This is a genomic window from Streptomyces sp. NBC_00158 (genome assembly GCF_045160885.1).
Lineage (GTDB): Bacteria > Actinomycetota > Actinomycetes > Streptomycetales > Streptomycetaceae > Streptomyces.
Map to the genome: position 1 here is coordinate 169003 of NZ_CP108161.1, position 55092 is coordinate 224094.

A 55092-nucleotide genomic window follows, 5' to 3' on the forward strand; every position below is an offset into this window, starting at 1 on the left:
GTCCCGCTACCCTGCCGACATGGTGTCCCCCTCCCCTCCCGGTCGTACCCGCCGCCTCCTCCTGGCGGTGGCCGCCGCCGGGCTCGTCACGGCGGGCGGCCTCTGGCTGTACCAGGACCTGGCGCGGCGGGGCGACTTCACCTCGGACCCGCGTCCCTGCTCGCTCGTGACCGCGCAGACGGCCCGGCTGGTGGCGGGGCCGGCGCAGGGGGTGGAGGCCGGGTCGGCCTGCGTCTGGGCGGGCCCCGGGCCGGGCCGTGACCCGCAGCCGGTCCTGGAGGTGCGGGTGACCCGGCTGGGGACCCGGGAGGCGTGGGAGGACTTCCGGCGCGTCAAGGAGCAGTCGGAGGGGAAGACCGGCCCGATGACGGCGGAGCTGACGGACTTCGGCGACGAGGCGTTCTCCCGCATCCGGAACTCCGACGGCCCCAGGGTGACGAGCGAGGTCTGGTTCCGCCGGGGCAACGTGGTGGTCGCGGTCCGGTACGCACCCGCCGACGGCGGTCTCGACCCCTCCCAGGCGGGCGCCTACGAGGTGGCCACGGAGGCGGCGGCCCGGCTCGGCAAGGGGAACTGACGTCCGGGCGGGGACGGTGCCGGGCGGGCGTAGGAGTGGAGGGTGTCCACCTCCCTGAACCCGGCCGACCGGTAGAGGGCCGTGGCCGCGGTCCGGTCGTCATCGCCGCCCCGGCCGGTGTTCGTCTCGACGTAGAGGACGGCCTCGCGGGCGCCGTGGGTGCTCAGGGCGTCCAGTGCCGAACCCAGCAGCGACCGGCCGAGCCCCCGGCGGCGTGACGGCTGCCGGACGCCGATCCACCACAGCACTCCGGTGCCTTCGACGGGCAGGCCGATCACGGCCTCGGCCTCGGCGGCCGCTTCGCCCCGGCGGACTTCCAGACGGCGGGCGTGGCTGTCGCCGGGCTCCGGGACGGTGCGTACGCGTGCGGCGCGGGGCAGCTGCGGCGCGGGCAGGTCGATCAGGAGGTACCGCCACTGGGGCGCGCCGTGGAACCCGGCCCGTTCCAGGGCCGCGTGGGTGACCTTCCGGTGCGCCCGTGGCAGCGCCTCGAGTCCCCGGGTGAGGGCGGTCGCCAGCTGGAAGGCCTCGACGGGGCGCGGGCCGAGCGCGGTGAGCGCCCCGCCGAGGAGGGCGTCGGCGACGCGCGGGTCCTCCCGGCAGTGCAGCCAGAGGATCAGGGCCGTGCCGTCCTTCGGCCGCAGGGCCCAGGAGACGACGCCCAGCACGGTGCCGTCGGCGCCGGCCGCCACGTGGGTGGCGGGCGGGTCGAGTTCCGCCCACCAGCCGCCGTCGACGGGCGAGCGGCCCGCGAGCGCCTCGTGGAGCATCTCGGGTGTCGCCGAAGGCTGGCCGGGGAGGCGGTCGGCGTTCACCAGGGAGAGGACGGCGTCGGCGTCTGCCGGGGCGTAGGGGCGCAGTGCGGGGTGTGTCACGGGGGCGGAGGGCACGGTGACGACTGTGGCAAGTGCCGCCGCCGTTGTCGAACGGGTCGTGCGGCGGGGTGCCGCGGAGTGTCGTCGGACCCGGCCGACTCCCTTGGCAGGGGAGCCGGTTACGGTTTCCGGACGCAAGCACCACACGGGGAGTTCCACCATGCGCATCCACCGGAGCCGTTCCGCGGCCCTGGCCACCTTCACCGGGCTCGTCCTGGGCCTGACCGGTTGCGAGGGCGGTGCCGCGGGCTCGGCGCCCGGCGCGCCCGCGGCGAGCACGGCCGCCTCGGCCTCTGCCGCCGCTCCGACACCCATGCCCACGCCGTCGGGCGCCGGGACGCCGGCGGCCTCCGCGAGCCCCACCGCAGCGGGTTCCGACGGCAAGGGCACGGAGGGCGGCGGCGGGCCCGGCACCGACGACACCTACGCCTACACGCACCCCTGCTCGGCCCGGAACCTCACCGTGAAGGTGACCGCACCCCAGGGCTTCCCGGCCACGGTCCGGATCATCACCGTCACCAACAACGGCTCCACCAGCTGCGGCCTCGACCTGCACCCCGCCGTCGGCTTCAGCGCCAAGGACGCCGCCCTCGGCATCCAGGCGAAGCCGCCCCAGGGCATCGGCGGTCCGGCGCACCCGGTCCGGCCGGGAGCGACGACGTACGCGGCCGTGGACCTCAACCCGTCGGGCGGCACCGGACCCGTCGCCGACGAGATCAACGTCCTGGCGGACGCCTACCACATGCCGAACGCGGACGGCGTCAGCCTTCCGCTCACCACCCCCCAGGCCGTGGCCGGGCCGAAGGTCGGCCTGTACCACTTCACCGCCCGGGACTCGTATCAGACCCTCTAGCTGGCGTCTGCTGGTCCTTGGCCCGTTTGGCGACGACCGCGGCCGCCGCGACCGCGCTCGCGGTGAAGGCCAGTGCGAGCATCCACCGCTGGTCGAAGGTGTGGCCGGTGGCGTGGTCGAGGGAGTAGCGGCCCGCGCCCGCGAGGCCGATGGCGGCGGCGGTGAAGCCGAGGAACGCCGGGTACTCGTAGCCGCCGGCCTGGGCGAAGAACCCGGCCGGGGCGTGGACGGACACCGCGCCCGCCATGGCGCCGGCCGCGGCGGCGCCGGCGGCCGGGGTCGCGAGGCCGAGGACGAGCAGGGCCCCGCCGCCGGTCTCGCCGAGTCCGGCGGCCAGGGCGCTCCGCCTGCCGGGGGTGAAACCCATGTGCTCCATCGCGGCGGCGGTCTTGTCCAGGCCGCCGCCGCCGAACCAGCCGAACAGCTTCTGGGTGCCGTGCGCCATGAGCACGGCCCCGGTCCCGGCGCGGAGGGCCAGCAGCGCGAGGTCGCGTCGGTTGATGCAGCTCATCGAAGTCTCCCTGGGACACGGGGCCGGATGCCGGGAACATCCGTATCCGTTTCGGACGACGACGCCCCGCGTACGGGCACAGGTCCGCCGATCGGGCGAGCGGCGGGTGGCGCAACCTCCCCCGGCCCGCGCCCGGGGCGCGTACGCAGCCAGTACGAACGCGCCGCCACGGTCAGGGCGGTGCCGTAGACGGCGAAGGCGGCCATTCCGATCCAGCCGACCAGCAGTGCGTCACCGGTGGAGTGGAAGTCGCCGAGCCGCATCGGGGCCGCTCCGGACGCCGCCAGGAGCAGGTACCCGACTCCCGCGACGCCGTACGGGGCGAGGGTGGCGGCGCCGAGCAGGGCCGGGGTGAGCGGGAGCCAGCGCGGGACGCGGCGGCCGCTCAGCAGGAGGGTCCAGCGGGGGAAGACCTGTCCCCACGGGCGGACCAGGCCCCAGAGCAGGAAGACGCCGAGGCACGCCAGCAGGACGGTGGGGTCCAGTCCGAGGGACTCCAGGGCGAGGAAGGCGTCCGAGGCGCCGTTGCGCTCCGACGAGGCGAGCACCTCCGCGCCGCTGAGACCCGCGAACGTCGCGCCGGACGCCCAGAGCAGCTTCATCACCGCGTAGGGGACGAAGGCCAGTGTCCCCGCCCAGGCGGCGAGCAGGACCGGGCGCGGCGCGGCGGACGGCGCCCGCACGGTGGTGCCGGCGGGCGGTCGGCCGGACCGGGCCGTGGCCGCGAGCAGCACCGCCCCGAGGGCCGCGAGGGCCTTGTTCGCGGCGGCGGGACCGCTGTCCACGCCCTGGCCGAACACCAGCGTGACCACGTCCATCAGCAGGCTGAACGCCATGGCCCCGGCCAGGGCGCACAGCACCCAGAGCAGCGCGCGTACCGGCGGCCGGGGCCCGTACGGCGCCGCCGCGCCGGCGGCCGTCGCGGACAGCGCGGCCAGGGCGACGGCCCCCCACCCGAGTCCGGGGGTCCCCGGGCCGCCCCCGTGATAGGACAACGGGGTCCCGGTCAGCACGCACGCCAGGCCGAAGCCGGCGTACAGCACCGCCCACAGCGTCGTCGCCGGGGCCGCCCTGCGCTGCCACCCCCGCCGCCGGGCACTGCGGGGCGTGTCGGTCGTCCGTTCGGAATCCGTCATGTCCCGAACCTCGCACCGGGCGGGTCGGCGCGGCGTCGGCCGGCGGGACCATCCGTCTCCCCCGGCCGGGGGAGGCGGGCGGCCCGTCAGCCGATGAGGACGCCGGGGTTGAGGATGCCGCGCGGGTCGAGCGCGCCTTTCGCGGCCCGGAGGGCCAGTGCGAAGGGTTCGGGGCGCTGGCGGTCGTAGCCCGGGCGGTGGTCGCGTCCCACGGCGTGGTGGTGGGTGATGGTGGCGCGGTGGCGGTGCAGGACCTCGCCGGCGACGGCCTTGAGGTCATCCCAGAGGGCGACTCCGTCGTCGGGCCGTCCTGCGGCGAGGACGGTGAAGTAGGGGGCGGCGCCGTCCGGGTAGACGTGCGTGAGGCGGCAGTTGACGAGGGCGGGGTGGCCGGTGGCCTTGAGCGCGGCCGCCCCGACCTCGGTGCGCACCTCGTCGATCAGGGCGGGTACGCGGTCCCAGGTGGCGGCCGTCTCGAAGGTCTCCGCCACCGCGCCCATACGGACGAGGCCGTCGCGGAGGTAGGGCATCCGCAGGAAGGCCGCGCGCCAGGCGCCCACGGCCGCGTCGCCGGGCCGGCCGGTGTTCCCTTGGGCCCGGCCGGCGTTCACGTGACCGTCGTGCCGGCCGGTGTTCCCGTCGTGCCGGCCTCCGTGGGAGCGGGCCAGCTCGACGGCGCGCGCGAGAGCGCCGTCCACCGGTTCGTGCGCGGACTCGAAGCCGAGGACGAGGACGGAGCCGCCGTCCTGGGCGGCGCCCGACAGGGCCGCCTCGCCGGGGTCGAGGAGGCGGCAGTTGGCGGGTGCGAGGTCGGACTGCGCGAGGTCGCGCACCGCGCGGAGGGCGGCGTGGAAGTCCGTGAAGGCGACGGCCGCGGAGGCCTTGTGGCGGGGGCGTTCCTGGAGGCGCATCCAGGCCTCGGTGATGACGCCGAGGGCTCCTTCGGAGCCGAGGAAGAGGCGGTCGTGCGAGGGGCCCGCCCCGGAGGCGGGCAGGCGCCAGGAGCCGCTGGTGCCGGCGGGGGTGACCACGCGCATCGACTGGACGAAGTCGTCGATGTGGGTGCGGCCGGTGGCGTAGTGGCCGCCGGCCCGGGTGGCGAGCCAGCCGCCGAGGGTGGAGAACTCGAAGCTCTGCGGGAAGTGGCGCAGGGTCAGGCCGTGCGGGCGCAGCTGGGCTTCCAGGTCCGGGCCCAGGGCGCCGGCCTGGATGCGCGCGGCCCGGCCGGTGGTGTCGACCTCCAGGACGCGCCGCATCGCGGTCAGGTCGAGGGACAGCACCGCCCGGTGGGCGTCGCCGCGGTACTCCACTCCCCCGGTGACCGAGGAGCCGCCGCCGTACGGGACGACGGCGGTCCCGTTGCCGCCGGCCCAGTCGAGGAGGTCGGCGACGTCCTGCTCGTCGCCCGGGCGGGCGACGAGGTCGGGGATGCGGCCGGGCTGTCCGCGCAGGGCGCGCGCCACGTCGCGGTAGGCCTTGCCCATGGCGTGGGCGGCGCGGTCGGCGGGGTCGGCGGTGACCAGGTGGGCGAGGGCGGGCGGCGGTTCGACGGCAGGGGCGCCGACGCGGAGGTCGCGCACGAGGTCGCGTACGTCGGGGACGGGCAGGGGCCGGGCGAGGGTGCCGGGGAGCAGTGCCCCCATGGCGGCGCACTCGGCGTCGTCGGGGTGGGCGTCGGTCCAGCCCCAGCCCCACCAGGAGCGGGTGCGGGTGGCCGGGCGGGGGGTGTTGCCGTCCATGGGGGTGCTCCAGAGGTCGCCGTGGCATTGAACTTACCTAGAGGTAAATTACCTACTGGTAAGATCGGCTCATGGCAACCCCTTCTTCGAAAGCCGGCACCAAGGGAGTCCCCCGCGAGCACCGCGCGCGGCAGATGCTGGACGCCGCCACGGAGGAGTTCGCCGCCCGCGGCTACGCGGCCGCGTCCCTGCCGGCGATCGCCGCGCGGGTCGGCGTCACCAAGACCCTGCTGCACCAGTACTTCGGCACCAAGGAGGACCTCTACACGGCCTGCCTGGTCCCGGTCGGCGACCGGATCCTGGAGGCCGTCCGCACGGCGATGGGGCCCGACGGGACCACCCCGCAGACCCCGCTGCGCGTACTGGAGGCGATCTTCACCGTGCTGGAGGGGCGGCGGGAGGCGTGGTTCGTGCTCTACGACACCACCCTGCCGCCCGGCGGGGAGGCGGCGCGCACGGCCGCCGGGTACTGGTCGGCCATCGACAGGCTGGCCGCTGCCGGCACCGCCGAACTGCTGCGCGGCGCCGGATCCCACGACCCGCTGGACGCCGACGCGCTCAGGTACGTGTGGCGCGACCTGGTCGCCACCCTGGTGCGCTGGTGGGTCAAGCACCCGGAGCAGACCCCGGAGGCCATGACCCGGCGCTGCGCCCGCCTCTTCGCCGCGGCCGCGGCCCTCGCGCCGGACGGCGGCCGGTGATCCGGCGGGCCGGCGGGCCGGGCGGCCGGGCGGCCGGGCGGCCGAGGGACGGTCAGAAGGCGTAGAGCGCGTTGCCGTTCAGGGTCGCGGCCATCTCGCACGGGTTGGGGAAGGTGTGCTGCCACGCGATGCGGCTGCCGCGCCAGACGCCGTCCGCCGTCACCGTGACGGGGGCGTACTGCCGGGGGCAGGGGCGGTCCGGGGCCGGGGCGGCGAGCAGGCGGTCGAGCTTCCCGCCGGTGGCGCCCAGGGCGTCGCAGGCGGCCCGGGGGGCGGGGTGCGTGCCCTCGGCGGTGTAGGCGCAGCTGAGGGTGACGGCCCGCTGGGCGGTGCCGGTGGCGGCGTCGCGGCCCTGGATGACGCTGAAGACCATGGCGGAGGGACCGTGCGGGGTCGCGGGCGCGGCCTCCGCCACGCCCGTGGCGCCGGCGAGGCAGAGGAGGGCGGCGGCGGAGACTGCTGCTGAGCGGCGGAGACGCACGACGGGACTCGCTTTCGATTCAAAGGTTGAAACTGGCCCAATCTCTGTCATCCAGCGGCCAGTTGGGGGTGACACTGCCAGATGCGAAAGGCCTCCGCACATCGAGGATCGATTTACGGACGCAGCGTTCGGATATCGGATGCCTGGTGGCGGCGGCCACCGGTCCGCCGCGGGGCCGTCCAGGGTGACCGGATCGGAACGGCGGCGGGACGGACGGCGGGTCGTACGGGGGGCTGACGGCAGGTCCGGTCACGGGGCGGACGAGGGCGGACGAAGGGCGTGCGGGGGGCGAGGGGGTGCGAGGGCCAAGTGACCCGTGCGTACTGCACGTCGGGCTGATGACAAACGCGACTGTCGCGGGCTCCCCGCGGCGTGTCACCTTTGCTGCCGTCACCGACCGAGGGAGCAGGAGTGAACAACGGGCACGCGGCCTTCTGCGACGCCGACCGCTGGTTCTACGACGCCCCGTACCGGCGCGCCGGCGAGGAGTTCCCGGCGGCCGCCGCCCCCGTCCCCGAGGGCTGGCGCTCGCACCGCAGCGGCGACTGGCTCGCCCTGCGGCCCACCGGTCTCCGGCTCCCCTCCCAGGGCTGGAAGATCCACGTGTCGGCCAGCCTCGACAACGCGGAGTCCGTACTCGACCGGGTCCACGCCTACTGCGTCCAGCGGCGGACCGCCTTCAAGTTCGTGCCCAGCCGGTACCTGCTGCACCTGCGCAACGCCAAGTACGCGGACCGCGCGGCGAGCGGCAAGTTCCTCACCGTCTACCCCGCCGGCACCGACGACTGCCGGCGCGTCGCCGAGGACCTGGACGCCCTGCTGGCCGGCGAGCCCGGCCCGTACATCCTCAGCGACCTGCGCTGGAACGACGGCCCGGTGCACCTGCGTTACGGCAGCTTCACCCTGCGGCACTGCTACGGCGAACAGGGCGAGCTGGTCCCCGCGATCGAGGAGCCCGGCGGGCGGCTGGTGCCGGAGGTGCGCGGGCCGGTGTTCCGGCCGCCCGCCTGGGTGGAGCAGCCGGACTTCCTGCGGCCGCACCTGGAGCGGCGCTCCGCGGTCACCCTGGAGGGCATGCCCTACACCGTGGAGCGGGCCCTGCACTTCTCCAACGGCGGCGGGGTGTACGCGGCCCGCGACACCCGCACGGGAGAGCCGGTCGTCCTCAAGGAGGCCCGCCCCTTCGCCGGGCTCGCCGCCGACGGGGCGGACGCGGTGGCCCGGCTGCACCGGGAGCGCAGGGCGCTGGAGCGGCTGGCCGGACTGGACTGCGTACCCGCCGTCCGCGGCGCCTTCACCGTCGGGGACCACCACTTCCTGGCGCTCCAGTACCTCGACGGCAAACCCCTCAACACCTACTTCGCCCGCCGCCATCCGCTGATCGAGGCCGACCCCGAACCGGCGGAGCTCGCCGACTACACCGACTGGGCACTGAAGATCCACGCCCGGGTGACGGAGGCCGTCGACGCCGTCCACGCCCGCGGGGTCGTCTTCAACGACCTGCACCTGTTCAACATCATGGTCGCGGAGGACCCGGCCACCGGCGAACCCTCCGTCGCCCTGCTCGACTTCGAGGCCGCCGCTCACGTCGACGAGGGCCTGCGCCAGACGGTGGCCAACCCTGCCTTCGTCGCGCCGCCCGGCCTGCGCGGCTTCGCCGTCGACCGGTACGCCCTGGCCTGCCTGCGGCTGGCCCTGTTCCTGCCGCTGACCAGCCTGCTGGTGATGGATCGGGGCAAGGCCGCGCACCTCGCGGACATCGCCGCCGAGCAGTTCCCCGTACCGCGTTCCTTCCTCGACGAGGCCGTAAGGGAGATCCTCGCCGGTGCGGCCGACGGCTCCCCCGGCGGGCGGCCCCCCGCACCCGCCCGGCCGTACCTCCCGGCCCGCCCCGAGGACTGGCCGGCCGCCCGCGCCTCCCTGACGGCGGTCCTGCGCGCCACCGCGACCCCGGAGCGCGAGGACCGCCTCTTCCCCGGGGACCCGGCCCAGTTCGCCACCGCCGGCGGCGGTACGGCCTTCGGCCACGGGGCCGCCGGGGTCCTGTACGCGCTCGCCGAGACGGGCGACGAGCCCTGGCCGGAGGCCGAGGAGTGGCTGCTCGCCCGCACCCGGGACCCCGAGTCCGGAACCCCGCTCGGGTTCTACGACGGCCTCGCCGGGCTGGCCTGGACCCACCACCGGCTCGGCCACCACGACCGCGCCCTCGCCCTGGTGGAGCGCCTGCTCGGCCAGCCGTGGCAGTCCGCCGGACCCGACCTGCACGGCGGCCTCGCCGGCATCGGCCTCGCCCTCGACTCCCTCGGCACGGCCACCGGCGAAGGCTCCCTGCACGGTGCCGCCCTGCGCTGCGCCGAGCTGGCCCACGCCGCCGCCCCCCGGCTGAAACGGGCCGGGCTGCTGTACGGCCACAGCGGGATCGCCCTGCTGCACCTGCGCCTGTACGAGCGCACCGGGGACCCCGAACTGCTGCGGCGGGCCGGACACTTCCTCCACCGGGACCTGGACCGCTGCGTGACCAGCGCCTTCGGCACCCTCCAGGTGGACGAGGGCTGGCGCACCATGCCCTACCTCGGCGCGGGCAGCGTGGGCATCGGCATGGTCCTGGACGACTGGTCGCGGCACGCGCGGGACGACCGCTTCGAGAAGGCCCGGCCCGAGATCGTCCAGGCGGCCCAGGCCACCTTCTACGCCCAGCCGGGCCTCTTCCGCGGCGCCGCCGGAATGATCCTGCACCTGTCCCGGACCACCACCCCCGGCCCCGGCACCCGTCCCGCGGACATCGGCCGGCAGATCGAAGCGCTGGCCCGCCACGCCCTCCCGTACGAGGGGCACCTCGCCTTCCCCGGCGAGCAGATGATGCGCCTGTCCATGGACCTGTCGACCGGCACCGCCGGGGCCCTCCTGGCCCTCGGCAGCGCCGCCACCGGCGGACGCGCGCACCTGCCCTTCCTCCCGCCGCCGCGCACGGCGGCGGCCCCAGAGCCGGTCCCCCTCCGGGGGGCCGTGACCCATCGGAACACACCAGCGAAGGAAAGGAACCAGCCATGACCCTTCTCGACCTGCAGTCCATGGAGACCCCGAAGGAAGAGACCACCGAGGCCGCGGAGTTCGGCGGCGGCGGTGGCGGCAGCCGCGCCAGCCTGCTCCTGTGCGGCGACAGCAGCCTGAGCATCACAACCTGTAACTGATCGGGTCACTTCGGGCCCGGGCGGAACCTCGCCCGGGCCCGCACCTCATCCCGGGGCGCCCGCGTCCCGGGCCCCGGGAGACACGAGGAGCCGCCGCCGATGACCCCGCCCGACGAGGCCGCCGGAGTCCCGGCCGTCGACCCGCCCGGTGGAGCGGCGGCCGCCGACCGGGCGCTGAGGGCGGCCGCACGGCACAGTGCCGGCCGCACCGCCGCCGTGGCGGGCTGCTCGCTGGGCGCCGCCTGCGCGGCGCTCGCCGAACCGGCCCTCCTCGGCCACGCCCTCGACCTGCTCCTGCGCCGCGACCCCTCGGGCACCCCGTGGGCCCTGTACTGCGCGGCGGTGATCGCCGCCGAGGTGCTGCTGGACGCCGCGACCGCACGGCTCACCGGTGGTGTCGACGCCCGCTCCACCGCCTGGCTGCGCCGGCGCGGCCTCACCGCGCTGCTGCGCACCGCGCCGCACCACGCCGCCCGGTACTCCCCCGGCGAGGTCTCGGCCCGGCTGACGGCGCACGCCACGGCCGCCGGGACCGTTCCCGCGGCCGCCGCGACGGCCGTCACGGCCCTGCTGCCGCCGGTCGGGGGGCTCGTCGCCCTGTTCCTCGTCGACGTCTGGACCGGCCTCGCCTTCCTCGCCGGGGTGCCCGTACTGGCGCTGCTGCTGCGGACGTTCGCCCGCGCCTCGGACGCCAGCGTGGGCCGGTACCAGCAGGTGCAGCTCACCCTGGCGGGGCGCCTCGCCGAGGCCCTGGCGGGCGCCCGCACCATCGCGGCGGCCGGCACCGCCGACCGGGAGGCCGCGCGGATCCTGGCCCCGCTGCCCGAACTGGGCCGCGAGGGACGGCGGATGTGGCGGATCTACGGGGGGACCACCGCCCGCACCGGCGCCCTGATGCCCCTCCTGCTGTACGTGGTCCTCGGCGTGGGCGGCATCCGCCTGGCGGCCGGGGCGCTCGGCGTCGGCGGCCTGCTCGCCGCGGTCCGATACGCGGGGCTCGCGGCCGGCGCCGGGACCGTCACGGGCCGGCTCGCGGCGGTGGTGCGCGGCCGGGCCGCCGCCCGCCGCACCGCCGCCGTCCTCTCGCTCCCCGAACTCCCCCAGGGGGAAGGGGAGTACGCCGCCGCCGGGCCCGGCACGCTGGAGCTGCGCGGGGTCACCCTCGTGCGGGCCGGCCGGACCGTGCTGAGCGGCGTCGACCTGCGCCTCCCGGGCGGCACCACCACCGCCGTCGTCGGCCGCTCGGGGTCCGGCAAGAGCCTGCTGGCCGCCGCCGCCGGACGGCTCACCCCGTGCGACGGGGGCCGGGTGCTGCTGGACGGGACCCCACTGGAGGCGCTCACCACCGGGGCGCTGCGCCGCGAGATCGGCCACGCCTTCGAGCGCCCGGCCCTGTTCGGGGCGACCGTCGGCGCGGCCATCACCTTCGGAGCCCGACCGGCCGACGGGCCGGACCCCGGGGCGGACCCCGTGCGCGACGCCGCGCGGGCCGCCGGGGCCGAGCCGTTCGTACTGCGCCTGCCCGAGGGCTACGGCACATCCCTCGCCGACGCCCCGATGTCCGGCGGCGAGCTGCAACGCCTGGGGCTGGCACGGGCGTTCCACGGTGCGGAACGGGTGCTCGTGCTGGACGACGCCACCTCCTCCCTGGACACCGTCACCGCCCGCGAGGTGGAGCGCGCCCTGGCCCGCGACGTCCGGGCCCGGACCCGGATCGTGGTGACCCACCGCGCCGCCACGGCCGCCCGCGCCGACCTCGTCGTATGGCTGGACGAGGGTCGCGTACGGGCCACCGGGACGCACGCCGAACTGTGGCGGGACCCCGCCTACCGGTCGCTGTTCGGAGCCGGGGCGGACCGGTGAACGGGCACGGCACCTGGCGGCGGGTCGGCGGCGAGGGCCTGCGCTTCCTGCGCGGCCGCGCCCGGACCCTGCGCAGCCTCGCGCTGTGGTCCCTGCTGGAGTCCGCCCACACCTTCCTCGGCGGGTACGCGGTGGCCCGCGCCCTCGACGACGGCTTCCTCGCCGCCCGCACCGGCACCGGCCTCGCCTGGCTGGCCGTCGCGGGGGCCGGCGCCCTGCTCGGCGGGCTGGCCCTGCGCGGAGTGTTCGGCGGGCTCGCCGACCTCGTCGAACCGCTGCGCGACGGCCTGGTGCGCCGGGCCGTGCGCCAGGCCCTGGAGCGCGCGGTCGCCGACCCCGCGCGGGCCGCGCACGACGGCGCCGTCTCGCGGCTGACCCAGCAGACCGAGATGGCCCGGGACTCCTTCGCCGGACTGGTGCTCGTCGCCCGGTCCTTCGTCTTCACGGCGGCGGGCGCGCTGGCCGGGATGGCGGCGCTGGCGCCGGTGCTGCTCCTGTTCGTGCTGCCGCCGCTGCTGCTGGGCACGGCCGGGTTCCTGCTCACGCTGCGCCCGATGGCGCGGGTGCAGCGGCGGGCGCTCGACACCGACGAGGCCCTCGCCGCGCGGACCGGCGAGCTTGCGGCGGGCCTGCGCGACGTGGTCGCCTGCGGGGGCGGCGCCGAGGCGGGCGCCGGCCCGCTGCTGCTGATCGCCGAACAGGAGCGGCTGGCGCGGCTGCTCGCCCGGTGGGCCGCGCTGCGCACGGTGGCGCTCGGCGTCGCGGGCCGGCTGCCGGTCGTCGCGCTGCTGCTGGGGGCGCCCTGGCTGCTCGGGCGCGGGCTGAGCGCGGGGGCGCTGGCCGCGGCGCTCACGTACCTGGTCCAGTCGCTGCTGCCGGCGCTGGACGCGCTCATGGGGGCTCTGGGATCCGCGGGCACCAGGCTCGTGGTCGTGCTGGACCGCTTCTGCCTCCCGCGGCCGGGACTGGAGACGGAAGGGGTGCCGGTGGCCGCGCCCGTGCCTGACCGCGGCGGGGGGCTCGCCGCCGAGCTGCGGCAGGTGGGGTTCGCGTACGGGGTCCACGCGCTGCCGGTGATCGACGGGCTGGACCTGGCGCTGCGCGAGGGGGAGCACCTCGCCGTCGTCGGGCCGAGCGGCATCGGCAAGTCCACCCTCACCGCGCTGCTGGCCGGGCTCCTGCCGCCCGGCCGGGGCACCGTACGGCTGGCCGGCGCCCCGGCGCGGCCCGGGCCCGCGCGGGGTCCCGATCCCCGGCGGACCCTGCTGCCGCAGCAGGCGTACGTGTTCACCGGCTCCGTCCGCGAGAACCTGACGCACCTGTGCCCCGGGCCGGTACCGGGGGCACGGCTGGAACGGGCCGTGGCGGCCCTCGGGGCGGACGGCCTCGTGGAGCGGCTGGGCGGGCCCGACGCGCCGCTGGACCCGGCCGTGCTCTCGCAGGGCGAACGGCAGCTGCTGGCCCTGGTGGCCGCCCACCTCTCGCCCGCTCCGCTGCTGCTGCTCGACGAGGCCACCTGCCACCTCGATCCGCGGGCCGAGGAGCGGGCCGAGCGGGCGCTCGCCGACCGCCCCGGCACCCTGGTCGTCGTGGCGCACCGCATCTCCTCCGCGGTCCGGGCGGACCGGGTCCTCGTCCTCGACGGGAGCCGTGCGGTCTGCGGCACGCACGCGGACCTCCCGGCCAGGTCGGCGCTGTACCGGGAGCTGGTGGGGGTGTGGAACGCCCGGGTCTGAACGGGCGGACGGGGACCGGCGGGTGGGTACGGCGAGTGCGAACGGGCGGGCGTGGAGGGGCCGTTCTCAGACCCAGCCGGCCGTCCGGGAGATCCGGATGGCGTCTATCCGGTTGCGGGCGCCGATCTTGCGGGTGGCGGCGGCCATGTAGTTGCGCACGGTGCCGCTGGCGAGGTGCAGGGTGTGCGCGATCTCCGCGATGGAGTCGCCCTCCGCGGCCCGGGCCAGGACGGTCAGTTCGCGCGGGCTGAGCGGCATGGGGTCCGCCTCCAGCAGGGCGGAGGCGAGGGAGGGGTCGACGAACCGCTCCCCGGCGGCGACCTTGCGGATGGCCCGGACGAGCCGGCCGGGGGATCCGTCCTTGTCCACGTAGCCACGCGCCGCGGCGCGGACTCCGCGCTGGAGGGTGCCGGGCGCTCCCGAGGTGGCGAGCACCAGCAGCGGGGCGGGCGGCCCGTCGAGCGGGCGGGCGTTCCCGGCGCGGGCCTCCAGGGTGGCCGAGGCGCCGGGACAGTCGAGGTCCACGACGGTCACGTCCGGGCGTAAGGACTCCGCCTCGCGTGCCGCGGACCTCCAGCCGGCGGACGTGACGTCGAAGCCGCCCTCGGATCTCAGGAGCGCGGCCAGCGCCGACCTCACGATGCTGACGCTGTGCAGGACGAGGACCTTGGTCATCGGGGCTCTCCTCGGGTACTGATCAACGGGCACCAAGCGGGTGCCCAGCAACCAACCGGTAGGAACGTCCGCGTGCGCGGCGCACGGGGGCGCGTGGCCGAAGCCCGGTGCCCCGGCGCCGGGCCGGGCGGGTGGCCGCACCCGCGCCACGCTCGGCGGGTTCGGCCGCGGCGCGGGGGCGCGCGCGTCGCCGCACCGAAGCGGTAGGGCTGATTCCGGGTGCCTTCGGGGCGGCCGCTCCGGGTACTTCCGGGCCCCGCGCCAGGTCGGGGGGCGGACACGGGGCCCTTCGAGATCCCCGCCCGGCCAACAGCACCGCCACGACGCGCACTTCGCCGCGGCCGCGCCGCCACTTGACCGGCAATCTGATTAGCCGCCATACTTTCTCCGTGATCCAGCATTCCGGCGACGAACCCGACGCGCCCACCCTCGACCAGGCCCGCCGCCAGATCGCCCGCTACGGCCTCACGGCCGATCCGCAGGCGGTCCTGGTCGCGGCACGGCTGATGGCGGCCGGCGCGCGGATCGGGCAGGCCGGCGAGGTGCACTTCGGCCGCTTCGGCCTCTCCACCGGCCGCTACCGACTGCTGGCCGATCTGGAGGACCACGGCGGCGAGAAGTCCCCCTCCCGGCTCGCGGCGAGCCTCGGCGTCTCCCGGGCAACGGTGACGGGCCTGGTCGACGGCCTGGAACGGGAGGGCCTGGTGGCCCGTCGGCCGTCCACCGAGGACGGGCGCGGCAACGTGGTGATCCTCACCGCGCGCGGCGCCGACAAGCTGCGCGACCTGGCTCCGGAGCACTACGGCCGGATGGAGGGCCTGGTCGGCGGCCTCTCCCCGCAGGAGCGCGCCACCTTCCTCGACCTGCTGGCCCGGGTGGTCGCGGGCATCGACTCGCTCACCGGGGACTGACACCACCCCCGGGCGGGCCGCCGGAAGGCGGTCCGCCCTTTCTTCGCCCAAATACTTAGGCCCCTAATCATCTCCTCGGAGAGGACGATCCATGACGAGCACGAAGGCCCCCGGCGCGCCCCCTCGGCCCGCCCTGTGGCCCGATGTCCTGGCCGCCTACGCCATGCCCGCCCTGACGGCCGGACTCGCCGGGGTCATCACCCGGCAGCCGCAGCTGCTGGCCGCGGCCCTCACCACCATCGGCGGGACCTCCGCCCTGGTCACCGCCGTCCTCGGCGCGGTACTGCGGCACCGGCCCGTACGCATCCGGACCGCCGGGCCCGCCCGGACCCCGCGTCCGCTCGCTGCCGCCGGCCTGGGCCTGGCGGGCGCGGTGCTCGGCCTGGCCGCCGGCCTCGCGGCCGCCCACTGGCTGCCGCAGGTCCCGGCCCTCGCCGGCCACCCCTGGCCGCGCCGGCTGCCGGTCGACCTGACCGTCTCCGCCGCGATCGCGGCCACCATCACCGCCTGGCGCCGGCTCCCCGGCACACCCCGACCCGGAAGGAACACACCGTGATCGTCATCATGGGCGCCGCGGGCGCCACCGGCGGCGCCACCCTGCGCAGCCTCGCGTCCCTCGGAGCACCCACCCTGGCCCTGACCCGCGACCCCGCCCGGCTGGCCGCCGGGCTCGACGGGAACACCCTGGCCCGTACGACCGTCCTGGCGGCCGACGCCGCCGATCCCGCATCCCTGCGGGCGGCCTTCCGGGGCGCCCGCCGGCTCTTCCTCACCATGGCCAACGGCCCGGACCAGGTCCGGTACGAGCTGAACGCCGTCGAGGCGGCCGCGGACTGCGGCCTGGAGCACATCGTCAAGGTGTCCGCGCCCGCCGCCGAGCCGGACTCCCCCGTCGCCGTCTCCCGCGGCCACCACCTGGTCGAGGAGCGGCTGCGGTCCTGCGGCGTCCCCTCCACCGTCCTGCGGCCGTACGCCTTCATGCAGAAGCTGCTGCTCCTGGCACCCGGGATCGCCCGCGCCGGAGTGGTCCACGGCGCCATGGGCCCGGCGCGCTGCAACTACGTGGACGTCCGGGACGTCGGCGACGCCGCGGCCACCGTCCTCAGCCGCCCCGAGCCGGCCGGCGGCGCGCACCCGCTCACCGGCGGCCGGGCCTACAGCCACCCGGAACTCACCGCACTGCTGGGCGACATGCTCGGCCGGCCGGTCCGCTACCTCGACCTCGGCCCGTCCGAGCTGCACGCCCACCTCGTCGGCAGGGCCGGGATGCCGCCCTGGCTGGCCTCCCACGTGGTGGAGATCCAGCAGCTCGCGGTGGCCCGCGAGGAAGCCCCGGACGACGCCTACCTGCGTCTGACCGGTCGCGCCCCGCGCACCCTGGAGGCCTTCCTCCGCGAGAACCTGCACCGGTTCCGCTGACCGGGGTCAGCAGAGCGCCTGTTCTCGGGCCGTTCGCACACCTTCGTGATCCGTACGGGCTGTCCGGCCGCCCGTACGGATCACGCCGGGGAGCCGACCGCGCGCGTGCGTGGTCGGCTGGGCACGGCCCGCCACGGTCCCCGACGGCCGGCCGTCCCCGCAGTCACGAAGGAGGAACCCCGATGCTCCGTCGGCACGTACCGGCCGTCCTCGCCCTCGTCACGGGCTCGCTGGTGGCAGTACCCGTCCAGACCGCGCACGCCGCCACCGTCCAGGTCCCCTGCTCGGTCCCGGACCTCGTCGAGGCCGTCAACACCGCGAACGGCACCCCGGGCCCGGACACGCTGCGGCTCGCGCACGAGTGCACGTACAAGCTGAGGGCACCGGATCCCGTACACCCGGGCAACGGACTGCCGGTGATCACCAGCGAGATCACCATCGACGGGCGCGGGGCCACGATCGAGCGCGACGGGCAGGGGAGGAAGGTGCCGAAGTTCCGGATCATCTACGTCGAGAACACGGGCCACCTCACGCTGAAACGGACGACCATCCGGGGCGGCTACGCCACGGACTGCCCCGCCTTCCCCGACGCCGTCGGGGTCGCCTGCGGCGGCGGCATCTCCAGCAACGGGAAGATGAAGATCACCCACAGCAAGGTCACCGGCAACACTGCCGCGTCCCGGATCTTCGCCCAGGGCGGCGGCATCGACAGCCCCGGCCGCTCCGGGAGCGTCAACGAGACCGAGGTGAGCGGGAACCACGTCGTCTACGACGGGACCGACCCCGAGGGGGGCGCCGCGGGCGGCGGCATCTCCAACGACGGCCCGCTGACCGTCACCGGCTCCCGGCTCACCGGGAACACCTCCACCGTCACCGCGGACACCGGCAGCATCGCCTTCGGGTCCGCCATCATCAGCTTCTACGGCACGACCATCAAGGACACCGTCATCAGCGGGAACCGGGCCTTCGCCGAGAAGGGCATCGCGCGCGGCACCGTGGCCAACGGCATCCCGGAGGGGTTCGGAAAGCTGACCCTGACCGGCGGGGCCGTCCGCGACAACCTCGCGGACGCCCCGCAGGGCGTGGCCCAGGGCGGCGGCATCGCCAACAACGCCCTGATGACCGTGTCCGGCGTGAAGATCAGCGGCAACCGGGCGGTCGCCGAGGGCGGCACCGCGCGCGGCGGCGGCGTCCGCGTGGGTCCCTTCGGCACGCTCGACCTGAAGGACAGCCGCATCACCGGGAACACCGCCTCGGCGGCGAACGGCACCGCTCAGGGCGGCGGCGTCGACAACCCCGAGGGCGGGGTCCTGAGGGCCAAGCGCAACGAGATCCAGCGCAACGCCGTCACCGCGGAGAACGGCACGGCGCAGGGAGGCGGTCTCTACCACGCGCAAGGCGTGCTGAGGCCGGGCTCGACCACGCTGGAACGGAACACCATCACCCACAACCGGGCGGGCGACGGCGGCGGGATCTTCAAGGCCTCCGGTGCCCTCACCCTGAACGGTGACGTCATCCGCGACAACCGGCCGAACAACTGCGCCCCGTCCGGCGCGGTCCCCGGCTGCACCGGCTGAGCCCGCCGGGCCGGCCCGGTCCGAAGGACGTGCGACGCGGCCTGACGGATGCCCGCCCGGTGCGGATCAGCCGATCGGATGACCCTCGGGTCCGCCGGGCGGGCGGCACGGGAGGGACGGCGGGCGGACGGCCCGCCGGGCGGGGCCGGGCCACGATGGGGGCATGAACCCGCACGACCGACTGCTGCTCGACGCCGCCAAGGCCGGGGACACCGACGCGGTGCGCGCCGCGCTCGCCGCCGGCGCCGCCCCGGAGACCCGCGACGAGGACCTCCGCACACCGCTGCTGCTCGCGGTGCTCGGCGACCACCTCCGGGCGGCCGAGGCCCTGGTGGCCGCCGGCGCCGACCCGAACGCCCCGGACTCCCGCGCCGACAGCCCCTGGCTGGTCACCGGCGTCACCGGCAGCGTCCGCATGATGCGGGCCCTGCTCCCGGCGGGACCCGACCTGAGGCAGCGGAACCGGTTCGGCGGGATCTCCCTGATCCCGGCCGCCGAGCGCGGCCACGTCGGATACGTACGGGCCGTGCTGGCGGAGACGGACATCGACGTCGACCACGTCAACCGGCTCGGCTGGACCGCCCTGCTGGAGCCGGTGATCCTCGGCGACGGCGACTTCCGCCACGAGGAGGTCGTCCGGCTGCTCCTCGCCGCCGGAGCGGACCCGTGGCTCGCCGACTCCAAGGGCGTGACGGCGTACGAGCACGCGGTGCGGCGCGGCTTCGACGGCCTGGCCCGGCTGCTGCGCGCGGCACAGGAGCGGCCGGGCGGCGACGGCCGGAGCGCGCGGTGAGCCGCCGGGCCCGTGGCCGGGCGCTGCTCGTGGCCGTGCCGGCCGTCCTCGTACTGCTGGGCGGCTGCACCACGGCCGGGGCCGAGGGCGGCCCGGGCCGAGGCGCCGCCACGCCCGCACCGAGCGGGACGCCGCTGCCGTCCGGCCGCCCGACCCCGGAAGGGACCCTGCTCGTCGCCGACTTCGGTGCCGACACCGTCACCTTCGTCGACCCCCGGCGCGGCCCGGTCGGGTCCGTTGCCGTCGGCACGGCGCCGTACGGGCTGGCCGTCGGCCCGGACGGGCTCGCCTGGGTGGCCACCGCCGAGGGTGTCGCGGTGGTCGACACCCGTGCCCGGACCCGTGTGGCCCGGATCCCGTACACGACCGGGACGGGTCCGGTCGGCACCGGCGAGTACCGGGGCGGCGGCATGGGCATCGCGCTCCCGCCGGACGGCTCGCGCGTCTACGTGGGGGTGAACGTCCCCGGCGGCAGGGGCGTCCTGGAGGTGATCGACACCGCCGCGCGGAAGGTCACGGCGACGGTGCCGGTGGGCCGGCGCCCGTTCGACGTGGACGTCGCCCGTGACGGCGCGGAGGTGTACGTCACCGGCCACGACTCCTTCGACGTCACGGTGGTCGCGGCGGACACGCTTGCTCCGCGCCGCATCGAGGTCGCCCCGTACGGCACCGAGGGCGGGCTCGGCTCCTGGCTCAAGCCGCACTACGCGGTCGTGCGCCCCGCGGACGGCCGGCTGCTGCTGCCCTTCGAGGGGGAGCGGCTGGCCGTGGTGGACCCGCGCAGCGGCGCGGTCGCGGTGGAGCCGATGACGGCCGACACCCACCAGCACGGAGCCGCCCTCACCGCCGACGGCCGGCTCCTCGTCGTCGGCACCGGCGCCGTGGAGGAGGGCGAGGGCCCCTCGCTGACGGTGCGCTCGCCGGGCGGCGACGAGCGCGTGTACCCGCTGGACGGCCCGCACGAGGACGTGGCGGTCTCCCGCGACGGCCGGACGGCGTACGTCACCGGCGGCTACACGCGGGACGGCTACTGGAACGGCCTGACCGTCGTCGACCTGGCCGACGGCACCACCCGGCGCCTCCCGGCCGGCGCCCGCCCCCTGGGCATCGCCGTCCTCTAGGCCGTACACGCGGTCACGGTCCGCTCCGCGGCCGCGGCCGCGGTGCGGACACGCCCGATGCGGGGGGTTCCGTGTCCGCCGGGCGGGCGCGGGGGCGCGTGTCGCGGGGGGCCGGGGCGGGCGGCGGGGTGCTAGTGGTGTGACCCGCCGTCCCACCGCTTACCGCTCACCGGGAGACATCCGTGCCCACCCGCGCCCCCGTACGCCGTTTCCGCGCCGGCCTGTCCGCCGCGGTCCTCGCCGCCGCCGCGCTCGGCGCGCTCCTCCCGCCCGCGCAGGCGGCCGGCGCGCCGCCCGGTCCGGACCGGGACGAGCACCTGCGGCGGCAGCTCGAACGGCTCGTCGCCCAGGACGACGGTCCGCCCGGGGCGATCGCCGTGCTGACCCGGGGCGGCCGGACGCAGGTGTACACCGCCGGTGTCGGGGACCTCGCCACCGGCCGTCCGCCGCACCTCGACGACCACATGCGCATCGCGAGCATCGCGAAGGCGTTCAGCGGGGCCGTCGCGCTGCGGCTCGTCGACCAGGGGGCGCTCTCCCTCGACGACACCATCGGCGAGGTGCTGCCCGCCCAGCCCGAGGCCTGGCACGCGGTGACCCTGCGTCAGCTGCTCCAGCACACCAGCGGCCTGCCCGACTTCTCGGCCGCCCCCGCGTTCCTGCGGATCCTGCAGGCCGACCCCCGGCACGTGTTCGACTCCCGCACGCTCCTCGACTTCGTCGCGCGCGAGCCGCTGCTGTTCCGTCCGGGCTCCCTGTACGAGTACTCCAACTCCGACAACATCGCCGTGGCCCTGATGGCCGAGGCCGCCACCGGACGCCGGTACGAGGACCTGCTCAAGGAGCTGGTGTACCGCCCGCTCGGGCTGCGCCGGACCAGCCTGCCCCAGGGCTACCTCCTGCCGCGGCCGTTCCTGCACGGCTACGACGTGTCCCCGCCCGCCGCACCCGAGGACGTCAGCGAGGCCGTCGGCACCTCGGGGGTCTGGGCCTCGGGAGGGATCGTCTCCACCCCCCGGGAACTGGGCGCCTTCATCCGCGCGTACGGCGGTCCCGCCCTGCTGTCGGAGAAGACCCGCAAGGAGCAGCTCGCCTTCCGCCCGGGGGACGCCTCCGAGCCGGCCGGCCCGGGCACCAACGCCGCCGGGCTCGCGCTCTTCCAGTACACCACCCGCTGCGGGGTGCTGTACGGCCACACCGGCAACTTCCCCGGCTACACGCAGCTGGCCGCCGCCACGCCCGACGGCACCAGGTCGCTGACGTTCTCCATCAACACCCAGACCAGCAAGGGCAACAAGCCGGCCCTGCTCGCCCGGCTCCGCACGGTCCAGGAGGACTTCGCCTGCGCGCTCCTCAAGGACCGCTGACGCACTGCCGCTCCGAGGCCGATTGTCAGTGGCGGGTGCGAGGATCGGAGCATCAAGTCGGGAACGGAAAAAGGGGGAACCGCCATGTCCGGAATCCAGAACTACATCAATCACGTCGCCCTCGTACTGGACGCGAGTTCGTCCATGTCGCACCTGAGCCAGAAGGTCGTCGACGTCGCCGATCAGCAGATCGCCTATCTCGCCCGGCGTTCGAAGGAACTGGACCAGGAAACCCGTGTGACGGTGTACGTGTTCTCGAACAAGGTCGAGTGCGTCATCTACGACAAGGACGTGCTGCGCATGCCGTCCCTGAAGCAGCTGTACCGGGTCGGCGGGATGACGGCGCTGCTGGCGGCCACCCTCCAGTCGCAGCGGGAGCTGGCGCAGACCGCCCAGCTCTACGGCGACCACAGCTTCCTGACCTTCGTGCTGACCGACGGTCAGGAGAACGCCAGCCACCGGTGCCCGGGCGCCCCCGGCCGCGACCCCGGTGAACTGGTGCGTGCCGTGGGCAAGATGATCGAGACGCAGGACGACAACTGGACGCTGGCGGTCCTGGTGCCGGACCAGATGGGCAAGCGGGAGGCCATGCAGTGCGGCTTCCCGAAGGACAACATCGCCATCTGGGACGCCACGAGCACTCAGGGGCTGGAGGACGCCGGACAGGTGATCCAGGAAGCCACCGAGAAGTTCATGGTGGGCCGCACCAAGGGAATCCGCGGTTCGCGGGCGGTATTCTCCACGGGCGGGGAAGCGGTCAACAAGAAGGCGATCGAGGCGGCCGGTCTCACTCCCGTGGACGTTTCGAAGTACCAGCTCATTCCGGTGGCGCGGGACGCGGCGATCCGGGAATGGGTCGTCGAGAGCGGGCACACGTACCGCACGGGTTGCGCTTTCTACCAGCTGAGCAAGTCGGAAAAGGTCCAGGCGCGAAAGCAGATAGCGGTTCTGGAAAAGAAGACGGACCGGGTCTACACGGGTCCGGAGGCCCGCGCCCTGCTCGGCCTGCCCGACGCGGAGGTGCGCGTCAAGCCCGACCACAACGACGACTTCACGATCTTCATCCAGAGCACCAGCGTCAACCGGAAGCTGGTTCCGCAGACGCGGCTGCTGCTGATGGTCTGAAGTCCCCGTCGACGTGAGGGAATCGGGGACCCCCGGGCCGCCGGGAACGGGGTCCTGAGGGCCTTCGGAGGGGGTCCCGGGCGCCTCTCACCCCGGGCCCCGACGGGTGCGTCGGCCGGGGGCGTGCGGGGTGCCCTCCGAGCGGTCCAGCGCTTCGGGAGACAGGCTCTGACCTGGCGTTTTCCTGGATCGCGCCTAGGCTGTGGAGGTCTGTCGGACACCTTCGAAGGGGGACTTCATGAGCAAGGACCGCATCGAGTACGACGCCTCCCGCATCCAGGTGCTGGAGGGGCTGGACGCCATCCGGAAGCGACCCGGCATGTACGTGGGGTCGAGCGGCGAACGCGGGCTGCACCAGCTGGTCTTCGAGGCCGCCGACCGGGCGGTGAACGAGGTCCTGGCCGGCCGCGCCGGGGCCGTGCACATCACCCTCACGGCCGACGGTTCGGTACGGATCGAGGACGACGGCCCGGGGCTGCCCGCGGAAGAGGCGGACGCGCTGCTGACCCGGCTGCCCGCCGGCCGCCGCAGCGCCGGCCGGGACGCCGTGGCCCTGAGCCTGGGCGGCAGCGGCCTCTGCATCACCAACGCCCTGTCGAGCCGCCTGACCACGGAGCTGCGGTACGACGGCGTCCGCCTGCTGCGGGAGTACGAGCGCGGCAAGGAGGTCACGGCCACCCCGCCGGCTCCGGCGGACCTGGCAGACCCGGCGGACGGCACGGGCACCGTGATCACCTTCCGGCCCGACCCCGAGGTCTTCGGCACGGCCGAGTGCTCGTTCGACGTACTCGCGGACCGCCTCCGGGAGCTGGCCCTCCTGAACCGGGCCCTCGACGTCTCGCTGACCGACCGGCGCCCCGCCGGCGGGCCGCGCTCCGAACGGTTCCGGTTCCCGGGCGGGACCCGGGACTTCGTCTCCCTGCTGGGAACGGGGGCGGGGGCGCCCGTCCACCCGGAGGTCTTCCGGTTCGAGCGGGAGGTCCCGGCGATGGGCGGCACGGTCGAGGCGGCCCTGCGGTGGCACGGCTTCCCCGGCGCCCGGGTCGCGAGCTTCGCCAACAGCTCGCCCACCCCGTACGGCGGTACGCACGCCGAGGGCCTGCGCGACGGGCTGGCCGCCGCCGTCGGCGCGTTCGCGCGCGAGCGGGGGCCGCTGTCGGCGGCGCAGCCGGGGGCCACTGCCGACGGTGTCGGCGAGGGGCTGGTCGCGGTCGTCTCGGTGAAGCTCGACCAGCCCGAGTACCAGGGCGCCACGCACGGCGTGCTCGGCAACACCGCGGTGCGCGGCTGCGTCGCGGAGGCCGTGCGGGAGGAGCTGGGCGCCTGGTTCGAACGGAACCCGGAGGCGGCCGCGTCCGTCGTCGACCGCGTGCTGCGGGACGGCCGTCCGGCCTGACCGGGCCGCCGGCCGCCCCGAGCATCTTGGCGACCCGCACGGACCGGGCGCCCCGGCCCGGCACGGCGGGCAGGGCGGCGGCGATGCCGGTGGCGTGCCGCTGCCGCCAGCGGGCCCGGACCCGCTCGGGCAGGTCCCGGATTTCGCGTTCGGCGTGGTCGAGGACGGCGAGGGGGTGGCGCAGTGCCAGGGTGCTCCAGTCCTCGAACGCGAGTGCCCCTGCGAGTCCGGGCAGCAGCCGTGCGGTGAACTCCGGCGTGCAGCCGGGCAGCAGGCGGGCCGCGTCACGGTCGCCGTACTCGGTGCGCACGCGCGGCACCAGCCGCTCGGCGAGTGCGGACCTGCGGCCGTCGCGCAGGAGCCGTGCCAGGGCTGCGCGGACCACGGCGGGTGCGTCGTCGTACGCGGCCTCCAGGGCGCTGTCCCGCACGGGCAGCCGCCGGGCGCCGCGCAGCGCGTACCGGCGCACCACCGGGTCGGGGTCGGCCAGGCGGGTCTCCAGGTGCGGGAGGTCCCCGGCGGTGAGGGCGGCCGGTGCGGCCAGCCGGCGCTCGTAGGGGCCGCGTGCGTCCAGGGCCGTGAGCAGGAGCCGCAGTGCGTCGCGGGCGGCGAGCCGGCGGGCGGTGACGGCGGTGTGCCGCAGGCGGGCGGCGTGCGGCAGGGGGCCTCCGGGGGCGGCGAGCAGCTCGTCGGCGTCGGCAGTGGAGATCACCGCGGGGATTGTGCCCGACGCCGCACTCGCGGCCCCACCGATTATCGGAGCGGACGGGCGGACGGTCCCGAGTGCTCCGTGCCTCACCTGATCGGGCGAAGGCGGCTGCGGTCCGCTACCGCGAATGGGCCAGGATCGGGACACCGGGCAGGCCGTTGTCCGCGCGAGGTGCCTAACGTCGCTGGCAAGGCACATCGTTCGCAGTCCTTTCCCGGACCCTTTCCCTGCCCCTTTCGCAGACCTTGTGGAGACGCCATGTCCCGTAGAGGCCGCTGGATGGCCGGAGCCTGCGTCAGTACGGCCGCCGCCGTGCTGCTCGCCACCGGGGGTGCCCCCGCCCCGGCGCCGCACGGGGCCTTCGGGGGCGGCTCCGGGAAGGGGGTCGCGGTGGGCGCCTACCTCCACTACGGCTCGCCCGGCGTCGACCGGATGCAGGGGCTCTCGCACTGGCTCGGCGGGACCGACGTGCGCGCCGGGCACACCTACCTGCCGGGCGACACCTGGGCGAACATCGAGGGGGCGCCCGATTCCCTGCACACCTGGGCGCGGTGGCGCAAGGAGCGGCCGGACCGGCTGTTCGTCCTCAACGTGCCCATGCTGAACCAGAACGAGGCCGACGTCCCCGACGGCCGGGTCGCCGAGCTGCTCCGTGCCGGTGCGCGGGGCGAGTACGACCGCCACTTCCGGCGGCTGGCCGGGCGTCTGGTCTCCCTCGGGCTGCCGGACACGGTGATCGTGCTCGGCTGGGAGATGAACGGCTTCAACTACACCCACCGGTGCAAGCCCGATCCGGAGAGCTGGAAGCGGTACTGGCGCAACATCGTGTCCTCGATGCGGTCGGTCCGCGGGCAGCGGTTCCGTTTCGACTTCGCGCCCAACCGGGGCCCGGACGCGATCGGCTGGACGAAGTGCTATCCCGGGGACGACGTGGTCGACATCGTCGGGATGGACTCCTACGACCAGCCACCCGGGGAGAGCTTCGAGGAGCAGGTCACCCAGCCGTACGGGCTGCAGCAGCACGTCGACTTCGCGCGGGCCCACGGCAAGCAGATCTCGTACCCGGAGTGGGGGCTGTTCCGCAACGGCGACAACGCCGAGTACATGCGGGACATGCTGGCGTGGATCGCCGACCACAAACCGCTCTACCACAGCATCACCGACTACTGCCCGCACGGGGTGTGGCAGTGCGGGCAGAACCCGCGTTCCGCGCAGGTGTTCCGGGAGTTCCTGTCGGCCGGCCGCGACGGACGGCCCGCGGGCGGGCCGCCGCGCCCGGACGGCCTCCCGGGCCGCGGGGCGGCGGGAGGCGGCGCCCTCTGGGGTGACTAGGCCGTCTGACCAGGGACGTTAACCGGTTGCGTGGCCCGGGGACTGTCTGCGTAGTGTCTGCTGGATGGACAGCACGATGCATTTGACGGAAGAAGACCTGGAGCTGGTCGAGTTCGCCCGGCGCGTGGTCGAGACGAACGGTGATGGCGAGGTGCACACCGTCGGGGCTGCCGTGCGCGACGCGCAGGGCCGGATGTTCGGTGGCATCAACCTCTACCACTTCACGGGCGGCCCCTGCGCCGAGTTGGTGGCGCTCGGGCACGCGCGTGCCGCGGGAGCGCGTGACCTGACGGCGATCGTCGCCGTGGGCGACACGGGACGCGGTGTGCTCGCGCCGTGCGGCCGGGACCGGCAGGTCCTGCTGGACTACCACCCGGGCATCCGTGTCCTCGTGCCGGTGGCCGGCGGCGTCCGGAGCGTCCCGATCGCCGACCTGCTGCCCCACGCCTATGTCCGGGGGGAGCAGGCCGTGGCGTCCGGCCCGGCGCCGGGCCCGGCCGCGGCGCAGGTCCTGTACTTCCATCGCGCCTATCTCGACGCCGTGCGCACCGGGCGCAAGACGAGCACGGTGCGGTTCCGCGACCCGGTGGAGACGGGCCCCGTGAACATGGTGTTCGAGCTGGACGACGAGGTGGTGCTGTCCGGTGTGGTCACCCGGGTCGTTTCCAAGAGAGTTGCCGAGCTGACCGAGGCGGACGCCGTCGCCGACGGGTTCCGCGATCTCGCCGAGCTGCGGGACAAGCTGCGGTTCCACTACCCCGACATCGAGCCGACCGACGACGTAGGCGTCGTGCACTTCCGTCTGGTGCCGTGACGGCCCGCGGCACCGGTCGTCGCCGGCCCGGCCCGGTCCGATGACACGGCCTAGCAGTTCTCGCTGATCACCGTCTCCAGGTCCGCCAGGGCGCGGCGCTCCTCCTCCAGCTTCGCCTCCACCACGGCGAGCGTCTGCTTGAGGGCCTTGATCTGCTGTTCGTCCGGAGGGGACTGCGCCTCCAGGACGGCGATCCTGTGCGCGAGGTCGGCCGCCTGCTTCTCGGTCTTCTTGATGCTCTTCCTCAGGTCTTCCGCGAGGCGCTCCATCAGTTCACAGCCGGATTCCCCGGGCAGCGGTGAGTTCATGCCGGTACTCCCTCGTCACGGCGCGCCGCGGCCCGGCGCGCCCACGCGGCCAGTATCGGAGCCCCCACCGGCCCGCACGCGGGGAAGTAGCCCGTCCGGACCACGGCCCGTCCGCCGTGTCGCGGCGCGCCTGTCCGAGGATGGCGGGATGACATTCACGACTCGGACCATCGACGTGACCACCGGCTCCGCCGAAGCGGTCCACGATCTGACCCCGGCCTGCGCCGGCTTCCTGCGCGAGGCGGCGAGCGGGCGCGACGGGCTCCTCAACGTGTTCACCCCGCACGCGACGGCCGGGCTCGCGGTCATCGAGACGGGTGCGGGCAGCGACGACGACCTGCTCGACGCCCTGGCCGAGCTGCTGCCCGCCGACGACCGCTGGCGCCACCGCCACGGCTCCCCCGGCCACGGCCGCGACCACGTGCTCCCGGCGTTCGTTCCGCCGCACGCCACCCTGCCGGTCGTCGACGGCGAACTCGCCCTGGGCACCTGGCAGTCGGTCGTCCTGGTGGACACCAACAAGGACAACCCCCGGCGCACCGTACGGCTTTCGTTCCTCGGCTGAGGGCTCGCACACGGACGCCCGGCCCGCGGCGCACCGGTGGCGCGGGCCGGGCGTCAGGTACGGTCATCTGCCGTGCCGCGCGCGGCGGTTCACAGCGGGCGGCCGCCGAAGGCGCCGCCCGAGCGGTAGTAGTCGGCGAGTTCACCGTGGTAGGCGGCGTCACCTTGGTGCTTCTCCCGGTGGAACTCCGGGGCGTTCTTGATCTGTTCCCTGGTCCGGTCGACGTAGACCTTCTCCTCGTCGACGTCGATCCGCGAGACGGTGCCGGCGGGCAGCAGGACCTCCTTGCCGAAGATCCAGGGGCCGGTGTCGACCACGATGTGGGCGGAGCCGGCCTCGTCCGAGTGCCGGTCGACCTTGCCGATGCCGCCGTCCACGGCCTCCACCTTGAATCCGGTCAGGTCGACGCCCAGCAGCCGCCCGGACGTCTCGCGGTAACCCCACGCGTTCTCGGTCATCAGGATCGTTCCTTTCGGATCGACGGAAGTGGTTCCCCGTACGACCGCGCCTGCCCCGCACGCGCCTTCTCACACCCGGCCGGAAACACCGCGCGCCCGCTCCGGAAAATTCGCGCCGTGTCCGGACGTGCAATAGCGGGCACTTCGTGCAAAATGGGCGGTCGTCGGGAGCCGTTACGCAGTCACTGAATCTGAATGCGGAGGTATCACGATTGCCGAAAACAGAAAAACGCGTGAAGAGGAATCGCTGTCCCTCGCTGCTCCTCTCCCTCTCCGTGGCCGCCGCCGCCCTGTTCGTCCCCGTCCGCCCGGCCCAGGCCGCCTCCCTGTACGGGATAAAGGCCGTTGCCGTCGCCGCTTCCAAGAAAGGCGCACCTTACGCATACGGCGCCACCGGGCCCGATGAATTCGACTGCTCGGGCCTCACCCTCTACGCCTTCCGGAAGGCCGGCCGGGCCCTTCCCCGCACAGCGGAAGCCCAGTACGAGAGCACCGTCCACATTCCGCACACGCAGCGCGCACCCGGTGATCTGGTCTTCTTCCCCAAAGGGGGAACCATGGGCCACGTCGGCATCTACGCGGGCCACGACAAGATCTGGCACGCGCCCAAACCCGGCACCCGCGTACGCCTGGAACGCATCTGGACCGGCACCGCCCGCTACAGTCGGGCCAATTGAAAGAGCAGCGGGGCGAAACGAACCGGCGACGCGCCCCCTAGCGGTGCGAGCGCTAGCGGTGCGAGCGCTGCGCCTCGACGATCTGCCGCACCGAGCCGTCGAGCCCCGCGCGGGCCTGGATCCGCTCGGCGAAACCGGGGAACTGGCCGGCGACGGCACTGAGCAGCCGCAGCTCCAGCGGAGCCACGTTGACCTCGCACAGGTCGCGGCGGACGGCCCGTACGACACCCTCGGCGACCTGTCCCGGCGTCACCGTCCGGATGCCGCTCGGCGGAGCGGCACCCGTCGCGGCGAACATGCCCGCGTCGCGGACGAAACCCGGCTGTACGAGGGAAACTCCCACCCCCGTCCCCCTGAGTTCCTGCCGCAGGGCGAGGGCGAAGCCGCGCAGCCCGAACTTCGTCGCGTTGTAGAGGGAGGTCGACCTGGTCGCGGCCTTCCCGGAGATGGAGCCGACCAGCACGATGTGGCCCCGGCCGCGCTCGGCCATGTGCGCCGCGAGCAGCCGGGACAGCAGGACGGGTGCGCGCAGGTTGACGTCGAGGGCGCGGTCGAGCTGCTCCTCGGTGTAGTCCAGCAGGTCGCCGCTGGCGGGCAGGGCGGCGTTCGCGACGAGGACGTCCGTCCCGGCACAGGTCTGCGCGAGCCGGGCCACGTCCGGGCGTACGGCGAGATCGGCGAGCACGGTGCGGGCGCCGAAGGCGTCGGCGGTGGCCTTGAGGGCGCCCTCGCGGCGTCCGGTGACCGTGAGGCGGGCTCCCTCGGCGGTCAGGCGCGCCGCCAGGGCGGACCCGATGCCGCCGGTGGCGCCGGTGAGCAGGACGTTCGATCCGGACATCTTCACGACGACTCCCGTACGGGTTCCCTCGAACTGTTCGTTCGAACGAACAGTAGGGACCGCCCGGCACCTTGTCCACACCCCCGACGGCTCCAACTCGTCCGTCCCGCAAGGGCGATGGCCCGAACCGGCCGATGGGGCAGAATGCGGGCATGCCCCACGCATCCGAAACCCGCCAGAGCATCGTCGACGCCGTACTGCGGATCATCGGGCAGGACGGGATCGCCGCCGTCACCAACCGGCGGATCGCGCGGGAGGCGGGGGTCTCCCTGGGCTCCGTCACCTACCACTTCACCACCCAGCACGAGCTGCTGCGCGAGAGCCTGCTGCACTTCGTGGCGGAGGAGACCCGGCACTTCACGGAGCTCGCCGACGCGTGCGCCGACACCCGCGCCGACGAGCCCTTCGACATCGGACGGGCGGCCGAGGTGGTGGCGGGGGTAGCGGGCGGCAACGCGTTCGACAGCCGGCACATCGCGCCGTTCGAGCTGTACGTCCAGGCCGGCCGCGACGAACGGCTTCGCGCCTCCGCCGCCGAGTGCTTCGCCGCCTACGACCTGCTGGCCACCCGGGTCCTGGGCCTGCTCGGCGTGCCGGATCCCGGGCGGCTGGCGGGGGCGGCCGTCGCGCTGGTCTTCGGCCAGCAGTTGCGCCGCCTGGCCACCGGAGCCCCGGCCGAGGACCTCGTCGACGCCCTGCTGGTCCTCACCCGGCTCGCCTCCCCGGCGACCACCACCTAGACCGCATCTAGCGGGTACGCGTCAGCGTCGCGGGGGCGCCGGCGGACTGGGCTCCTTCGAGTTCGACGGCCAGGGTGTCGGGGCCCGTCATCCTGACCACGTAGAGGTTGCCCCTGGGGCACTCGAAGGTCGCCTCGCGGTCGGTGGGGCGGCTGGTGACGGCCGCCAGGTACGCGGTGTCGGCGCGGAGTTGGCGCAGCTCCAGGGCCTCCGTGCAGCCCAGGTTCCGGCCGGTGGCGATCTCCCGGACCTCGCTGACCTGGCGGCCCGTGAGTTCGCCGACCGCTCCGGCCTGGAAGGTGACCGTGACGGCGAAGTCCCGGGTGCGGGCGTGGGTGACACCGTCCGCGTCCGGGGTGCCGGGGCCGAGGCCGGTCCAGGTGCCGGCCCACGCTGCGGGCAGGCCGGGGGACGACGGGCTCGGGCTCGGTGCACCGGCCCCCTTGCCGTCCGTGCCGCCTCCGCCGGGGAGCCGGGTCAGCAGTACGGCGACGGTGACCGCAGCCGCGAGGACGGCGGCGCCGGCCGCCACGGCCGGCGGCCGGAGGCGGCGCGCGCGGGGCGCCGGGGTCACGGCGGCCGCGGGCGGTGGCACGTCCGGCGGCGGGGCCGGGACGGCCGCCCGGGCCCCGCCCAGCAGCGGCCGGAGTTCCGCCTCGCGGCGGGCGGTGTCGGCAGGCAGGGCCGTCGGGGCGGCCCCGGGCCAGTCGTCCTCCTCGGCGGGCCCGAGTCTGGTGCGTACCTGCTCGGCGGTGGGGCGCTGTTCCGGGTCCTTGGCGAGGCAGTCCCGCAGGAGCGGGAGGAGCTCTGCCGGCACCCCGTCGAGGAGGGGGTCGTCGTGGACGATCCGGTACAGGAGGGCCGGGAGGCTGGGCTCCTCGCCGTGGTCGAGGAAGGGGCCCCGGCCCCTGGCCGCGTACACGAGGACGGCGGCGAGGGAGAAGACGTCCGCGGGATGACCGGCCGTGGCGCCGACGGCCTGTTCCGGCGCGAGGTAGCCGGGGGTGCCGATGACCGCGCCCGTCAGCGTGTGGCGCGGGTCGCGGACGGCGCGGGCTATGCCGAAGTCGATGAGGAACGGCCGCTCCGCCCCCAGCAGCACGTTGGCGGGCTTGATGTCGCGGTGCACCACGCCCGCCGTGCGTACGCAGACCAGCGCGGCGGACAGTTCCCGGGCCAGGGCCCGCACGGCCGTCCCGGGCAACGGGCCGTGCCTGCGCACCCAGTCGCCGAGCGAGGGGGCGGGGACGTACTCGGTCGCCAGCCACTGCGGCGACGAGCCCTCGGGGCTGAAGTCGACCACGGACACCGTCCAGGGGGAACGCACCCGGTCGCTGGTGCGGATCTCCCGGTCGAACCGTTCGGCGAAGCCCGGCTCCCGGCTCAGTTCCCGGTGCACGGTCTTCAGGGCGAGCGCCCGGCCGGAGGCGGTCCGGGCCAGGAACACCTCGCCCATGCCGCCCTCACCCAGCCGTGCCAGCAGTCGGTATCCCCCGATGTCGAGCGGATCACCGGGTCTCAGCGGTTCCACCAACCCACCCCGTTCCCAAGAGCGTTGCCGGGCAGAACTGTACGGGCCGGCGCCCGCGCCGCGGGGAGCGGCAGTGGTGGGAACGCAGTGGTGGGAACACTCCAAGATCGACTCGTGATCGTTGTCCCCTGTCACGGCTCCGGTCCGTGGCGGTGCTGTCGCAGACTGACGGGGAGGCGGCGGCCGGCCGGCTGCCGCTTCCCCGTCCCGGCCGACCCAAGGACTGCCACCGTGACCGAGCGCGTTCTGACCCCCCGAAACCGGGGCTTCCTCTTCCTCGACTCCCACCCGGCGGGCTGCCGGCGGCTGGTCGACGACATGTGGCAGGCGTGCCCCGCTCCCACCGTCGCCCCCGGGGGCGACGGCCCGGTGGCGCTGGTCATCGGCTCCTCCGCCGGATACGGCCTCGCCGCCACCCTCGCCGGGCTCAAGCGGGCCGGCATCCGCGGGATCGCGGTCTCGTTCGAGAAGGCGCCCACGCCGCGGCGGACCGCCACGGCCGGCTGGTACCGCACCGCCGCCACCGCCGGCATCGCCCGTACCGCCGGGCGGGACCTGGTCTTCCTGAACGGCGACGCGTTCTCGGACGCGATGAAGGAGCAGGTCGCAGAGCTGCTGGAGCGGCGCTTCGGCGGCCGGCTGGACTACCTGGTGTACTCGGTGGCCGCGCCCCGCCGCACCGACCCCGACACGGGTGCCGCGTACGCCTCCGTCCTCAAGCCGATCGGGGCGGCGAACCGCACCAAGACCCTCGTCTTCGACGACCAGGGGGCGCCCGAGGTGCGCGAGGTCGAGACCGGGCCGGCCGAGGGCGACGACGTCGAGCAGACCGTGGCCGTGATGGGCGGCGCGGACTGGGAGCGCTGGATCGACCACCTCGCCGGACGGGGCCTGCTCGCCGAGGGCTTCGCCACGGCCGCGCTGTCGTACATCGGTTCGCCGCTGACGGCGGCGATCTACCGGCAGGGCACCATCGGCGCGGCCAAGGCGCACCTGGAGGCCACCGCCCGCACCCTGGACGAGCGCCTCGGCAAGTCCGTGGGCGGGCGGGCCGTGACCTCCGTCAACGGGGCGGCCGTCACCCAGTCCTCCACCGCGATCCCCGGCATCGCCCTGTACACCGGCCTGCTGCGCGGCGTGCTGGGCGAAGACCTGGTCCCGCCGATCCGTCAGCTCGCCGCCCTGTGGGACCAGCTGACCGGCGCGGCCCCGCTCGCGCAGGACGAGGAGGGCCGGGTCCGGCTGGACACCTGGGAGCTCACCGACGAGGTGCAGGCGGCCGTCGCCGAGCGCTGGGAGGCCGCCACGACCGGCACCATCGCGGCTCTCGCCGACCTCGACTGGTTCCGCGACGAGGTCCGGCGCCTGTACGGGTTCTCGGTGCCGGGCGTCGACTACTCCGCCGCCGTCGCCACCGACGTCCCCTGGCCCGCCGCCTGAACCCCGACACGGCCCTGAGCCGTACCGCGGTGCCGCCGGGCGGGCCGGTAGGGTGCGGCGGGTGTCGGAGCACCAGCGCGATCTCGTCGGGTACGGCGCCGAGCCGCCGCACGCCGCCTGGCCCGGCGGGGCGCGCGTCGCCGTCAGCCTCGTCCTCAACTACGAGGAGGGCGGCGAGCGGAGCGTCCTGGAGGGCGACCCGGCCTCGGAGGGGTACCTGCACGAGATCGTCGGCGCTCCGCCGGTGGTGGGCGGGCGCGACCTGAACGTCGAGTCGATGTTCGCCTACGGCTCGCGCGCCGGGTTCTGGCGCGTCCACCGCACGCTCGCCCGGCACGGCGCGCCGCTCACCGTCCACGCCGTGGGGCAGGCCCTCGAACGCAACCCGGACGCGGCGCGGGCGATGGCCACGGCCGGCTGGGAGGTGGCGGGCCACGGCTGGCGCTGGACCGATTACCGCGACGTGCCCGAGGAGACCGAGCGCGCCGAGATCGCGCGCTGCGCCGCGACGGTCGAACGGCTCACCGGCCGCCGCCCGGTCGGCTGGTACACAGGCCGGACCAGCCCCGCCACGCGGCGCCTGGTCGCCGAGGAGGGCGGTTTCCTCTACGACTCGGACGACTACTCCGACGACCTGCCCTTCTACGTCGAGGCGGCCGGGCGGCCGCACCTCGTGCTGCCGTACAGCCTGGACGCGAACGACTTCAAGTTCCTGATCGTGCACGGCTTCACGACCGCCGACGACATGCTCGGCTACCTGGTCGACACGTTCGACGCCCTCCACGCCGAGGGCGCGGACCGGCCCCGCATGATGAGCGTCGGCCTGCACTGCCGGATCATCGGACGGCCCGGGCGCATCCGCGCCCTGGACGGATTCCTGCGGCACGTCGCGCAGCGCGGCGGGGCCTGGATCACCACCCGCGAACGCATCGCCCGCCACTGGCTGGCCACGCACCCGCCCGCCCGCTGACGGCCGCCCGGCCCGGGGCCGGCCGCCGCCGCGGCCCCGTACGCCCTGCGCGGGCGCGCACACCGCGCGACCGCGTGCGCGCCGTTGTGACGGGGGTGGTGGTTCCCTAGCCTGCTCGACGCAGCCGGCATGCCCACGGGACCCAGGGGGGAACATGACCGCACCGGAAGCGAACCCGCCGGACGCGCCCCGGCCGAGGGGGCGGATCTTCCAGACCTCGACCATGACGGCGATGCTGGAGGGCGTCTACGAGGGCACGACCACCATCGCCGAGCTCCGCCGGCACGGGGACTTCGGCATCGGCACCTTCGACCGGCTCGACGGGGAGATGATCGTCCTCGACGGCCGCTGCTACCGGCTCCGCGCCGACGGGTCCGCCGGGGAGGCCGACCCGTCGGCGCGAACGCCGCTCGCGGCGGTCACCTACTTCCACGGCGAGCACGACTGGCGGACCCGCGAGCCGGTCGACGCCGCCGGGCTGCGCGCCCTGATCGACGACCGGATGCCGAGCCCCAACCACTTCTACGCCGTCCGGATCGACGGGCACTTCGACCACGTGGTCACCCGGATGCTCCCCGAACAGCACCGGCCGTACCAGAGGCTGATCGACGCGGTCGCGGGACAGGTCGTCCGCACGCACACCGGGCTGCGGGGAACCGTCGTCGGTTTCCGCAGCCCCGCGCACCTGCTGGGGGTGGCCGCCGCCGGGTACCACCTGCACTTCCTCTCCCGCTGCCGCACGCGCGGCGGGCACGCGTACGACTTCGTGCTGCGCGCCGGGCGGGTGCGGGTCGACGTGGGGTACGAGCTCGTCCTGCACCTGCCGCGCACGGCCGACTTCGGCCGGGCGCGGCTCGGGCGGGGCGATGTCGCGGGTGAGATCGAGGCGGTGCTCCAGGGCGGCCCGAGGCCCTGACGGGCGTCCCGTGGGCGCGGCGGGCGTCAGAACCCGAAGACGGCGTTGCCGTTGAGGGTCGCGTTCATGGCGCAGGCGTTGGAGAAGGTGTGCTTCCAGGTGACGTGGCTGCCCTGCCAGACGCCCTGCGCGGTGACGGTCACGGGCGCGTAGTGCATCGGGCAGGCGCGGTCGGTGTCGGGGGCGGCGAGCAGCCGGTCGAAGGTGCCGCCCGTGGAGTTCAGGGCCGTACAGGCGGCCTTGGGGTCGGGGTGCGTGCCCTGTGCGGAGGGCATGCAGCTGAGGGTGACGGCACGCAGGACCGTCGCGGAGGCGTCGTCGCCCTGGGCGACGGAGAACACCATCGCGGACGGGGCGTACAGGCTGGTGGGCTTGGCCTCCGCCATGCCGGTGGCGCCTGCCAGGCAGAGGAGGGCGGCGGCGGAGACGGCAGCGAAGCGGTAGCGCACGACAAGACTCACTTTCGATGTGAAGGTTGAGAGCGGCAATTACTTGCGTTGTCGCTCTCCGACGCGGCTGAGTCTGTCGGATGTGAAGGTGCCGTGCATGTCGACGGCCGATTTACGGACACGGAGTTCGGATATCGGATAACGAATGGTCGTTCGGGCAGCTCAGGCGGGGTGCGGCGCTCCGTGTTCGCTCGGAAACAGGGGGTGAGGAGGGCGGTGTCCGGCCGAACGCGGGCCGCTGACCTGGTGTCGAGCGGCTCGCGTTCACCTGGAGGCCATTCAGCTTGTCCGGATCGCTGCGGTTTCCACGCCTTCGAACCGGTCGTCGTCCCTGACCTGGACCTGGACCGTCGGGGAGGCGCAGGCGACGAGGATGCCGAGTACGAGCAGGAGCACGATCAGCGCCTTCGCCGGCGCCCCGAGGAGCAGCGGGCGGGTACCGGACCCCGCACCGGGCGCGGCCTGCGCGACCGCGGCGGGCTGCCCGTCGCCGAACAGGCGCTTGGGGTACGCGGAGGTCAGCATCATCGCGTACGCCTGGTAACGCATCCGGTAGCGCGCGACCGCCGCGACGGCGCCGTAGAGGGCGGTGGGCATGCGCCCGAGGACCAGGGTGATCAGCCAGAACACCCAGCACACCGCGCCCCAGCCGTACTGGAGCAGGCCGGTCACGACCATCGCGGGGAGCATCAGGAAGAGGCGGAACAGGACGGCCGCCCGGTTCAGCGGCCCGGGCCGCAGCTCGATGCGGACCGGGTGGCCGGGCGCCTCGAAGGAGAACGGCGGGTACCGGTCCACCAGCAGCATCGCACTGGCCGCGACCCGGGTCTCGTACGCGAGGAACCCGCAGAGGAAGCGGGCGATCCCGTCGGGCAGGCGGCCCTGGACCAGCGCGGCGAACCAGCCGGCGACGGTCACGAAGAAGGCGGCGATGCCGAGGAGGGCGGTGACGACCAGCTGCGGCAGCAGCAGCAGGAGCCGCAGCAGGACCGTCCAGCGGCGCTGCCGGCCCGGCGGCGGGACGTCCAGTTCCGGAAGGTGTTCGCCCTGCGGGTGGCCGGCGTACGGCGGGCGGGGGTTCCAGCCTGTGGTCATGGGGCGCTCCTGCCGTCGGTCGGGGCGCGCGGGCCGCGCCCGCCGACCGGTCCGGCCGGGCCCGGCACCGCGGGGCCGGACGGATGCGGAAAGGCGGGTTCCGCGCGTACGCCCTGTCAGGGGTACCGCGCGGAACCCGCCTTTCCAAGGATCCCGGCTGTGGCCGGCCGCCCGTTGCCCTGAAGGGCCCCGTCCGGCGGCCGGCCGGGCTCAGGCCTTGGCGGGCGCCGGGGTCTCGGTGGCCGCGGGCGGCTCCGGGGTCTCCTCGGCGGATGCCCCGTCGGCGACGGGCCGGGGGATGCGGTGCAGGCCCCGGCGGTCGTAGAGGCGGGTGACGGCGAAGCCGAAGAGCAGCGCGGCGACGAGGGCGACGCCCATCGCGGTCCACGCCCGGGTCAGACCCGCGTCGGCCTGGGCCCCGTAGAAGAGCAGCGAGCGCAGTCCCTCGGTGATCTGGCGCAGCGGCTCGAACTCGGCGAGGCCGCGGAAGAAGCCGGGCAGGGCCTGGAGGGGCACGGTGGCACCGGAGGACGGGACGGCCATGGCGATGAAGACGATGGTGGCCAGCAGCATGCCGGGGGTTCCGAAGGCGGCGAACAGGGCGAGGCCGCCGATGCCGACGACCGCGATGGTGGCGACCGAGTAGAGCCACAGCAGGCCGAGGTGGGAGGCGTCCATGTCGAGGATGCCGACGGTGGCGACCTCGACCAGGGTGCCCATGATCACCGACATGCCGAGCATGAGGGCGATGCCGACGGCGAGGGTGCGTACGCGGCTGGTGTGCTGGACGGGCTCGCGCTTGCGTACCGGGCCGTAGTCGGTGTGCAGGTAGCCGAGCGCGGTGTCGACCTGGGAGTTGACCAGGTTGGCGCCGAGCATGCCGCAGACGACCAGGACCAGCGCGTAGTAGAAGGCGCTCAGGCCCATGGCGCTGCGCGAGCCGACGGGGTGGCCGTCGGCGACGGCCACCGTCACCGGGTCGGCCAGCTTGAGCTGGGCGGCCGTCGGCAGCGGGGTCTTCTGCGCCGCGGCCTGCTTGAGGAGTTCCTGGCCGATCTGGGCCGAGGCCGCGTGGGCCGCCTTCTGGGCGGCCTGGGAGGACATCGACGAGCCTATGCTGCCGGCGGACTGGTTGGTCAGCACCGTGATCGTCGGCGGGGCGGGCTTGCCCTGGGCCGGCGGCTGCGGGGCGGCGAGCGCGGTCACCGTGGCGGAGAAGTCCTTCGGGATGACCAGGGCGCCGAAGACCTTGCCGCTGCCCAGGCGCTTGTCCGCCTCCTCGCGGCTGACGAGCTGCCAGTCGATGCTCTTGTCGCCCTCGGCGGCCTTCTCGATGCCCGAGACGACCTGCTCGCCGAGGGCGACGCGGCGGCCGCCCGCGTCGGCGCCCGCGTCGGCGTTGACCAGGGCCACCGGCAGGTCGCGCAGGTTCCCTCTGGGGTTGACGTTGCCGCCCACGTAGAGCAGGGCGAACAACATCGAGACCATTGCGGCGATGAGTCCCGTACCGATCCACAGCGTGGGTCGGCGGAGCACGGAGGGTGGCGTGGGGTGAGGCATCGATTCTCCGGTGCGGCTGCGATTCCTGAGTTGGATACTTCTGGTATCCAGTAACTGGATACTGGCAGTATCTTGTTGTGGTGTCCAATCGACGGCGCCGATCGACGGCGCCGCACAGCCGATGCCGGACACTGCCGGACACCGCACCGGCCCGGACCGCATGACCAGCAGGGAAGCCGCATGAAGATCTCGGAGCTCAGCCGGCTCACCGGCGTACCGGTCGCCAGCATCAAGTACTTCCGCCGGCAGGGCCTGCTGCCGGCCGGGCGGGCGACGGCCGCGACCCTGGCGGAGTACGGGGAGGAGCACGCGGAGCGGCTGCGCCTGATCAAGGCGCTGACCACGCTCGGCGGCCTGTCCATCGCCGCCACCCGCGAGGTGCTCGGGGCGGTCGACCAGGCCCACAGCACCGAGGGCGCCCTCGGCGCGATCAGCTACGCGCTGCCGGTGCCGGTGGCCTCCCAGGGCCCCTCGGGCGACGAGGAGGAGAGCGACGCCGACGAGGCCGCCGGTGCGGAGGTGGCGGAGCTGCTCGCGGCCCTTGACTGGCGGGCGCCCGGCACGTCACCGCACGTGAAGGGACTGACGGCGGCCCTCAAGGAGCTGCGCCGGCTGGACGCCCAGTACGCCCCCGGCGAGCTGGCCGCGTACGCCCGGCTGGCCGAGTCGGTGGCCCGGCTGGACCTGGAGCGGGCCTCCTGCCTCGACGAGCCGGTGGCCCTGGCCGAGCGGGCCGTCATCGTCTTCGCGATCTGCGCCCCGGTCTTCGAACTGCTCCGCCGCCTCGCCCAGGAGGACCAGGTCCGCCGCCGCGTGCCGGCCGACGGCCCCGGATCCGCCTGCGAGTGACGGAAGCCGCCGGGGCCCGCGGTGGCGCCGCGGGCCCCGGTGCCGGCGGCGGCTATTCGGTGGTGGGTTTGCGCGCCAGGGCCTTGGCGACGGTCGCCGTGCTGAGCCCGGTGGCCCGCACCAGCGCGCAGCGGTCGACGCCGCGGCTGCTCGCCGCGCGCATGGCCGCGTTCCGCAGGGCCACGTCCGGACGGTGGGGGTGGCGGGCGAAGACGTACTGCACGACTCCGGCGAACCGGGTCAGGAGCCGGCCCTGCCACGCGGTGATGAGCTGCTTGCGGGGGGTGGGGAGCGGTGTTGCCGGTGCTGCCAAGGGGCGTCCCTTCGGTCGACGTCTGCACTGTCGACGGTGACGGCAGGGCCGGCCGGCGGCCAGAGCGCGAACAAGCCGCCCGCGGCGGGACGGAAGGGAGCCGTGGGGAGCGGAACGGCTCCCGGTGCGCACCACGGCGCCGTTCGCCACTCGGAGCGTGGCGCGAGGATGCCGCCGGGGGCGCTGGGGCCGGGCCGGCGGCTCGGGGGGTGTCGCGGCGGGGTGTCGCGGCGGGGTCAGATGGTGACGCAGATGCCGTCCTCGATGGTGCGGCCGTCGCGCTCCAGGCCCCCGCAGACGAGCTTCGCGCCCGACTGCTCGTAGCCCACCGCCCACCGGTGGGAGGCGGCGTGCACCCTCGGGCCGTGGAAGCCGCCCCAGTAGGAGCGCAGCGTGCCGGGCAGGCCGTCCTTGGTCTGGACGGTGATGTCCTGGACGAAGCGGTTGTGGTGGGCGGTCATCACGCAGATGTACTTCCCGCATTGGCTGTCGACCCCGCTGGGGCGGGCCCCGGCGGGAGCACCGGCGGTGAGCGCCAGGGTGATACCGGTTGCCAGGGTAGCGGCGAGGTACCGCAGGCGGTTGTTCATGGAAAAGCCGTCTTTCTTTCTGTCGCGCTGTCGCTGATCGGGGAACGCCGGCGGGCGGCGGTGACCGTCGTGCCCGCGGGGGCCGTTCTTGATCACGATCCGGTTGTAACGACCCCCGGCCGGACGGGGACAGGGCCCGAAGGGGGAACTCACCCGTGCGGGCTAACGCGTTCACCTGGCGAAACGCCACTGCAGCGGCGGAGCAGCGGAGCGGCGACAAAAAGAAGGGCGCGGAGTCACCGACTCCTCGCCACTCTCAACTTATAGCGCACCGGGGGGCTTGCGGCAAGGCCCCGGGCCCGTCGCAGAATGGGCGGCCGAAATCCAGAACCTGCGGAGAAATCTCGCTGAACGGGTGTTTTTCATGACTGACGTGATCGACGTGATCATTGCGGGCTGCGGGCCGACCGGCCTGATGCTGGCCCGCGAACTGCGGCTGCACGGAGTGCGCGTGCTCGTGCTGGAGAAGGAGACGGAGCAGCCCCGGCGGTCCCGGGCGCGCGGCCTCCACGCGCGCAGCATCGAGCTGATGGACCAGCGCGGCCTGGTGGAGCCGTTCCTCGCGCACGGCGAGAAGTTCACGGTCGGCGGCTTCTTCGCCGGGATCGGCAGCTCGTGGCCGGACGGTCTCGACACCACGCACTCGTACGTGCTCTCCATCCCCCAGGTGGTCACGGAACGGCTGCTCACCGGATACGCCACCGCACTCGGCGTCGAGATCCGGCGCGGCCGGGAGCTGGTCGGGCTGAGCCAGGACGAGGAGGGCGTGACCGTGGAACTGGCGGACGGCACGCGGCTGCGCTCGCGCTGGCTCGTCGGCTGCGACGGCGGCCGCAGCACGGTGCGCGGACTGCTCGGCGTCGGCTTCCCCGGTGAGCCCAGCAGGGTCGAGACGCTGCTCGCCGACGTGGAGCTGACCGCGTCACCCCAGACGCTGGCCACCGTGATCGCCGAAGTCCGCAAGACCCAGAGCCGGTTCGGCGCCATCCCCGAGGGGGACGGGGTGTACCGGATCGTCGTGCCCGCCGACGGGGTGGCGGAGGACCGAACGGTCCCGCCCACCCTGGACGAGCTCAGGCGACAGCTGATCGCGTACGCCGGCACCGACTTCGGTGTGCACTCGCCGCGCTGGACCTCCCGGTTCGGCGACGCGACACGGCTGGCCGAGCGGTACCGTACCGGCCGGGTGCTGCTGGCCGGGGACGCGGCGCACGTCCATCCGCCGACCGGCGGGCAGGGGCTCAACCTGGGCCTCCAGGACGCGTTCAACCTCGGCTGGAAGCTCGCCGCCGAGGTGAACGGCTGGGCGCCGGAAGGGCTGCTGGACACCTACCACTGCGAGCGGCACCCGGTGGCGGCCGACGTACTGGACAACACCCGCGCGCAGATGGAGCTGATGTCCACCGAGCCGGGTCCCCGGGCGGTGCGCCGACTCCTGGCGGAGCTGGTGGAGTTCGAGGAGGTGAACCGCCGCCTGATCGAGAAGATCACCGCGATCGGGGTCCGTTACGACCTCGGTGAGGGCCACGAGCTGCTCGGCAGGCGGCTGCGGGACGTGCGGCTGGAGCGGGGCGGCCGCCTCTACGAGCTGACGCACGGCGGCCGCGGGCTGCTGCTCGACCAGACCGGCGGGCTCTCGGCGGCGGGCTGGGCGGACCGGGTCGACCACGTCGTGGACGTGAGCGGCGAGTTGGACGTGCCCGCGGTCCTGCTGCGGCCGGACGGCCATGTCGCGTGGGCCGGTGAGGACCCGCGGGAGCTGTCCGGCGCGCTGGCGAGGTGGTTCGGGACCGGAGCGGGGGTGCGGGGGGCTCAGTCCATCAGCCCGGGTGCGAAGTAGTCGCGCAGGCGGGCGATCTTCCCGTCCCGGACGCGGAAGATCTGCACGAGGGAGACGGCCCGGTCCGCCTCCCCGCCGTCGCCGTCGCCGTCGCCGTCGAAGACCGTGTCGATCTCGGCGATGAAGACGTCGGGGTCGGAGGTGGTGTGCAGCACGTACCCGGACTTCTCGAAGTTCGGCGTGCGGCCGCCCTGGACGGGCCGCGCGTAGTACGCCGCCATCGCGCTGCGGATCTCCGCGCGGCCCGCCAGCCGACGGGGGAAGGCGGCGCCGTCCGGCATCAGCGGCGCCTCGAAGACCCCGTCCTCGGTGAAGGTCTCGGCGAGGGCGTCGGCGTTCCGGCTGACGGTGCCGGCGTAGAGGTAGCCCTCGAAGATCTGCTGCGGTGTCGGTGACACGGCGTCCTCCCCTGGTGGTGCGGCTCGGTATCGGAAGGCCACACCATCACAGTGCGGCCTCCGGGAAGGGGGTTTCGGGCCATGATCACCCTCCGCGCCCGCTCAGGGGCGCTCCAGCATCCGCCGCCGCAGGCTGTCGTAGACGGGCTCGCTCTCCAGCGCGTCCGCGGCCAGTGTGGCGGCGAAGCAGGCGACCAGCAGCGGCAGTACGAGCGCGGTGGCACCGGTCATCTCCAGCACCAGCACGACACCCGTGAACGGCGCCCGGACGACTCCGGCGAACAGGGCGGCCATTCCGACGGCCGCGAACATCCCCGGACCGGGGGCCCCGGCCGGCAGCAGCGGGGCGGTGACCGCGTGCGCGAAGGTCCCCCACAGGGCTCCCAGGGCCAGCAGCGGGGCGAACAGCCCGCCCGGGGTCGCCGCCGCGTAGCTGAGCGGCCCCGCCACGAACCGGACGGCGAAGCAGCCCGCCAGCACGGCCGCGGCGGGCACCCCGCCCGCCAGCAGGCTCTCGCTCAGCGGATCGCCGCCCCCTGCCAGCAGCGGATCGTACGCCATGAGCAGGCCGACGACGGCCCCGATGGCCGCGGCCCGGGCCACGACCGGCACCCGGGTGAGCCGGTCGCACACGGAGAGGGTCCCCACGACGAGCCCCGCGTAGGCCGCGCCCAGCACTCCGGCCACCGCGCCGAACAGCAGGAAGAGGGGCAGCGTCCACACCGGTGGGACCGGCTCCGGCGCGACCGGGAAGACCGGCGCGTCGCCCACCAGGAACCGGGAGGCGGCGAGGGCCGAGGCCGTGCCGACGAGGGTGAGCAGCACCAGGCGGGGCCGGACCGTGCGGGTCACTTCCTCGCAGACGAACAGGAGCCCGCCGAGGGGTGCCGTGAAGGCGGTGGCCAGACCGGCGCCGCTGAGCGCGGTGTGCAGCTGCCGGGCGTCCTCGGCGTCCAGGCGGGTGAGGCGGCCCGCGCCGGAGCCGATCGAGGCCCCCATGTGCACGATCGGGCCCTCCCGCCCGAGGACCAGGCCCGAGCCGATGGCGATGAGGCCGCCGAAGAACTTCGCCGGCAGCAGCCACGCCGAGCGGGGGCCCGGTCCGGCCTCCTCCCGCCAGACGGCCTCCACGTGCTGGATGCCGCTGCCCGCGGCGTGCGGGACCAGCCCGGCGATCGCGCAGGCCACCGCGGCGCCGGCGGCGGCGAGCGCCACCGGGATGAGCACGCCCGGCACGCCGAGTCCGCCCGCGGCCTCCAGCACCCCGCCGCGCAGCTCGGCGGCGTGCTCCAGGCACCGGCGGAACGCGCCGCCTACCAGCCCCACCAGGGCGCCGGCCGGCACCGCGACCAGGTAGGCCCGGTACCCCTGCGGGGCGCGCCCGGGCGGGCCGGGCCGAGGACCGGGCATGCGCTGCCTCCCCACGGAGCCGTACGGACGTCGTCCGAGCCTGGACCCGCGGGGCGCCCGGGCCGGCGAACCTCGCCGGGTGCGGGGTCCGGAGGCGCCCGACCGGCCGAAGCGGCGGCGGGCCCGTCAGGGGCGCTCCGGGACTCCGACCAGTGCGTGCAGCAGACCGGGGAAGGCCTCGTCCACCTCTTCGTGGCGCAGGGCGTTCATCCGGGAGGTGCCCACGTAGTACTGGCGGATCAGGCCCGCGTCGCGCAGCACGTGGAAGTGGTGGGTGGCGGTGGACTTGCCGACCGGCAGGTCGATGGTGCCGCAGGCCAGGTCCTGCCGGGCGTGGTACAGCTCGCCGACGATCCGTCGGCGCACCGGGTCGACCAGGGCTTCGAGTACCTGCTGGAGGCCGATCGTGCGGATGTCCGGGTGCTCCGGTACCCGGTCCCCCCGGCCGCCGCTCCGCCGTGCTGCCGCTGCCGCCATCGCTGTGCCGACCTCCCGTACCCGTGCCGTGTTCGACCGCCCCCAAAGTACCACCGTCATCGAACTTTGACAGCTGTCGAACTTTCAGGTTGGGTGGGGGCACGCCGGTGCGGCTCCCCGCACCGGCGCCCATCGGAGGGGAGGCGCCATGACCGCGACGGTGCGGTTCCACGAGTACGGCGGTCCGGAGGTCCTGCGGATCGAGGAGGTGCCGGTCGGCGAACCGGGCCCCGGCGAACTGCTGGTCCGGGTGGACGCGATCGGCGTCAACCGGGCCGAGGTCCTCTTCCGCGGCGGCCGGTACATCGAGCCGGTCAAGGAGTTCCCCGCCCGGCTCGGCGCCGAGGCGGCGGGGGTGGTCGAGGCGGCCGGCCCGGGGGTGACCGGGTTCGAGGCCGGTCAGCCCGTCAGCGTGGTGCCGGCGTTCTCCATGAACGACTACGCCGTCTACGCGGAGCGCGCCGTCGTCCCGGCGGCGGCGGTCGTGCACCGCCCGGCCGGGCTCGGCGCCGTGGAGGGGGCGGCGGTGTGGATGCCCTACGTCACGGCGTACGGGGCACTGGTCGAGGTCGGCGGGATGCGGGCCGGCGACACGGTGGTGCTCACCGCCGCCTCCAGCAGCGTCGGCCTCGCCGCGATCCAGGTGGCCCGGCGGGTCGGCGCGGTGCCGGTCGCCACGACGCGCGGCCGAGCGAAGGCGGAGGCGCTGCTCGCGGCGGGGGCGGCGGAGGTGATCGTCACCGACGAGGAGCCCGTCGCCGACAGGGTGCTCGCCCTGACGGGCGGCCGGGGCGCCGAGCTGGTCTTCGACGCCGTGGCGGGACCCGGCGTGGTGGACCTGGCCAGGGCGGTCGCGCCCGGGGGCACGCTCTTCCTGTACGGGGCGGTGAGCGGCCTGCCCACACCGTACCCCGGCTTCGAACTCGGCATGCCCGCGCTGAACATGCGCACGTACACGATGCACGAGACGACCAGGGACCCCGCGAGGCTGCGCCGGGCGGAGGCGTTCGTCGCCTCCGGGCTGGAGGCGGGGGCCTTCCGGCCGGCTGTGGACCGCGTCTTCCCCCTGGAGGAGATCGCCGAGGCGCACCGCCACATGGAATCGGGCACGCAGATCGGCAAGATCGTCGTCGAGGTCGCCCACTGACCGATGCGGAGTGTCGAAGCGACCGTCCAGGACGATCAGCCCTGACCCTTACCTGTCCTTACCGAGTGGGCCCGGATGGGCTCGGACCCCGTCCGTCCGAGCCCATCCGCTCAGGCATCGCTCACGCACAGACCAGCGGCTCTGACGCCCCGCCGCTTTCAAGTGCTTCCGTTCCCATTGGGCTCCCAGCCGGCTGCCAGGACCGCCCGCGCCCTAGTGAGCTGAGATCGGTGCCGACGCGGCAAGTTGCCGCGTCGGCACCGCCTAGCTGTCCCGCCCTACGAAGACCGGTCGGAGCGCTTCCTTACCCGATCATTGGTGAGGTCCTCGGCTTCGACAGCACGCACATTGGCAGCTCCGCCCGCGATTGACCCACCATCCGAGCTTTCGGATCCCGAAAGGCGATCGCTGTGCGTAGCATCCGGCCCTCGCCACGCATCACGCATCTGGTGCCAAGAACGGAGCAGATCCGAGAGCTGATCCAACAACCCCTTCGAGGCGAAGAGCGCGATGCTCACAACCCCTGCGATACCTAGCACCCAGATGACGGCCGCATCCATCGGTTCGAACAACCTTCCTTGAAAGGTGGTGATCGAACCAGGCACATGGCAGCCCTCAGCTCGACCACCACGTACACACGTGTGGTCAGCTGAGGCTCTGCCGACGACCAGAACTCAGAGGGTGCGGGGCCAGCGCAACTGGGCCATCTCCCTAGAGGTAATCGGCTAAGGACGACTGGGGCATCCCCAATGTCTGGTCCAGTTCGTCGGGCTGGACCCCAAAAGCCAAACGCAGTACTGCATCACCATGGCACAGGAACAATGGCTGAGGGGCCAGAACGACGAACTCAGTCACACCCGCGTACGGCCAGCGATCTGGGCGTGCACGAACCCTGAGACCGTTTCTTGCTCTACTACGCTCCGGCGCCCGCCATCAGCACAGCCAAAGGCTTGACCTCGGCTCGCCTGATGGCACGACAGAGCCCGGAAACGCCAAAGTCGCGGGTGAGAACGATTCTGCACCCGCGGCGTGCGGTGGGGCGGGTGGGACTCGAACCCGCGGCCGACGGATTACGAGGCCGGACGGCAACCCGGTCAGACGGACATGAAGGGGGTCGCCAGGAAGGCCAGCAGGGCCAGGGCGGCGATCGCGGCCGCGGCCGTGAGGACGGTGGCTTCGAGCCAGCGGCCCTTGCCGTCGGCGCGGACCACCCTGCCCGGGTCCTGGGGGTCGTAGCTGACCTCCAGGCGGAGGCGGCCGCTCGTGTCGAAGTAGGTGCGGGTGTTGCCCTCCAGGTCGCCGTACAGGTAGAGCGTCGGCTCGGCGGCACTGTGGGCGTACTCCGCCGTCACCGTGATGCCGTGCCGGGGCAGGCGCCAACGTTCGGCGGCCTTGGGCAGCAGCAGGAGGACCGCGCCCGCGAAGGGGAAGCCGACGCCGCCGGTGATCCAGACGAAGATCATCATGATGGGGTGCGTGGCGAACGAGACGACCACGCTCATCGCGACGATCGCGAGGAGGGAGGTCCACACCATCCGCTTCACCCGTCGGCCGAACTCCTCCCTCGGGGTGAGCGGTTCGCGCTCGGCGGCACGGGTGGTGACCAGGGCCGCGCCGTCCACGGCCGCCGCGCCCCCGGGGATCGGCGGGAGCGCCGAGTGGACGGCCCGCGCGAAGGCCGTCGCCGCCGCCGCGCTGACGCCCTCGATCCGGTAGACGGCCGGGGCGCTCCCCTCCGTCGCCCTGAGGCGGACCTCGACGGCCCGCCGCTCAGCGTGGACCAGGTCGACGGCCTCGAAGGGGATGCGGTGCTCCCGGCCCGCCCGCCGTAGGACCAACTCGTCCCCGTCGGCTCGGAGATCGGTGCGCCTGGCGCCTCGCAGGACGGGTATCGGCGTGATCGGCATGGCCGGATCCTAGCGGCCCGCCGCCGGGCGTTGCAGGCGTTGCGGGCGTTCTGGATCTTGTGTTACGTTTTTTGTGTAACGAGCACTACAAAAATTGGGGAGAGTTCACCATGGGCAAGAACGCACTGGTCACCGGCGGCAGTCGGGGAATCGGCCGGGCCATCGCCGAGCGGCTGGCGGCGGACGGGACCACCGTCGTGCTGACGTACGCCAGCGACGGGGCGGCCGCGCGGGAGACCGTCGAGCGGATAGCGGAGAACGGCGGCCGGGCCTTCGCGCTGCGGGCCGAGCTGGGCCGGCACGGGGACGCGGCCGCGCTCTGGGCGGCGTACGACGGACTCGGCCTGGACGGCGTCGACATCATCGTGAACAACGCGGGCATCGGGCTGCCCTCCCCGCTGGGCGAGGTCACCGAGGAGGGCTTCGACCGGGTCTTCGCGGTCAACGTCCGGGCCCCGTTCTTCGTGGTGCAGGAGGCCCTCGGCCGGCTGCGCGACGGCGGCCGGGTCATCAACATCTCCAGCGGTGCGGCCCGCCTCGCGATGCCCGAGATCCTGGCCTACGGGGCGACGAAGGGGGCGCTCGACACCCTGACGCTGAACCTCGCCAAGGCGCTCGGCCCCCGGGGCGTCACGGTGAACTCGGTCGCCCCCGGCATCGTCGACACCGACGTCAACGCCGGCTGGCTGCGCGGCAACGCCGAGGCCGAGGCGCACGCGGCCTCGCTCGCCGCGCTCGGCCGGGTCGGGCAGCCGCGGGACATCGCGGACGTCGTCGCCTTCCTCGCCTCGGACGCCGGGCGCTGGGTCACCGGCCGCGTCGTCGACGCGACCGGTGGGGCGGGGCTGTAGGCCTCAGCCGCGCCGGGCGCGCAGCACCCGGAACGCCGCGTAGAGGGCGGCGGCGCCCAGGGCGAGGACCACGCCGGTTTCGATCAGCTGGGTCGGCCAGTAGTGCGAGGCCGGGTGGAACTCCGCGTACCAGGCGGTGACGTTGAGGTCGGCGGGGCAATCGCCCATGTTCCGGGTCCGCTCGAAGCAGGCGTACTCGGGCAGGCGCGCCCCGGAGGAGGTGATCAGTCCCGTGTCCATCATCAGGGAGTCGGGCGGCATCAGCCGCGTCGTGTTCCCGCCGAGGGGGATGGTGCGGGTCTGCGTCGGCAGGAACGACCACCGCAGGGCGCCGAGGGCCAGCATGACGAGGCCGGTGAGGAGGCCGGTGACGGCCATGGCCGCGACGGTCCGCCGGACGAGCTGGCCGACGAGGGCGCCGAGGGCCACGCCGAGCAGGCAGTAGGCGGCCAGCACCGGGCCGGTGGACTCGTACGGGCCGCGGTCGAACCAGGTGAGCTGGTAGGTGCTGGACACCCGTGTCCAGCCGAGTCGGTAGACCAGGACCAGCGCGGCCGCCGCGACGGCGGACACCACCGAGGCGACGAGGACCTTCGCGCCGAGCCAGGCCCTGGGCGTGGTCGACTGGGTGAGGGCGAGCCGCCAGGTCCCGCTCTCCAGTTCGCGCGCGGTCATCGGGCCGGCCACGAAGGCTCCGGCCAGCAGCGGCAGCAGGAGCAGGCCGGTGCCGGCGTACTCCATGCAGAGCCGCAGCAGGTTGTACGCCCGCGTCGGGAACGCGAACGGCCCCTCGGGGCCCGGTGCTCCGGCCCAGAGCCGCAGGGCGGCCACCGCGGCGAGGCCGGCCGCCGTGAGCGCGGACAGCGCCCGGGCCGCGCGCCGGTGCTGGCGGACCGTGACCCAGTACGGGCCCTTCAGCGTCGGCGTGCTCATGCCCGCACCTCCGCGGCCTCGAACGCCGGGGCATCGGGGGAACGCAGGTGGGCGAGCAGGAGCTCCTCCAGGGAGGGGGCGGACGTCTGCCAGGTCCCGCTGTCGACGGGCCCGCCCGGCCGCACGAGTGCGGTGAGCGTACGGCCCGTCGTACGGGTTTCGACGACGGTGTGGCGGGCGAGTTCGGCGGAGGCGGCGGCCGGGCCGGTGAGCAGCCGGTGGGCGGCGTTGACCTCGTCGATGGGGCCGGAGAGGCGGATGCGGCCGCCGTCGGCGAGGAGGAGGTGGTCGCAGGCGCCCTCCAGCTCGGCGAGGATGTGCGAGGACATCACCACGGAGGTCCCGTGCTCGGCGGCGTCGGCCATCAGGGTGCCCATGAGCTGGTGCCGGGCGAGCGGATCGAGGTCGGCCATCGGCTCGTCCAGGAGCAGCAGGGACGGCCGCTTGCCGAGGGCGAGGGCCAGGGCGACGCGGGTGCGCTGACCGCCGGAGAGCGCCCGGATCCGGGCCCGCCCGGACACTCCGCCGGCCTCCACGATCCGTTCGGCCGCCCCCGCGTCCCAGCGGCCGGGGTTGAGTTCCCGGCCGAGGCGCAGGGTCTCGTCGACGGTGAGCTGCGGGTAGAGGGGCTTGTCCTGGCCGACGTAGGCCAGTTCCCCGCGCGGCGCCGTGCGCAGGGTGCCCTCGGTGGGGAGCACGAGCCCGGCGGCGAGGGCCAGCAGGCTCGACTTCCCGGCCCCGTTGGGGCCGACGAGCGCGCATATCCGGCCTTCGGGAAGCCGGAAGGTGCAGTCGCGCAGCGCCCAGGCCCCCTTGCGGCCGTAGCGCAGTCCGAGGCCTTCCGCCTCGATCACGGTGTCCGTCATGCGTCGCCGTCCCCCTTGAAGTGTTGGTCCAGTACGGATGCGAAGAGCGCGGCCACGTCGTCCCGTTCCATCCCGGCGGCCAGTGCCCGCCGCGCCCAGCCGTCGAGTTCGTCGTGGAGCGGGGAGTCGGCCGGGGCGCTGCCCAGGGACTTCCTGATGAAGGTGCCCATCCCCCGCTTCGCCTCGACGAGGCCTTCGCGTTCCAGTTCGCGGTAGGCCTTGAGGACGGTGTTGGGGTTGATGGCGGTGGCCTCGACGACCTCGCGCGCGGCCGGCAGCTTGTCGCCGGGTTCCAACAGGCCCAGGCGCAGGGCCTGTTTGGTCTGCTGGACGATCTGCAGGTACGTGGCGATGCCGCTGCGGCGGTCGATGCGGTACTCCAGCACGGCTGCATCACCCTTTCACTAGTTGACTAGTGAAAGGGTGATGCAAGGGCGTGATCGCTGTCAACCTCTTCCGGTGGCGCAAAACGGATCGCAGCGGACCTTGCCGGGGCGGCCGGTCCCTATGCTGGCGGCATGATCGACATACCCCTCTCCGCGCTCGAAGTCGCGATGGTCCAGACCGGCACCCGGGCCGTGGACACCCTGCGGGACACCGCGGGCTTCGCGCGGGAGCTGGAACGGCTGGGCTACCACCGGGTCTGGTACGCCGAGCACCACCACTCCCCCGCGATCGGGGCGTTCCCGCCGGTCGTGCTGACCGCGCACGCCGCGGCGTCCACCTCGGTGATCCGCCTGGGCTCGGGCGGCGTGCTGGCCCCCAACCACGCGCCCCTCGCCCTGGCCGAGCAGTTCGGGACCCTGGCGGCCCTGCACGAGGACCGGATCGACCTGGGCATCGGACGCGGACCGGGCACCTTCGACGAGGGCATCGCCCGCGCCCTGCGCCGCGGGGCGGACCCGACGACGGACGCCGAGTACCGGCAGGACGTGGCGGCGGTCCTGTCCTTCCTCGTGGAGGAGGTCGCGCTCGGCCCGCTGCCGGAGCCGTGGCTGCTCGCCTCCAGCCCCGCCGGGGCCGTGCTCGCCGCGGAGCTCGGCCTGCCGGTCGCCGTCGCCCACCACATCCGGCCGGAGAACACCCGTACGGTCCTGGAGCACTACCGGGCCGCCTTCGCCCCCTCGCGCTGGTGCGAGCGGCCCCGGGTGCTGCTGTGCGTGGAGACGGTGTGCGCGGAGACGGAGGAGGAGGCCCGGCGGCTCGGCGAGCCGATGAACGTCGTCAAGGCGGGTCTGCTCAAGGGGATCAGCGACATGCCCTTCCCCACCCCCGAGGAGGCCGCCGCGCACCCCTTCGCGCCGGAGGAGCTGACGGCCCTGGCCGGCTTCCGCGCGCAGCAGGCCGTCGGCGCTCCCGAGACCGTCGTGCGCCGGCTCGCGGAGCTGGCCGCGGAGACCGGCGCGGACGAGCTGATGCTGACCACGCCCGTCTACGGCTTCCGCGACCGGGTCCGTTCGTACGAGCTGATCCGCAAGCAGCTGGGGGGCTGAGGGGAGGGCGGGCCGCCGCCAAGGCCCGGGCCGCCGTCAACGGCCCTGGAGCGCCCTGACGTTGTCGCCGAAGGTCCAGTTCCGGGAGCCGTCCCAGTTGAGGGACCAGGTCATCAGCCCCTTGAGCCGGCCGGCGTAGGGGTTCCAGGCCTGGGCGACCAGGCCTGGCGTCATGTAGCCGCCGCCGGCGCCGGGCTGGGCCGGGAGCCCGGGGACCTGCTTGTCGTAGGGCACCCTGATCGTGGTGCCCTGGACGACGAGGCCCCGGTCGAGGCAGTCGGTCTGCGCCTTGAAGCCGGCGACGGTCCCGGCGGAGTAGGAGTCCCCGGAGCAGCCGTACATGCTGCCGTTGTAGTACTGCATGTTGAGCCACCACAGCCGGCCGTTGTCGGCGTACTTCTTGACGACGGGCAGGTACGCGCCCCAGATCGAGCCGTACGCCACGCTGCCGCCGGTGACGTACGCGGTCTCGGGGGCCATCGTCAGGCCGAATCCGGCGGGCATCTGCGCGAGCACGCCGTCGATGATGCGGATCAGGTTGGCCTGGGACGGGGAGAGGCGGGTGATGCTGCCGGAACCGACGAGGCCGGTCTCGATGTCGATGTCGATCCCGTCGAAGTTGTACTTCTTCAGGATGGGGACGATCGTCGCGACGAAGCGGTCCGCGACGGCGGTGGAGTTCAGGTCGATGCCCGCGGCGGCGCCGCCGATGGACATCAGGACGGTGAGGCCGTCCTGTTTGGCCTGGCACATCTCGGCGGGGGTGGGCACCTTCACGGTGCTGTCCATGCCGTCCTCCCACAGCACGGTGCCGTCGGAGCGGATGACGGGGAAGGCCGCGTTGACCACGTTGTAGCCGTGCGCGCGGATGCGGCCGTCGGTGACGGGGATCCAGCCCAGCGGCGGGTGGACCCCGTTCGCGGCGCCGTCCCAGTTCTCCCAGTACCCCTGGAGGACCTTGCCGGCAGGCTTCGGCTTCACCGCGCAGGTGTCGGGCGCGCGCGGGCCCGGGGGCTCGGCCGCGGCCGCCGCGGGCAGCTGGACGCATGACGCGGCGAGTGCGAGGCCGAGGCCGAGGCCGAGCAGGCGGATGGTGCGACGGATCATGGGGGTGCTCCCTTCGTCCGTTCGCGCCGGAAGTGGCGCGCCACCACGTAGGGTTGGTCCAGACCATCCATCCGTCAAGGGTGCGCGGACGCCTACTTCTCCAGGGCCCGGACCGCCTCGCGCTCCAGTTCCACGCAGCGGTCCACGCGCTCCGCGCAGGCGTCGAACAGCTCCCGCCGCTCCTGCGCACCCGCCCCCGGGTCGGCGTCCCTGGCGAGCATGGCCAGCTCCGCCCAGTGGCCGGCGGACTCCCGGAAGAGCCCGGCGGCCTCCGGGCGCCCGACGAGGTCGAGGAAGTCCGCGTACAGCGGCCGGGTCGCGCCCGGGGCGGTCCACTCCTCCTCCAGGCAGGCGTACAGTCGCCCGGTGCCCGCCCGGAGGGCTTCCGGCGAGCTGCCGAACCGCCGCTCCCAGCCCGTCTTGGTGGTGCCGTCGCGCAGCTGGGCGGCGAGCTTCTCCATCCCGGTGAAGCCGAAGTTCACGTCGAAGGCGTTGCCGAGGACCGCCCCGGTGAGGTGCGTGACGGTGGAGGCGATCGCCCCGTCCACGTCCGGCTCGCCCTCGGCGGGACCGGTGGGGACGATCAGCTGGTGGCGGCCCTTGCGGTGGGCGCTCCAGGCGGCGCCGAACTCCTCGCGGCCGATCCGGTACGGGGTCTCGGCCCCGTCCTCGATCAGCAGGTCGTCGCCGTCGTACCCGGCGATGACGACGGTGTACGGGTCGGTGCCGGTCATCTCCGCGTCCGGGTCGGCCGCGTGCCAGGGCAGGGCGGAGCGGTCGACCACGCAGAACGCGGGCTGCCCGCCGTCCAGCGCGGCGCGGACCCGGCCCCAGCGGGGGTTCATCGCGCGGGTGGCCTCGTACGGGACACCGAGGCGGCCTAGGGCGACCTGCACCCAGGGCTCGGGGTGGGACTGGGCCACGACCGTGAGGATCGGCAGGCGTCCCTCGTACTCGAAGACGAAGTACATGAAGCCGATGCCCCCGGCGAGGCCGGCCACGAGCTCCTCGTCGTGGACGCTGCCCAGGGCGTGCCTGATCAGCGAGGCCTCGCGGTGGCGGCCGGTGCCGAAGTCTTCGTATACGAGCACAGTCATGGGGTGAGCCTAACCGCGCGGGGCCGGGGCCGGTGACCGGCCGGGGCCCCGCGCGGCGGCCGGTGCTCAGCGCAGGGCGGGGATCACGTCGCGCGTCTCGTCGACCTCCACGGCCGCGGTACGGCGGCCCAGCGCCTCCGGGGGCGCCTCGTCCGCGCAGACGGTGCCCCGGGCGGGCAGCGCCAGGGTGGCGAGGTACTTCGTGGCCAGGTCACTGACGCACGCGCTGCGGTTGTACGCGGTGTGCCCCTCCGCGTCGAAGGTCAGCAGGCGGCCGTTCTCCAGCGTCCGGGCGAGCGCCACGGCGTCCTGGTAGGGGGTGTCGGGGTCACCCGTCGTACCGAGGACCAGGATCGGGGCGGACCCGGCCGCCCGGTAGGAGCCCTCGAAGCGGCTCGGGCGCTCCGTCCGCCACTGGGCGCAGGTGGTGGCGTGGTTGTGGTCGTAGGTGGGCGGCCCGAAGCCGATCGCGGGGCCCAGCAGCGGCGCGGAGGCCGCCTCCGCGGTGACCAGGGCGCCCAGGAGCAGGGGGCTCTTCGGGTAGACGCGGTCGGCGCACTCCACGGCCAGGTTGACGTTGAGGAAGTCGAAGGAGCCGGGCGAGGGCGGGTTGAGCAGGAAGGTGGACTGGCGGGCCTGCGCCGCCCGCAGGGCCTGGCCCAGGTAGGGCCAGATCTCCTTGCCCGAGTTGATGTTGAACATCAGGCGGTAGGCGAGGGTGTAGCCGGTCGCCGGGCGGCCGCTCGCGGTGATCACCGGGTCGGCGTCCAGCGTCCGCTTGAGCTCCTCGAAGGCCTCGCGGGGCCGGCCGTCGCCGAAGCCGCACGCGGCGGGTTCCCGCGCGCACCAGTCGAGGAACCGGCCCACTGCCCCGTCCAGGGCGGTGAACTGCGCGGCGTCGTAGGCGTAGGGCAGGTCGGCGTAGGTGCGGGGGTCGTAGGCGCCGTCCAGGACCATGGCGCGGACGCGGCGGGGGAACTGCGCGGCGTAGACGGTGCCGACGTAGCTGCCGAAGGAGCGGCCGTAGAAGGTCAGCTGCTCCTCGCCGAGGGCCTGGCGGAGCAGGTCGATGTCCTTGGCGTTGGAGCCGGTGCCGATGTACGGGGCCAGGTCCGCGGCGCGCTCGCGGCAGGCGGTGGCGAAGTCGAGGCCCTGGCGGACCGCTTCGCGCAGGGCCCCGGGGCCGGGCACGCCGCGTGCGGCGTCGACGGCGGCGGAGTACTCCTTGTCGTTCCAGCACTCCACCTGCCCGCTGCGCCCCACGCCCCGCATGTCGTAGCCCACGACGTCGAAGGCGTCGCGGAGGGAGGCGGGCAGGTTCTCGTAGCTGTTGCGGGCGAAGTCCACGCCCGAGTTGCCGGGTCC

54 protein-coding genes (1 of these 54 only partly in view) are annotated in these 55092 nt (G+C 74.4%); 29 read left to right on the forward strand and 25 right to left on the reverse strand.

Annotated features, from left to right (window positions below):
- Positions 1–19: 19 nt before the first annotated feature.
- Positions 20–577 carry a hypothetical protein gene (locus OG553_RS00795; RefSeq protein WP_405977050.1) on the forward strand — a complete coding sequence of 186 codons (558 nt, stop codon included), beginning with the start codon at positions 20–22 and terminating at the stop codon, positions 575–577.
- Here the strand turns inward: OG553_RS00795 and OG553_RS00800 are convergent.
- Positions 529–1452: a GNAT family N-acetyltransferase gene (locus OG553_RS00800; protein ID WP_405977051.1), complete on the reverse strand. Its 924-nt coding sequence runs from the start codon at positions 1450–1452 to the stop codon at positions 529–531. The genes OG553_RS00795 and OG553_RS00800 overlap by 49 nt on opposite strands.
- Before the next feature lie 160 nt (positions 1453–1612).
- Here OG553_RS00800 and OG553_RS00805 point away from each other — a divergent pair, with 160 nt between their 5' ends.
- The gene (locus tag OG553_RS00805) at positions 1613–2305 is read left to right on the forward strand and encodes a DUF4232 domain-containing protein (RefSeq protein WP_405977052.1); all 693 of its coding nucleotides are present in this window, start codon (positions 1613–1615) and stop codon (positions 2303–2305) included.
- Here the strand turns inward: OG553_RS00805 and OG553_RS00810 are convergent.
- The 3 genes from OG553_RS00810 to OG553_RS00820 all read right to left on the reverse strand — a co-directional run bounded on the left by OG553_RS00810 (position 2274) and on the right by OG553_RS00820 (position 5691).
- On the reverse strand, positions 2274–2816 hold the full coding sequence (locus OG553_RS00810) for a DoxX family protein (RefSeq protein WP_405977053.1): 543 nt from the start codon (positions 2814–2816) through the stop codon (positions 2274–2276). The genes OG553_RS00805 and OG553_RS00810 overlap by 32 nt on opposite strands.
- Complete coding sequence (locus tag OG553_RS00815; RefSeq protein WP_405977054.1) at positions 2813–3952, reverse strand: hypothetical protein; 1140 nt, start codon at positions 3950–3952, stop codon at positions 2813–2815. Before OG553_RS00815 ends, OG553_RS00810 begins: the two co-directional genes overlap by 4 nt.
- Positions 3953–4038: 86 nt before the next feature.
- Positions 4039–5691, reverse strand: a complete 1653-nt coding sequence (locus OG553_RS00820) for an FAD-binding oxidoreductase (RefSeq protein ID WP_405977055.1) — start codon at positions 5689–5691, stop codon at positions 4039–4041.
- A 71-nt stretch (positions 5692–5762) separates the two neighbouring features.
- Here OG553_RS00820 and OG553_RS00825 point away from each other — a divergent pair, with 71 nt between their 5' ends.
- Positions 5763–6392: a TetR/AcrR family transcriptional regulator gene (locus OG553_RS00825; RefSeq protein WP_405977056.1), complete on the forward strand. Its 630-nt coding sequence runs from the start codon at positions 5763–5765 to the stop codon at positions 6390–6392.
- A gap of 52 nt (positions 6393–6444) precedes the next feature.
- On the opposite strand, the gene OG553_RS00830 is transcribed toward OG553_RS00825, so the two are convergent.
- A complete protein-coding gene (locus tag OG553_RS00830; RefSeq protein ID WP_405977057.1) occupies positions 6445–6873 on the reverse strand; it encodes a subtilase-type protease inhibitor in 429 nt (142 codons plus the stop codon).
- 411 nt (positions 6874–7284) lie between these two features.
- On the opposite strand from OG553_RS00830, the gene lanKC reads away from it, so the two are divergent.
- From lanKC to OG553_RS00850, 4 genes are all read left to right on the forward strand, one after another.
- Positions 7285–9924, forward strand: a complete 2640-nt coding sequence (lanKC, locus tag OG553_RS00835) for a class III lanthionine synthetase LanKC (RefSeq protein ID WP_405977058.1) — start codon at positions 7285–7287, stop codon at positions 9922–9924.
- A complete protein-coding gene (locus tag OG553_RS00840) occupies positions 9921–10064 on the forward strand; it encodes a SapB/AmfS family lanthipeptide (RefSeq protein ID WP_362471951.1) in 144 nt (47 codons plus the stop codon). Before lanKC ends, OG553_RS00840 begins: the two co-directional genes overlap by 4 nt.
- Positions 10065–10163: 99 nt before the next feature.
- Positions 10164–11927 carry an ATP-binding cassette domain-containing protein gene (locus tag OG553_RS00845; protein WP_405977059.1) on the forward strand — a complete coding sequence of 588 codons (1764 nt, stop codon included), beginning with the start codon at positions 10164–10166 and terminating at the stop codon, positions 11925–11927.
- A complete protein-coding gene (locus tag OG553_RS00850) occupies positions 11924–13663 on the forward strand; it encodes an ATP-binding cassette domain-containing protein (protein ID WP_405977060.1) in 1740 nt (579 codons plus the stop codon). The genes OG553_RS00845 and OG553_RS00850 overlap by 4 nt, the downstream gene beginning before the upstream one ends.
- A gap of 66 nt (positions 13664–13729) precedes the next feature.
- Here the strand turns inward: OG553_RS00850 and OG553_RS00855 are convergent, their stop codons facing one another.
- Positions 13730–14338, reverse strand: coding sequence for a response regulator transcription factor (locus OG553_RS00855; protein WP_405977061.1), 609 nt, complete (start codon positions 14336–14338; stop codon positions 13730–13732).
- 389 nt (positions 14339–14727) lie between these two features.
- Here OG553_RS00855 and OG553_RS00860 point away from each other — a divergent pair, with 389 nt between their 5' ends.
- From OG553_RS00860 to OG553_RS00910, 11 genes are all read left to right on the forward strand, one after another.
- Positions 14728–15249 carry a MarR family winged helix-turn-helix transcriptional regulator gene (locus OG553_RS00860; RefSeq protein WP_405977062.1) on the forward strand — a complete coding sequence of 174 codons (522 nt, stop codon included), beginning with the start codon at positions 14728–14730 and terminating at the stop codon, positions 15247–15249.
- A gap of 91 nt (positions 15250–15340) precedes the next feature.
- Positions 15341–15805: a hypothetical protein gene (locus tag OG553_RS00865; RefSeq protein ID WP_405977063.1), complete on the forward strand. Its 465-nt coding sequence runs from the start codon at positions 15341–15343 to the stop codon at positions 15803–15805.
- Complete coding sequence (locus OG553_RS00870; RefSeq protein WP_405977064.1) at positions 15802–16668, forward strand: NmrA family NAD(P)-binding protein; 867 nt, start codon at positions 15802–15804, stop codon at positions 16666–16668. Before OG553_RS00865 ends, OG553_RS00870 begins: the two co-directional genes overlap by 4 nt.
- 182 nt (positions 16669–16850) lie before the next feature.
- Positions 16851–18245 (forward strand): hypothetical protein, encoded by a 1395-nt coding sequence (locus OG553_RS00875; protein WP_405977065.1) that lies wholly within the window; start codon positions 16851–16853, stop codon positions 18243–18245.
- Between the two features lie 163 nt (positions 18246–18408).
- Entirely contained in the window at positions 18409–19038 is a 630-nt protein-coding gene (locus tag OG553_RS00880; protein WP_405977066.1) for an ankyrin repeat domain-containing protein, read from the forward strand.
- Positions 19035–20159 (forward strand): hypothetical protein, encoded by a 1125-nt coding sequence (locus tag OG553_RS00885; protein WP_405977067.1) that lies wholly within the window; start codon positions 19035–19037, stop codon positions 20157–20159. The genes OG553_RS00880 and OG553_RS00885 overlap by 4 nt, the downstream gene beginning before the upstream one ends.
- 182 nt (positions 20160–20341) lie before the next feature.
- Positions 20342–21526 (forward strand): serine hydrolase domain-containing protein, encoded by a 1185-nt coding sequence (locus tag OG553_RS00890; protein WP_405977068.1) that lies wholly within the window; start codon positions 20342–20344, stop codon positions 21524–21526.
- 84 nt (positions 21527–21610) lie between these two features.
- On the forward strand, positions 21611–22651 hold the full coding sequence (locus tag OG553_RS00895) for a vWA domain-containing protein (protein WP_405977069.1): 1041 nt from the start codon (positions 21611–21613) through the stop codon (positions 22649–22651).
- A gap of 238 nt (positions 22652–22889) precedes the next feature.
- Complete coding sequence (locus tag OG553_RS00900) at positions 22890–24047, forward strand: ATP-binding protein (RefSeq protein WP_405977070.1); 1158 nt, start codon at positions 22890–22892, stop codon at positions 24045–24047.
- A gap of 967 nt (positions 24048–25014) precedes the next feature.
- Complete coding sequence (locus OG553_RS00905) at positions 25015–26088, forward strand: glycoside hydrolase family 26 protein (RefSeq protein WP_405977071.1); 1074 nt, start codon at positions 25015–25017, stop codon at positions 26086–26088.
- 64 nt (positions 26089–26152) lie between these two features.
- Complete coding sequence (locus OG553_RS00910) at positions 26153–26902, forward strand: ASCH domain-containing protein (protein WP_405977072.1); 750 nt, start codon at positions 26153–26155, stop codon at positions 26900–26902.
- 50 nt (positions 26903–26952) lie between these two features.
- Here OG553_RS00910 and OG553_RS00915 read toward each other — a convergent pair whose 3' ends face one another.
- On the reverse strand, positions 26953–27210 hold the full coding sequence (locus OG553_RS00915) for a hypothetical protein (RefSeq protein WP_405977073.1): 258 nt from the start codon (positions 27208–27210) through the stop codon (positions 26953–26955).
- 148 nt (positions 27211–27358) lie between these two features.
- Here OG553_RS00915 and OG553_RS00920 point away from each other — a divergent pair, with 148 nt between their 5' ends.
- A complete protein-coding gene (locus tag OG553_RS00920) occupies positions 27359–27775 on the forward strand; it encodes a YjbQ family protein (protein WP_405977074.1) in 417 nt (138 codons plus the stop codon).
- Positions 27776–27864: 89 nt separating this feature from the next.
- Here the strand turns inward: OG553_RS00920 and OG553_RS00925 are convergent, their stop codons facing one another.
- A complete protein-coding gene (locus OG553_RS00925) occupies positions 27865–28233 on the reverse strand; it encodes a PRC-barrel domain containing protein (RefSeq protein WP_405977075.1) in 369 nt (122 codons plus the stop codon).
- Between the two features lie 233 nt (positions 28234–28466).
- On the opposite strand from OG553_RS00925, the gene OG553_RS00930 reads away from it, so the two are divergent.
- The gene (locus OG553_RS00930; protein ID WP_405977076.1) at positions 28467–28910 is read left to right on the forward strand and encodes a C40 family peptidase; all 444 of its coding nucleotides are present in this window, start codon (positions 28467–28469) and stop codon (positions 28908–28910) included.
- Between the two features lie 52 nt (positions 28911–28962).
- Here the strand turns inward: OG553_RS00930 and OG553_RS00935 are convergent, their stop codons facing one another.
- Complete coding sequence (locus tag OG553_RS00935; RefSeq protein WP_405977077.1) at positions 28963–29754, reverse strand: SDR family NAD(P)-dependent oxidoreductase; 792 nt, start codon at positions 29752–29754, stop codon at positions 28963–28965.
- 146 nt (positions 29755–29900) lie between these two features.
- Between OG553_RS00935 and OG553_RS00940 the strand changes: the two genes are divergently transcribed.
- Positions 29901–30488, forward strand: a complete 588-nt coding sequence (locus OG553_RS00940) for a TetR/AcrR family transcriptional regulator (RefSeq protein ID WP_405977078.1) — start codon at positions 29901–29903, stop codon at positions 30486–30488.
- Between the two features lie 7 nt (positions 30489–30495).
- Here the strand turns inward: OG553_RS00940 and OG553_RS00945 are convergent, their stop codons facing one another.
- On the reverse strand, positions 30496–32019 hold the full coding sequence (locus OG553_RS00945; RefSeq protein ID WP_405977079.1) for a protein kinase domain-containing protein: 1524 nt from the start codon (positions 32017–32019) through the stop codon (positions 30496–30498).
- A gap of 231 nt (positions 32020–32250) precedes the next feature.
- Between OG553_RS00945 and fabV the strand changes: the two genes are divergently transcribed.
- The 3 genes from fabV to budA all read left to right on the forward strand — a co-directional run bounded on the left by fabV (position 32251) and on the right by budA (position 35345).
- On the forward strand, positions 32251–33459 hold the full coding sequence (gene fabV, locus OG553_RS00950) for an enoyl-[acyl-carrier-protein] reductase FabV (RefSeq protein WP_405977080.1): 1209 nt from the start codon (positions 32251–32253) through the stop codon (positions 33457–33459).
- A 61-nt stretch (positions 33460–33520) separates the two neighbouring features.
- Positions 33521–34429, forward strand: a complete 909-nt coding sequence (puuE, locus tag OG553_RS00955) for an allantoinase PuuE (RefSeq protein WP_405977081.1) — start codon at positions 33521–33523, stop codon at positions 34427–34429.
- Positions 34430–34583: 154 nt separating this feature from the next.
- Positions 34584–35345 (forward strand): acetolactate decarboxylase, encoded by a 762-nt coding sequence (gene budA, locus OG553_RS00960; protein WP_405977082.1) that lies wholly within the window; start codon positions 34584–34586, stop codon positions 35343–35345.
- Between the two features lie 26 nt (positions 35346–35371).
- Here the strand turns inward: budA and OG553_RS00965 are convergent, their stop codons facing one another.
- The 3 genes from OG553_RS00965 to OG553_RS00975 form a co-directional block, all read right to left on the reverse strand.
- A complete protein-coding gene (locus tag OG553_RS00965; protein WP_405982912.1) occupies positions 35372–35731 on the reverse strand; it encodes a subtilase-type protease inhibitor in 360 nt (119 codons plus the stop codon).
- A gap of 342 nt (positions 35732–36073) precedes the next feature.
- Entirely contained in the window at positions 36074–36889 is an 816-nt protein-coding gene (locus OG553_RS00970) for a DUF4389 domain-containing protein (RefSeq protein ID WP_405977083.1), read from the reverse strand.
- A gap of 210 nt (positions 36890–37099) precedes the next feature.
- A complete protein-coding gene (locus OG553_RS00975) occupies positions 37100–38449 on the reverse strand; it encodes a YhgE/Pip domain-containing protein (RefSeq protein WP_405977084.1) in 1350 nt (449 codons plus the stop codon).
- Between the two features lie 180 nt (positions 38450–38629).
- Here OG553_RS00975 and OG553_RS00980 point away from each other — a divergent pair, with 180 nt between their 5' ends.
- Positions 38630–39298, forward strand: a complete 669-nt coding sequence (locus OG553_RS00980; RefSeq protein ID WP_405977085.1) for a MerR family transcriptional regulator — start codon at positions 38630–38632, stop codon at positions 39296–39298.
- Between the two features lie 52 nt (positions 39299–39350).
- Here OG553_RS00980 and OG553_RS00985 read toward each other — a convergent pair whose 3' ends face one another.
- Together OG553_RS00985 and OG553_RS00990 are read right to left on the reverse strand one after the other, a co-directional pair.
- Entirely contained in the window at positions 39351–39611 is a 261-nt protein-coding gene (locus OG553_RS00985) for a hypothetical protein (RefSeq protein ID WP_405977086.1), read from the reverse strand.
- Between the two features lie 236 nt (positions 39612–39847).
- On the reverse strand, positions 39848–40201 hold the full coding sequence (locus OG553_RS00990) for a hypothetical protein (RefSeq protein ID WP_405977087.1): 354 nt from the start codon (positions 40199–40201) through the stop codon (positions 39848–39850).
- Between the two features lie 373 nt (positions 40202–40574).
- Here OG553_RS00990 and rox point away from each other — a divergent pair, with 373 nt between their 5' ends.
- Entirely contained in the window at positions 40575–42041 is a 1467-nt protein-coding gene (rox, locus tag OG553_RS00995) for a rifampin monooxygenase (RefSeq protein WP_405982913.1), read from the forward strand.
- On the opposite strand, the gene OG553_RS01000 is transcribed toward rox, so the two are convergent.
- The 3 genes from OG553_RS01000 to OG553_RS01010 form a co-directional block, all read right to left on the reverse strand.
- Positions 42014–42439 carry a nuclear transport factor 2 family protein gene (locus OG553_RS01000; RefSeq protein WP_405977088.1) on the reverse strand — a complete coding sequence of 142 codons (426 nt, stop codon included), beginning with the start codon at positions 42437–42439 and terminating at the stop codon, positions 42014–42016. The two genes, rox and OG553_RS01000, sit on opposite strands and share 28 nt — an antisense overlap.
- A gap of 102 nt (positions 42440–42541) precedes the next feature.
- A complete protein-coding gene (locus OG553_RS01005) occupies positions 42542–43849 on the reverse strand; it encodes a ClC family H(+)/Cl(-) exchange transporter (RefSeq protein WP_405977089.1) in 1308 nt (435 codons plus the stop codon).
- Between the two features lie 126 nt (positions 43850–43975).
- Positions 43976–44326 (reverse strand): ArsR/SmtB family transcription factor, encoded by a 351-nt coding sequence (locus OG553_RS01010; protein WP_405977090.1) that lies wholly within the window; start codon positions 44324–44326, stop codon positions 43976–43978.
- A gap of 148 nt (positions 44327–44474) precedes the next feature.
- Here OG553_RS01010 and OG553_RS01015 point away from each other — a divergent pair, with 148 nt between their 5' ends.
- Positions 44475–45473 (forward strand): zinc-dependent alcohol dehydrogenase family protein, encoded by a 999-nt coding sequence (locus tag OG553_RS01015; protein WP_405977091.1) that lies wholly within the window; start codon positions 44475–44477, stop codon positions 45471–45473.
- Positions 45474–46567: 1094 nt separating this feature from the next.
- Here the strand turns inward: OG553_RS01015 and OG553_RS01020 are convergent.
- On the reverse strand, positions 46568–47380 hold the full coding sequence (locus tag OG553_RS01020; RefSeq protein ID WP_405977092.1) for a hypothetical protein: 813 nt from the start codon (positions 47378–47380) through the stop codon (positions 46568–46570).
- Positions 47381–47490: 110 nt separating this feature from the next.
- On the opposite strand from OG553_RS01020, the gene OG553_RS01025 reads away from it, so the two are divergent.
- Positions 47491–48231: an SDR family oxidoreductase gene (locus OG553_RS01025; protein ID WP_405977093.1), complete on the forward strand. Its 741-nt coding sequence runs from the start codon at positions 47491–47493 to the stop codon at positions 48229–48231.
- A 3-nt stretch (positions 48232–48234) separates the two neighbouring features.
- Here OG553_RS01025 and OG553_RS01030 read toward each other — a convergent pair whose 3' ends face one another.
- Genes OG553_RS01030 through OG553_RS01040 form a run of 3 tightly spaced genes read right to left on the reverse strand, consistent with a single transcriptional unit; the run spans position 48235 to position 50416 of the window.
- Entirely contained in the window at positions 48235–49164 is a 930-nt protein-coding gene (locus tag OG553_RS01030; protein WP_405977094.1) for an ABC transporter permease, read from the reverse strand.
- A complete protein-coding gene (locus tag OG553_RS01035) occupies positions 49161–50030 on the reverse strand; it encodes an ATP-binding cassette domain-containing protein (RefSeq protein WP_405977095.1) in 870 nt (289 codons plus the stop codon). The genes OG553_RS01030 and OG553_RS01035 overlap by 4 nt, the downstream gene beginning before the upstream one ends.
- Positions 50027–50416 (reverse strand): GntR family transcriptional regulator, encoded by a 390-nt coding sequence (locus tag OG553_RS01040; protein ID WP_405977096.1) that lies wholly within the window; start codon positions 50414–50416, stop codon positions 50027–50029. The genes OG553_RS01035 and OG553_RS01040 overlap by 4 nt, the downstream gene beginning before the upstream one ends.
- 132 nt (positions 50417–50548) lie before the next feature.
- Between OG553_RS01040 and OG553_RS01045 the strand changes: the two genes are divergently transcribed.
- Entirely contained in the window at positions 50549–51523 is a 975-nt protein-coding gene (locus tag OG553_RS01045) for an LLM class flavin-dependent oxidoreductase (protein WP_405977097.1), read from the forward strand.
- A 36-nt stretch (positions 51524–51559) separates the two neighbouring features.
- Here OG553_RS01045 and OG553_RS01050 read toward each other — a convergent pair whose 3' ends face one another.
- From OG553_RS01050 to OG553_RS01060, 3 genes are all read right to left on the reverse strand, one after another.
- Complete coding sequence (locus OG553_RS01050; RefSeq protein ID WP_405977098.1) at positions 51560–52630, reverse strand: chitinase; 1071 nt, start codon at positions 52628–52630, stop codon at positions 51560–51562.
- A 92-nt stretch (positions 52631–52722) separates the two neighbouring features.
- Positions 52723–53727 carry a BtrH N-terminal domain-containing protein gene (locus OG553_RS01055; protein ID WP_405977099.1) on the reverse strand — a complete coding sequence of 335 codons (1005 nt, stop codon included), beginning with the start codon at positions 53725–53727 and terminating at the stop codon, positions 52723–52725.
- 66 nt (positions 53728–53793) lie between these two features.
- Positions 53794–55092 carry the 3' portion of an alpha/beta hydrolase gene (locus OG553_RS01060; RefSeq protein WP_405977100.1) on the reverse strand. It continues 321 nt past the right edge of the window, so the window shows 1299 of its 1620 coding nt (coding positions 322–1620); the start codon falls outside the window, past its right edge — the gene reads right to left on this strand; it ends in the stop codon at positions 53794–53796.

What these genes read in the sequence shown, in the direction of transcription:
- OG553_RS00795 (WP_405977050.1), top strand. Translation starts at nt 20, where the DNA reads ATGGTGTCCCCCTCCCCTCCCGGTCGTACCCGCCGCCTCCTCCTGGCG.
- OG553_RS00805 (WP_405977052.1), top strand. Translation starts at nt 1,613, where the DNA reads ATGCGCATCCACCGGAGCCGTTCCGCGGCCCTGGCCACCTTCACCGGG.
- OG553_RS00810 (WP_405977053.1), bottom strand. Translation starts at nt 2,816, where the DNA reads ATGAGCTGCATCAACCGACGCGACCTCGCGCTGCTGGCCCTCCGCGCC.
- OG553_RS00815 (WP_405977054.1), bottom strand. Translation starts at nt 3,952, where the DNA reads ATGACGGATTCCGAACGGACGACCGACACGCCCCGCAGTGCCCGGCGG.
- OG553_RS00820 (WP_405977055.1), bottom strand. Translation starts at nt 5,691, where the DNA reads ATGGACGGCAACACCCCCCGCCCGGCCACCCGCACCCGCTCCTGGTGG.
- OG553_RS00825 (WP_405977056.1), top strand. Translation starts at nt 5,763, where the DNA reads ATGGCAACCCCTTCTTCGAAAGCCGGCACCAAGGGAGTCCCCCGCGAG.
- OG553_RS00840 (WP_362471951.1), top strand. Translation starts at nt 9,921, where the DNA reads ATGACCCTTCTCGACCTGCAGTCCATGGAGACCCCGAAGGAAGAGACC.
- OG553_RS00845 (WP_405977059.1), top strand. Translation starts at nt 10,164, where the DNA reads ATGACCCCGCCCGACGAGGCCGCCGGAGTCCCGGCCGTCGACCCGCCC.
- OG553_RS00855 (WP_405977061.1), bottom strand. Translation starts at nt 14,338, where the DNA reads ATGACCAAGGTCCTCGTCCTGCACAGCGTCAGCATCGTGAGGTCGGCG.
- OG553_RS00865 (WP_405977063.1), top strand. Translation starts at nt 15,341, where the DNA reads ATGACGAGCACGAAGGCCCCCGGCGCGCCCCCTCGGCCCGCCCTGTGG.
- OG553_RS00875 (WP_405977065.1), top strand. Translation starts at nt 16,851, where the DNA reads ATGCTCCGTCGGCACGTACCGGCCGTCCTCGCCCTCGTCACGGGCTCG.
- OG553_RS00880 (WP_405977066.1), top strand. Translation starts at nt 18,409, where the DNA reads ATGAACCCGCACGACCGACTGCTGCTCGACGCCGCCAAGGCCGGGGAC.
- OG553_RS00895 (WP_405977069.1), top strand. Translation starts at nt 21,611, where the DNA reads ATGTCCGGAATCCAGAACTACATCAATCACGTCGCCCTCGTACTGGAC.
- OG553_RS00900 (WP_405977070.1), top strand. Translation starts at nt 22,890, where the DNA reads ATGAGCAAGGACCGCATCGAGTACGACGCCTCCCGCATCCAGGTGCTG.
- OG553_RS00905 (WP_405977071.1), top strand. Translation starts at nt 25,015, where the DNA reads ATGTCCCGTAGAGGCCGCTGGATGGCCGGAGCCTGCGTCAGTACGGCC.
- OG553_RS00910 (WP_405977072.1), top strand. Translation starts at nt 26,153, where the DNA reads ATGGACAGCACGATGCATTTGACGGAAGAAGACCTGGAGCTGGTCGAG.
- OG553_RS00915 (WP_405977073.1), bottom strand. Translation starts at nt 27,210, where the DNA reads ATGAACTCACCGCTGCCCGGGGAATCCGGCTGTGAACTGATGGAGCGC.
- OG553_RS00920 (WP_405977074.1), top strand. Translation starts at nt 27,359, where the DNA reads ATGACATTCACGACTCGGACCATCGACGTGACCACCGGCTCCGCCGAA.
- OG553_RS00925 (WP_405977075.1), bottom strand. Translation starts at nt 28,233, where the DNA reads ATGACCGAGAACGCGTGGGGTTACCGCGAGACGTCCGGGCGGCTGCTG.
- OG553_RS00940 (WP_405977078.1), top strand. Translation starts at nt 29,901, where the DNA reads ATGCCCCACGCATCCGAAACCCGCCAGAGCATCGTCGACGCCGTACTG.
- budA (WP_405977082.1), top strand. Translation starts at nt 34,584, where the DNA reads ATGACCGCACCGGAAGCGAACCCGCCGGACGCGCCCCGGCCGAGGGGG.
- OG553_RS00965 (WP_405982912.1), bottom strand. Translation starts at nt 35,731, where the DNA reads ATGGCGGAGGCCAAGCCCACCAGCCTGTACGCCCCGTCCGCGATGGTG.
- OG553_RS00970 (WP_405977083.1), bottom strand. Translation starts at nt 36,889, where the DNA reads ATGACCACAGGCTGGAACCCCCGCCCGCCGTACGCCGGCCACCCGCAG.
- OG553_RS00975 (WP_405977084.1), bottom strand. Translation starts at nt 38,449, where the DNA reads ATGCCTCACCCCACGCCACCCTCCGTGCTCCGCCGACCCACGCTGTGG.
- OG553_RS00980 (WP_405977085.1), top strand. Translation starts at nt 38,630, where the DNA reads ATGAAGATCTCGGAGCTCAGCCGGCTCACCGGCGTACCGGTCGCCAGC.
- OG553_RS00990 (WP_405977087.1), bottom strand. Translation starts at nt 40,201, where the DNA reads ATGAACAACCGCCTGCGGTACCTCGCCGCTACCCTGGCAACCGGTATC.
- OG553_RS01005 (WP_405977089.1), bottom strand. Translation starts at nt 43,849, where the DNA reads ATGCCCGGTCCTCGGCCCGGCCCGCCCGGGCGCGCCCCGCAGGGGTAC.
- OG553_RS01010 (WP_405977090.1), bottom strand. Translation starts at nt 44,326, where the DNA reads ATGGCGGCAGCGGCAGCACGGCGGAGCGGCGGCCGGGGGGACCGGGTA.
- OG553_RS01015 (WP_405977091.1), top strand. Translation starts at nt 44,475, where the DNA reads ATGACCGCGACGGTGCGGTTCCACGAGTACGGCGGTCCGGAGGTCCTG.
- OG553_RS01020 (WP_405977092.1), bottom strand. Translation starts at nt 47,380, where the DNA reads ATGCCGATCACGCCGATACCCGTCCTGCGAGGCGCCAGGCGCACCGAT.
- OG553_RS01025 (WP_405977093.1), top strand. Translation starts at nt 47,491, where the DNA reads ATGGGCAAGAACGCACTGGTCACCGGCGGCAGTCGGGGAATCGGCCGG.
- OG553_RS01030 (WP_405977094.1), bottom strand. Translation starts at nt 49,164, where the DNA reads ATGAGCACGCCGACGCTGAAGGGCCCGTACTGGGTCACGGTCCGCCAG.
- OG553_RS01035 (WP_405977095.1), bottom strand. Translation starts at nt 50,030, where the DNA reads ATGACGGACACCGTGATCGAGGCGGAAGGCCTCGGACTGCGCTACGGC.
- OG553_RS01045 (WP_405977097.1), top strand. Translation starts at nt 50,549, where the DNA reads ATGATCGACATACCCCTCTCCGCGCTCGAAGTCGCGATGGTCCAGACC.
- OG553_RS01050 (WP_405977098.1), bottom strand. Translation starts at nt 52,630, where the DNA reads ATGATCCGTCGCACCATCCGCCTGCTCGGCCTCGGCCTCGGCCTCGCA.
- OG553_RS01055 (WP_405977099.1), bottom strand. Translation starts at nt 53,727, where the DNA reads ATGACTGTGCTCGTATACGAAGACTTCGGCACCGGCCGCCACCGCGAG.